Source organism: Acidovorax sp. ACV02 (assembly GCF_014851475.1).
Taxonomy (GTDB): Bacteria; Pseudomonadota; Gammaproteobacteria; order Burkholderiales; family Burkholderiaceae_C; genus Acidovorax; species Acidovorax delafieldii.
The window spans coordinates 624,655-680,920 of record NZ_JACUZU010000003.1; the positions used below are offsets into that span (position 1 = coordinate 624,655).

Below are 56,266 nucleotides of genomic sequence, written 5' to 3' on the forward strand. Positions count from 1 at the left end.
GATCGATCAGAGCGATCTCTGCCGATTTGGGGTCATCGCAGAACAACTGCAGGTAAATATCCGACAGACGTGTGGCCGTTCCGTGCCACACCGCACCCGCCAGATGCGGCCGGAAAGCCGCCATGCGCTCCATCCACACCAGGGCCAGCTGGCGCAGTGCCCGCAGCTCGCGCGGCTGGGTGTCGGCACAGAAGAGCTGGATGTACTCCCGCACAGCCTCTTCCACCAGGTCGTTGTCCGGCAGCGGGGTACGGGCCGGCAAACCCATCTGCCGCAGCGCACGGCGCTTGGCGGGGCCCCATTCCAGCCCTTCTTCCACCACCAGGCGGGCCGTGGTGTGGGCGATTTCTTCGCTCAAAGGTGTGTGCATGGCAGACAGAGGCAACAAAGGACCCTGCATTGTGGCGCGAAGCCATGACAGCACGGGCGATGCCCCTCAGACACCCCTGGCAACCCCAACAACCGCCACCCCGAAAGACTATTGTTTTGAGAGCAGTTCAGGCAGATGGAACAGGCGCCAGCTGCCACTTTTGCTTTGAACAGTGCGCGGAACCCCGGCTTTAGAATCAGCGCCCATGCATATACACATTCTGGGCATCTGCGGCACGTTCATGGGAGGCTTGGCGGCCCTTGCGCGCGAGGCGGGCCACAAAGTGACGGGCTGCGACGCCGGGGTCTATCCCCCCATGAGCGACCAGCTCCGCGCGTTGGGCATCGACCTGATCGAAGGCTTCGGCGCCGACCAGCTCGCGCTCCAGCCCGACATGTTTGTGGTGGGCAATGTCGTCAGCCGGGCACGGCTGGCCGATGGCTCCCCCAAGTTTCCGCTGATGGAAGCCATTCTGGACGCAGGACTGCCCTACACCAGCGGGCCCCAATGGCTGGCCGAGCACGTGTTGCAGGGCCGCCATGTGCTGACCGTGGCTGGGACGCATGGCAAGACCACCACCACATCGATGTTGGCGTGGATTCTGGAGTCTTCCGGGCAGCAACCCGGCTTTCTGATCGGCGGTGTGCCGCTGAACTTTGGCGTGTCCGCACGCCTGGGCGCTGCACAGCGCCCTGCCCCCGCCGCCGCGCCGCTCGGGGCTGCGCCGCTGTTCGTGATCGAGGCCGACGAATACGACACCGCCTTTTTCGACAAACGCAGCAAGTTCGTGCACTACCGGCCCCGTACCGCTGTGTTGAACAATCTGGAGTTCGACCACGCGGACATCTTTGACGACCTGGCGGCCATCGAACGCCAGTTCCACCATTTGGTGCGCACCGTGCCGCCGTCGGGGCGCGTGGTGGTCAATGGGCTGGAAGAAAGCTTGGCACGTGTGCTGCACACCGGCTGCTGGAGCGAAGTGACGAGCTTTGGCGCTGCAGTCAGCGACTTTCACGCGGTTGGCGACCCGCAGGCATTTGATGTGGTGCACCAGGGGCATACCGTGGCGCGCGTGGAGTGGACGCTGACCGGCGTGCACAACCAGCTCAATGCGTTGGCAGCCATGGCAGCGGCCCACCATGTAGGCGTGGCGCCCGAGCAGGCGGCAGCCGCGTTGGGCAGTTTTCAGAACGTCAAGCGGCGCATGGAGCTGCGCGGCACAGTGGGCGGCGTGGCCGTGTACGACGACTTTGCCCACCACCCCACCGCCTTGCGTACCACCCTGGACGGCTTGCGCCGCACCCTGGGCCCGGGTGCCCGCATCCTCGCTGTGTTCGAGCCCCGCAGCAACACCATGAAACTGGGCGCGATGAAAAGCCAATTGCCCTGGGCCCTGGAGCCGGCCGACCTGGCCTTTTGCCACACGGCTGGGCTGGACTGGGATGCCGCGCAGGCTCTGGCACCACTGGGCGTCGGCCCCGGACAGCGCGCCCAGACGGCCCCGGACATCGATACGCTGGTGGCCCTGGTCACCCAGGCCGCGCGCCCGGGCGACCATGTGGTGTGCATGAGCAATGGCGGTTTTGGCGGCATCCACGCCAAACTGCTGCAAGCACTACAAAAATAATAGCTGCCAGCACATATTCCACTAGCGCTAGCAGCCGATTTCTAGCCAATGGCGGTCAAAATGTGACTGCCATGCCCGGCACGTCCACCCGCACGATAGGCTTGGCCAGCGCGGCACTGGAAGCGCGCGCAAAGTCGCGGGACCACACTGGGTCCTGCATCAGCGCCGCACCGGCTGCGCGTGCCACGGTCAGCACCTTGTCGGCCAGCAGCACCTTGCCGCTGGCGCGCAAGGGCTCGCAGTCCAGCGCGATGAACTGGTCGTCGAGCCAGCGCCGCCCCGCCTCGTGGGCCATGGGCTCGGCGCCCTCCAGATCAAAACGGTATTCCTGATTCGCGGCCAGTTTGACCGACACTTCGCTGTGCATGATGGATCGCCTTTCTGCGTTTTTGCGGTGACTCGGGCCAGCAGCTGCACCTAGTGTGCAGCGATAGGCCCAAGTTTAGATCTTGCGACAGGTCTGACGATCAGCGGGCGCGACGCGCCTTGACGGAGTCCGACAGCTCGGCCAGCGCCTGCAGCGAAGCGTCCCAGCCCAGGCAGGCGTCGGTGATGCTCTTGCCGTATTCGAGTGCCGAAGGATCGTCCTTGCCGGGTGTGAACTTCTGGGCGCCTGCCGTCAGGTGGCTTTCGATCATCAGGCCGAACACGCTGCGCGAACCGCCCGCCACCTGAGCCGCCACATCGCGGGCCACGTCCAGCTGCTTTTCGTGCTGCTTGCTGCTGTTGGCATGGCTGCAGTCCACCATCAATGTGGCGGGCAGCTTGGCGGCTTCGAGGTCTTTGCAAGCCGCGGCCACACTGGCAGCGTCGTAGTTGGGCGCCTTGCCGCCGCGCAAAATCACATGGCAGTCCTTGTTGCCCTTGGTGTTCACGATGGCGACCTGACCGTTCTTGTGCACCGACAGGAAGTGGTGGCCCCGGCTGGCCGACTGGATGGCGTCGGTAGCGATGCGGATGTTGCCGTCCGTGCCGTTCTTGAAGCCGATGGGGGCCGAGATGCCGGAGGCCAGCTCGCGGTGCACCTGGCTTTCGGTGGTGCGTGCGCCAATCGCGCCCCAGCTGATCAGGTCGCCGATGTACTGGGGCGAAATCACGTCCAGGAACTCGCTGCCGGCAGGCATGCCCAGGCGGTTGATCTCGATGAGCAGCTGGCGCGCAATGCGCAGCCCTTCGTCGATGCGGTAGCTTTCGTCCAGGTAAGGGTCATTGATGAGCCCCTTCCAGCCCACGGTGGTGCGTGGCTTTTCGAAGTACACGCGCATCACGATTTCGAGCGTGTCAGCGTACTGGGTGCGCACAGCCATCAGGCGGCGAGCGTACTCGACAGCGGCGGCGGGATCGTGGATAGAGCAAGGGCCAATCACCACCAGCAGGCGGTCGTCCTTGCCCGCCATGATGTTGTGAATGTTCTTGCGGGTTTGGGTGATCAGCGTCTCGACCGGCGTGCCGCCGATCGGGAAGAAGCGGATCAGATGCTCGGGAGGAGGCAACACGGTGATGTCCTTGATACGTTCGTCGTCGGTCTGGCTGGTTTTCTCGACGCTGCGGTACCAGGCATCGCTGGTGGGATTGGTAGTGGCCGTCATGGTTGCTTCCTCGTGGAGTCGGTTGGAGTGGATGGAAAAACGGGAGGGCTGAAAAACAAAAACCGCCGGGCTTTGCAGCGTCGGCGGTTGGTATGGGGAGGTTGTGTGTGCTTACGCGTTTTCCTCTCATCCGCCGGGGACCGAGATAAAAAACCAAAAATAAAACGCGCTGCGAACTTGCATGGGAAGCAATGTAGCACAGGAGTGCGGCAGTTCAGCACCCTCGGCATGTTGCAAATGCACGACATCCACTCGCCCCAAAAGCGCCAGACCAGAGCGATTCACCGGCGTCCCCCCCAAAACCATGCACGCAAGCGCTGCAACGCCGAGGGCTTGCGCGGCGGCTGCACGTCTTGCAAGTCGCTTGCAGGATTGCTCTGGTGCTCGTACATGTCGATGAGCAGCAGCGCTTCGCCCAGGGTTCGCCAGGCCAGCAGCTCGAACTGGTCAAAGCTTTCGCTTTCCTTGGTGCTGCGCCGCTCCAGCATCAGTTGCCAGTCTGCAATGGCGTTGCGCAGCTCCCGCAGTGCACGCTGGTAGGCGCCAAACTCGTACAGCGCGTGCCACGCTGAGCCCAGGCCAGTCAAAAACAGCTGGTGTTCACGCGCGCTGTGCGACAAGGTCACCACACGGCGCGTGATCTCGGTGGTGTCCGTGCTGGTGCGGCGGATGCGAACTGCCTCGTCGATCTGCGAGGACAACGCACCAAGGCTGTCACGCAGCTGGCGCGAGTCCTCGTCGGCAACGCCCTCGCGCAAAAAGCGGCTGATGTCTCCAAACGACTGGAGCGTCAGCAATTGACTGGGGCGCGTGGCAGGCATGGTGTCACCCATTGTGCGCTGGCCGACGCGCAGTACAAGCCCCGAAAAGCGGGTGAAAACGCGAAGTCACGCACCACCCCAGGTCTGCCGGCAGGCTGCCAACGCAACCCTCAGGCCGTACCGCCCACCGTCAAGCCTTCGATGCGCAGCGTGGGTTGCCCCACGCCCACCGGCACGCTCTGGCCTTCCTTGCCGCAGGTACCCACGCCGCTGTCGAGGCGCATGTCGTTACCGATCATGGTCACCTTCTTGAGCGACTCAGGGCCGCTGCCGATGATGGTGGCGCCCTTGACGGGATACTGGATCTTGCCGTTTTCCACCCAGTACGCCTCGCTGGCCGAGAACACGAACTTGCCCGAGGTGATGTCCACCTGCCCGCCGCCGAAGTTGCTGGCGTACAGGCCCTTCTTGATGCTGGCGATGATCTCTTGCGGGTCCTTGTCGCCGCCCAGCATGTAGGTGTTGGTCATGCGCGGCATGGGGATGTGGGCATAGCTCTCGCGGCGGCCGTTGCCGGTGGGTGCCACACCCATCAGGCGTGCGTTCAGCGAATCCTGGATGTAGCCCTTCAAGATGCCATCCTCGATCAGCACATTGCGCTGGCTGGCATGGCCTTCGTCATCCACGTTCAGCGAACCTCGGCGGTCGGCAATGGTGCCGTCGTCCAGCACAGTGACACCCTTGGCAGCCACGCGCTGGCCAATGCGGCCACTGAACGCGCTGGAGCCCTTGCGGTTGAAGTCGCCCTCCAGTCCGTGGCCGATGGCCTCGTGCAGCAAGATGCCCGGCCAGCCTGAGCCCAGCACCACGGTCATCTCCCCCGCCGGAGCGGGACGCGATTCCAGGTTGACCAGGGCCGCGTTCACAGCCTCGTCAACGTACTTACCCATTTGCTCGTCGTCGAAGTAGGCGAGACCAAAACGGCCACCGCCGCCAGCAGAGCCCATCTCACGTCGGCCGTTCTGCTCGGCAATCACCGTGACCGACAGCCGCACGAGCGGTCGTACATCGGCCGCCAGGGTGCCATCGGCGCGCGCCACCAGCACCACGTCGTATTCACTGGCCAGCCCCGCCATCACCTGCGCCACGCGCGGGTCCTTGGCCCGGGCGCGCTGCTCCAGCCGCTCCAGCAGCGCCACCTTGGCCGTGCTGTCCAGCGAGGCAATCGGGTCCACGCCCGGGTACAGGCTGCGGCTGGATGCTACCTTTTTAGGAGCTACCCGCACTTTGCCTGCGTTCGCTATAGACGAAATAGACCGTACGGTGCGCGCTGCGTCCAGCAGCGATGCCTCGGAGATGTCGTCCGAATAGGCAAAGGCCGTCTTCTCGCCACTGACAGCACGCACCCCCACGCCCTGGTCGATGCTGAAGGAGCCTGTCTTGACGATGCCCTCTTCCAGGCTCCAGCCTTCACTGCGGGTGTACTGGAAGTACAGGTCCGCATCGTCCACCTGGTGGGTGCGGATCTCGGCCAGTGCGCGGGCGAGGTGGCCTTCGTCCAGGCCAAAAGGGGTCAGCAGCAGTTCACGGGCAACATCAATGCGCTGGCTGGTGGCCGCACGCTGGGGCGCGGCAGTGGTGGAGCGGAAAGTCATCGAAGCATTTTAGGCGCCTGACCAGCCCCTGCCCGTGTGGAGCCCACATGTCCCTATTTGACCCTGGCGCCCCGTCAGCGCCGCCCGCCGCCTTACGCGGCGGTTTGGTCATCCAGGCCGGCCTCGGCCGCATGGACCTGCACCGACTCGATGCCCGCGTCCCGGGCCTTGGCACCGGAGTACATCTGGCTTTGGCCAATCACCTGGCCATTGGCGGCCTTCAAGGTGAAATATGGCGCTCCGTTCTTGGCACTGAGCCTGCCAAAACGGCCATCGTTCGGAGCGTTCTTGCGCACCGCCTCGATACCACCCAGCGCGCTGGCGCGAGACTCGTACATCTCGCTGGTCAGGATGACCTGACCGTTGGCGGCCAGCAGGTTGAAGACAAACTTGTCGTTTTTCGACTTCTTGAGCTCGAACTTCGCCGCCATGGGGAAACCCTCCGGATGCTGAGCGGCCAAAACACGGTTGGCCAGCCGGTTTGTACCCCGAGGGCGTGTTCCAGGCAACCAGGCCCACAAGGCCCTACAGTGCTGCCGGGAGAGGATCCTTGGTTTCCTGTTTCTGGGATCGCGCCACCGACATCAGGATGCCCAGTGCCAGCCCCAGCGTCACCATGGCGGTGCCGCCATAGCTGATGAAGGGCAAAGGGACGCCCACCACCGGCAAGATGCCACTCACCATGCCCATGTTCACAAAGGCATAGGTGAAAAAGATCATAGACACCGCGCCCCCCATGAGGCGGCCAAACAAGGTGGTGGCGCCTGCGGCAATGGCCAGGCCCCTCCAGACCAGCAGCAGAAAACACACCAGCAGGAACAAGTTGCCCGCCAGGCCAAACTCTTCCGAATAGGCGGCAAAAATGAAGTCGGTGGTGCGCTCGGGGATGAACTCCAGGTGGGTTTGCGTGCCCGCCATGAAGCCCTTGCCCCATAGCCCGCCCGAGCCGATGGCGATCATGCCCTGGATGATGTGAAAGCCCTTGCCCAGCGGGTCGCGGGTGGGGTCCAGCAAGGTGCAGATGCGCTGCTGCTGGTAGTCGTGCAGCACCACCCATCGCACGCCATCCGCGCACAGCTGGTCGCCCAGCAGCACCAGGGTGGCAATGCCCACACCGCCAATCAGCACCGGGGGCAGGATCAGCTTCCAGGACAGGCCCGCAAAAAAGATCACCGAGAGCCCCGCAGCCAGCACCAGCAGCGAGGTACCGAGGTCGGGCTGCTTCATGACCAGGCCCACCGGAACCGCCAGCAGCAGGCCCGCCGCCGCAAAGTCCAAGGGACGCAGCGTGCCCTCGCGCTTCTGGAACCACCAAGCCAGCATCAGTGGCATGGCGATCTTGAGGATTTCGCTGGGCTGGATCACGATACCCACGTTGATCCAGCGCGTGGCCCCTTTTTTGGTGATGCCAAACAGCGCCACCGCCACCAGCAGGGCCACCCCGGTCAGGTACAGCGGCACGGCGCAAGCCATGATTTTCTGGGGGGGCACCTGGGCCACCATGAACAGGATGGCTCCTGCAATCAGCATGTTGCGCCCGTGGTCCACAAACCGCGTGCCGTGGTCATAACCCGACGAATACATGGCCAGCAACCCCGCGCTGGCCAGCATCAGCACCAGCAACAGGAGGGGAAGGTCAAAGCCCCGGAACAGGGGCGCCAGACGCTGGACGAGCGTGGGCTTTTCAAAAACGACGGCCATTCCCCGATTATCGGGGGGATGCCGGGCGTCAGAGCAGCCAACTCCCCGGCAGAGAGATCGTCGACAGCGGCACTACCCTGCCTGCCGGAAGGCCATCACGGCCTGGTTGCGCAGGGTGCGCAGCAGGCCCAGGGCCTTGTCATCCACCACAATGCCCCCCGGTGTGGCCTGATCGGCATAGATGAGGGCAAAGGGCTGCCCCTTGATTTGCAGCGGCAGCAGCAGGAACGACGGTGCATTGACGCCCTTGCGGTACCACTCGGGCAGCCGCGCCTGCATGCGGGGCTCGGTGGCGTCGTTGATCAGGGTGTCTGCACCGCGCAGGCACACGGCGGCAAACAGGTCGCCCTGGGCCTTGAGGGGTACCTTGAGGGCCCGCACGGCCACCTCGCTGCCCTCCCCCAGGCCAAAGCGGCCGGTCAACATGTCGGTGCGGGCCTCGCGCAGGCAAAACACCATGCGCCGGAAACCCAGCGCGCGGAACATGGTCTCCAGGATCATGCGCAGTACATCGTTGAGCTGAAAACTCTCGACCATGGCGTTGGTGATGTCCTGAATGCCTGCCGCCAGCACCTCATTGACCTGCGCCACCGACACCGCCCCTCCGGCCTGGGACTCCAGCACAGCAGGCAGGGGCTGGGTTTCGTTCACGCGCAACTCGTGGGCGCCCAGCGCGTCATCGGGGGCCACAGACGCACCCGCAGCCGACGGCAGCTTGAGCAGGCGGGCGGCTGGTGTGTCCGGCGCCACGCGCAGGTCCAGCGCCTCGGCCAGTGCCACCAGCTTGTGGCGCGCACGCAGGGTGGCTTCGGCAATGGCCTCAGCCGACAGCGCCAGCGTGCGTGCGTACCGCGTGCCCACTTGGCCCAGCTGCCCCTCCAGCTGAGCAGGTTCGCAGAACAGCAAGGCGCTGGCGACCTCGTTGGCCGCCATGGCCGCCCAGCGCAGGCGCTCCACCCCTTGCTCGGGCGCGCGCTGCATGGGTGAGCCCAGCGGCTTGCGCATGCAGCGCTGCAGGCTTTCGGGCAGACCCCAGACGCGCGCCACGCCCACTCCCAGATCCTCAAACCCCAGGCCCAGCACCTGTACCGATGCAGCCTCTTCCCCGCCCTCCATGCGCCCCGAGGCCACCAGGCTGCGCACCTGCCGAGCCTCTTCAGGAAAGTAGAACTCGCACAGCATGCGCCCCAGGTTCTGGAACATCGCCCCGATGAAGGCCTCCTCGGCCGCCTGGCTGGTGCTGCACAGCTCGGCCGCGACCGAGCCCGCCATCATGGCGCGCAAAAATTCCTCGCGCATCTGGCTGGCATGGGCCTTGTCCTGCATGTGGTCCAGCAACACCAGGCTCAGCGCCATGTTCCGCACTGCATTGAAGCCCACCAGGCTCACCGCGCGCGACACGGTGCTGATGGTGCCCCGGCTGGCGTGGGCGTAGTGCACGCTGTTGACCAGACGCAGCAGCTTGTTGGTGAGCGCCACGTCTTTCAGGATCTCGTGGGTCAGGTCGCTGATGCTGTCGTCTTCCGAATTGGCCACACGCTGGATGCGGGCCACAGAATCCGACAAGGCCGGGAAGTCGCTCTTGTGGCGCATGCGCCGCAGCAAAAAGTCCAGCGTGGCGTTGCTCGCGGCCGATGGCGCACTGGCCGGAGCCGCCCAGGCGCGCAGTGCATCCCGAAAGTCCGCCGCCGTGGCGTAGCGCTGCGCGGGGTCGCGTGCCATGGCCCGCTGCAGGATGGCGCGCAGGCCGTCGTCCACGCCCGGCCCCAGGTCGGCGGGCAGCGCCAGGTTTTCGTTGGCAATGCGGTACAGCGCCTGCCAGGTGTCTTTTTGGTGGATGAGGGGGCGCCCCGTCAGCATCTCGACAAGCACCAACGCGGCGGAATACACGTCCATCCCCGGGGTGGGCGCAGCGCCCGCCGCCGCCTCCGGTGCCATGTAGGCGGGCGTGCCGCTGGCCAGCTGTGCATCGGGCGCGGCCTGCACGGGGGCCGCCATGCCAAAGTCCATCACCCGGGCGTGCCGGTGCGCATCGATCATGATGTTGGACGGCTTGAGATCGCGGTGCACGATGCCCGCCTGGTGGGCGGCATGCAAGCCATCAAGCACATCCACCAAAAGTGCCACGGCGTCATGCGGCGTACAGCGCCCCTGCTGGGCCAGGTGTTCGGCCAGCGTGTGGCCTGGCACGTACTCAAACACGATGTAGGGCTGCGAGCCCTGCACGTCGGCCTCGAACACCGGCACGATGTAGGGGTGGGCCAGGCGTCCCACATGGCGCGCCTCGCGCAGCCACTGCTCCAGCACGGAAGGGTCCTGGTCCTGCATGGGGCGCATGAGTTTGATGGCCACCTCGCGCTGCAGACGGGGGTCCAGCGCCAGCCACACGGTGGCCTGGGCGCCTCGGCCCAGCTGCTTCTTGAGCTCAAACCGACCCAGCGAGGCAGGCGGCTTATCGCCTGATCCGAGCGCCCATCGTCTGGCAGTGGAAAGCGGGGCAAAATCGGTCATGGTGCGGGTAGCAAAACCAGGCGCCGCACGGTGTGGCGCCCCGGTACGCACATCTTATGCCTGCGCCAGCCCGGTTAAAGCAGTGATTCCCCTGCCCCGATCACTTTCTGTCTCATGACCACCACCCACCTGCTGTATCTGCACGGTTTTCGCTCGTCCCCCTCGTCGTCCAAGGCCCGCCAGACTGCGGCCTACATGGCAGCCCACCACCCCTCCGTGACCTTCTGGTGCCCCCAGTTGCCGCCATCGCCGCGGGCCGCCATGGCGCTCGTGGCGCAGGGCATTGCCGATTGGCCCCGGCCGTCCATGGCCGTGATCGGCTCTTCGCTGGGCGGCTTCTACGCCAGCTGGGTGGCGCAGCACGCGGGTTGCCCCAGCGTGATGCTCAACCCCGCCGTGGACCCGGCACGTGATCTGGCCCGCTACATCGGCGAGCAGACCAGCTGGCATGACCCGAACGAGCGGTTTTATTTTCTGCCGGAGTACATCGACGAGTTGCAGGCCCTGGACATGCGGGGTCGCTCGCCCGCAGCCCCTGAGCTGGCCATCGTTGCCAAGGGCGACGAAGTGCTGGACTGGCGTGAGATGGTGGGGCGCTACCCGCAGGCCAAGCAGGTGGTACTGGAGGGAGGCGACCACGCGCTGGGCAACTATGGGGACTACCTGCCCTTGGTGAGCCAGTTTCTGCGGCTGGCCTGAATGCGCGGAGGCCGTCCGCCGCGCCTCCGTTCAGGGCTTGAGGTGTGACGAAATCCGCCGACCCTGCTCCCGCCACCGCTCATAGTCCGCCGGGTACGCAGCACGGTATCGCTTGAGGTGAAACGCCGCCTCGTCGTCCAGCCCCAGCATCGTGGCGCTTTCGATCAGCGGCTCGATCACCCGGGGTTCGGGCGAGAAGTGCAGCAGCTTGTTGGCCACCCCAAAGACTTGGCCCGCATTGCTGGGCGAAAGCTCGATGGTGGTCAGCAGCGCAAAATCGACCTGATCGGTGAAAAAGGGGGTGTTACCCACCTTGCGAACGGTGTCCTGGCGCAGGGACGGCGGCCGGTCGGCGAGCGGTTTGTACAGCTGGCCGACGCGATAAAAATCCCAGCCCACATAGGCCCCTGTTGCCAGCGCGGCCACGATGACGCTGACCGCCCCCCGGCGTGCGCCCAGCGAGCTTGCCCAGCCGGGCAGCTGCCAGCGCCACAGCAACGCGACGGCCAGCACCGTGACCAGCTGGAACGGCCCGTACCACAGCGGAAACTCCAGCAGGCTGTGCAGACCCAGCGGCGCCAAGATGCCCCAGGCCAGTTGCCGCGCTGGATCGGTCTCGCGCCAGGGCTTTTCGCGCAGCACCCACACCACCACCGCGGCACAAAAGATCAGCGCCACCGGCACGCCCAGCTCCACCGCAAGGTGCAGGGGCAGGTTGTGGGCATTGTCCAGCAACACACAAAACCGCTCGCCCGGGAACACGGTGACATAGTGCGCGTAGTCCAGCTCCCCCCAGCCCCAGCCCACCCAGGGCTTTTGGGCGATCAGGTGCAGCACATTGGCCCACAGCACGCGGCGGCTGGTGCAACCAGGCTCTTCGTCGAGGATGCGCACAAACAGCCCATCCGATGCGAACCCGGTCCAGTCCAGCAGTAAACGGGGCAGCAGCCAGGCCGCTGCGCCATACAAAACCAGTCCCACCAGCCCCACCCCAGGAACCAGACGCCCCCATGACACGCGCCAGCACACCACGAGCCCCAGCAGTAACAACCACTGCGCAGCCCCGGTGCGCGACGCCGTGGCCGCGCTCGACATCGCCAGCAATGCCAGCCCACAAGCCACCAGCCAACCCGTCAACCAACCGGGCCAAGCTTGCCCTGTCTGAAAGGGGGTGACAGAGCCTGGCTGTTCCAAACGCCCTTGCCTCTGAACCAGGGTCCACAGCAAGGCCCACACTCCCAGGCTCAACAGCGTGGCCTGCTGATTGCGCTGGCGCAGGTTGCCGATGGCCTGCCCCAGTGTGGAGGGCTGCACCCCTGGCAGGCCAGGGTCCCCCAGAAAGTACTGCAGCAGCCCGATGACTGCACTGATCAGTGCCGCTACGAGAAGGCCCGCCGCCAGCATCCGGCTCGACACCAGGGCTGGCGCAACCCCGGTCTCCCCTTCCTGATCCCGCCCCGGCAAACTGCCGCAGCGAGCCAGGGCCAGCAACACCAGCACCGCGCCGCAGCACCAGGACGCCAGCAGGGGCCAGAAGTTGTTGATGGGGGCCTGCGTGAAGCAGAACAGGAACGGCAGCGCCAGTGCCAGCAGTGTCAGCGGCGTGGCCATGGTGGCAAAGGGCATGGGATGGCAGGTAGGGGCAAAAAGGCGCGCCGTGGATCATATGCGCCGCCGCCCGGGCGCCCGCTGGCGCCCATGGGACAATCGCCGCCATGCACGCATTGTTTGAAGAAGCCGGCAAATTTCTCGCCGGCCGTATCCTGTCCGAAGCCGATACCTCCGCCCAAGTGGAGCTGGACTCGGGCAAACGGGTCAAGGTCAAGGCCGCCCACATCCTCCTGAAGTTCGAAAAACCCGCCCCGGCAGAACTCGTCGCCCAGGCCCAGGCCGTGGCGGAGACCATTGAACTGGACCTGGCCTGGGAGTTCGCGCCCGAAGACGAATTTGGCTTTGCCGACCTGGCGCGGGACTATTTCTCCGAGAACGCCACGCTGGCCCAGCAGGCCGGTGCGCTGTTCCGCCTGTACGACGCGCCCCACTACTTCCGCCGCGCGGGCAAGGGCCGCTTCAAGAAGGCCTCGGCCGAGATCCTGCAGCAGGCGCTGGCCGCCATCGAGAAGAAAAAGGCCATCCTGGCGCAGATCGACGAGTGGGCCGCAGCGCTCGGACGCGGCGAATGCCCGCAGCCCATCCGCGACCAGCTCTACAAGATCTTGTTCAAGCCGGACAAGAACGCGCCCGAATACAAGGCCGTGGTCGAGGCCAGCCGCGCCACGCACACCGCACCGCTGGACCTGCTGCAAAAAGCGGGCGCCATCGATTCGGCCTACCAGTTCCACTGGAAGCGCTTTCTGTTCGAGAACTTCCCCAAGGGCACGGGCTTTCCCGCGCTCACGGCGCCCGTCATTGCCGACGAGCTGCCGCTGTCGTCCGCCCAGGCGTACTCCATCGACGATTCGCAGACCACCGAAATCGACGATGCGCTGTCGGTACAAGGCCTGGGCACCGGCACCGTGGTGCTGGGCATCCACATCGCCGCACCCGGCCTGGCCATCCAGCCGCGCAGCGCCATCGACCAGCTCGGACGCGCCCGCTTGTCCACCGTGTACATGCCGGGCTACAAGATCACCATGCTGCCGGATGACGTGGTGCAGACCTACACGCTGGACGAAGGCCGCGCCAACCCGGCCGTGTCTCTATATGTGACCATCGACGAGGCCACACTGGAGTTCAAGGGCTCCGAGACCCGGCTGGAGCGCGTGCATGTGGCCGCCAACCTGCGCCACGACCAGCTCGATGCGGTGGTGACCGAAGAATGGCTGTCCAACCCGGCGTTTGAGCACCAAAACGACCCCAAGCGCTTGTCCGAATTGCGCCCGCAGCTATCGTTTTTGCACCGCCTCGCCAAGGACCTCAAGGCGCGCCGCGAGGTGGTGCGCGGCAAGCCCGAGAACTTCAACCGGCCGGACTACAACTTCCGCCTGGCCGGCAACAACGGTGCCGAGCCCACGGGCGATGAACAAGTGCAGATCAGCGTTCGCCAGCGCGGCGCGCCACTCGACCTGATCGTGGCCGAGGCCATGATCGTCGCCAACAGCACCTGGGGCAGCTGGATGGCCGAGCTGGGCGTGCCCGGCATCTACCGCAGCCAGGCCAGCATGGCGCCGGGCGTGAAGGTGCGGATGGGCACCAAGGCGCTGCCGCACGCAGGCATCGGTGTCAAAGCCTATTCGTGGGCCACATCGCCCCTGCGCCGCTACACCGATCTGGTCAACCAGTGGCAGATCATTGCCTGCGCCCGCCATGGCAAGACGGCCGCACTGGCCGCGCCCTTCAAGCCCAAGGACGCCGACCTGTTCTCCATCATCAGCAGCTTCGATGCGGCCTACAGCGCCTACAACGGCTACCAGGCCGGCATGGAACGCTTCTGGACGCTCAAATACGTGGAGCAGAACGGCATCACCGAACTGAACGCCACGGTCTTCAAGGAAGGCCCGGGCGGCAGTTTCCTTGTCCGCGCCGACGACATTCCGCTCGTGTTCCCCGTGCTGGGCGCACAAAACCTGCCGCGCGGCGCGCGCCTCAAGGTCAAGCTGGGCGAGGTGGACGAAATCACCCTGGACATCCACGGCACCGTGATCGAGCGCCTGGACGACCCCGCCGACACCAGCGACGATGGCCCGGTGGACGATGCCGAGGACGACGACACCGTGGCGGGGCCCATCGCCATTGCCGTGGACGTGAACGAGGCCCCCGCCGACGCCACTGCAGCAGCACCGGCCGCCTAAGCCCCGGACAGCCCCTGATAATTGCCGGCGATGAAACTCCCTGCCTTCCTCCGCACCTTCAGCACGCTGCAGCTGGCGCTGGGCGTGTCCATCGCCGTACACGCTGCACTCATCTCGGTGCGCTTCATTGACCCCGAGGGCTTCAACCGGGTGTTCCAGGACACGCCGCTCGAAGTCATCCTGGTAAACGCCAAGACGAACGAGCGGCCCGACAAGGCCCAGGCGATTGCCCAGGCCAACCTGGCAGGCGGTGGCGATGCAGAGAAGGGCCGGGCCACCAGCCCCCTGCCCTATTCGGCCCTGACCACCATCGGTGACGACTACGAAGAGGCCCAGCGCAAGATGGACGCGATGCAGGAGCAGCAGGCCCAGCTGCTGGCCCAGTTGCGCAAGCAGCTGGCCACCATGCCAGCGCCCGATCCGCGCCAGGCCAGCCAGAGCGGAGAACAGGCCAGCGAGCAGGAAAAGCGCCGCCAGCTGGTCAAGCTGCTGGCCGAGATAGAAAAACGCATCAACGAAGAAAACTCGCGCCCCAAGAAGCGCTACATCAGCCCCGCCACCCGCGAGGAAGCCTATGCCGTGTACTACGACGCGCTGCGCCGCAAGGTCGAGGACAAGGGCACCGAAAACTTCCCGGAGCAGGGTGGGCGCAAGCTGTACGGCGAGCTGACGATGATCGTCACCGTCAACCACGACGGCCGCGTGCTGGGCACGGAGATCGTGCAGGGCTCAGGCAACGGCACGCTGGACCGCCGCGCCGAAGCCATTGCCCGCGCCGCAGGGCCGTTTGGCGCCTTTGATGCCGAGATGCGCAAGAAGGCCGACCAGATCGCCATGGTGGCGCGCTTCAAGTTCACCCGCGACCAGACCCTGGAAACCGTTGTGAAGTAACTGCCCGGCGGGTGCGCAGCGAGGCCCTTCTCGCAGGCCGCCAAGGCCTCCACGCCCACCTGCCCGCCCCACAGAACACACCGCACGGCCGCCCGTACCGCCAGCCCCACGCCGCCCTAGCCACCCATGACATCCCCCGCCTCCCCTGCCGACCTGTACTGCGTGATGGGCAACCCGGTCGCCCACAGCCGCTCGCCTGCCATCCACGCCCGTTTTGCCGAGCTGACCGGTGAACACATTGCCTACGAACGCCGCCTGGTGCCCATGGACGGGTTTGCCCAAGGCGTGCGCGCGTTCGCGGCAGAGGGCGGGCGCGGCTGCAACGTCACCGTGCCCTTCAAGACCGACGCACCGGGCCTGGCGACCGAGTGCAGCGAACGCGTGCGGCTGGCGGGCGCTGCCAACACGCTCACCTTTCGCGCGGACGGCAGCATCTACGCCGACAACACCGACGGCCTGGGCCTGGTGGCAGACATCACGCACAACGCAGGGGTGTCGCTGGCCGGGCGCGACGTACTGCTGGTGGGTGCCGGTGGCGCAGCCGCTGGTGTGCTGGGCCCGCTGCTGCTGGCAGGCGCCCGCCACATCACCGTGGCCAACCGCACCCTGGCCAAGGCGCAAGCGCTGGTGCAGTCGCACAGCGCACTGGCAGCGCTACAAAAAGCAGAGCTGTCAGCACAAGATCCACTAGCGCTATCGGCCAATTTCGATGTGATCATCAACGCCACGGCCAGCAGCCTCTCTGGCGGCGGTGTGCCGGTCCCCGCCAGCGTGCTGCGCCCGGGCGCTCTGGCCTACGACATGATGTACGGCCCCGCTGCGCAAGGCTTCCTCGACTGGGCGCGCCAGCACGGTGCGGAGCCCCGTGACGGCTTGGGCATGCTGGTGGAACAGGCCGCTGAAGCCTTCTTGCTGTGGCGCGGTGTGCGTCCGCCTTCGGCCCAGGTGCTGCGCGAAATGCAGCAATCCATGGCGGCCTGAGCCCCGAGGACGCCCCGATGAAAGCCGTGCTGCGCTGGCTGGGACTGCTGGTGATCGCCTTCGTGGCGCTGCAGCTTTTCTTCGTGCTGCGCATTGCCGCCATGGTGGCGATCAACCCCCAATCCACCACCTTCCAGCGCTCTGAAGCCTGGACGCTGCTGGCCAGCAAAGGCCACGTGCCCTGGCGCCAGCAATGGGTGCCGTACGCGGACATTTCCGACCACCTCAAACGCGCGGTGATCGCCTCGGAAGACGATGGTTTTGTGAACCACGACGGCGTGGACTGGAACGCCATCGAAAAAGCCTGGGAGCGCAACGCCAAGGCCGAAGCCCTGGCCAGCAAGGCGCAGGCCCGTGCCCCCGAGCGCCCGGTGCGTGCGCCCAAGATTCGGGGTGGCTCCACCATCACCCAGCAGCTGGCCAAGAACCTGCTGCTGTCGGGCGAACGCACGCTGCTGCGCAAGGGGCAGGAGTTCGTGCTCACGCTGGCGCTGGAGCAGTTGCTCTCCAAGCAGCGCATCCTGGAGATCTACCTCAACAACGTGGAATGGGGCGAAGGCGTGTTCGGCGCCGAGGCGGCCGCGCAGCACTACTTCCGCAAGAGCGCCAGCCGCCTGAGCACTGCCGAAGCCGCGCGCCTGGCCGTGATGCTGCCCGCGCCCAAGCGCTTTGAGAAAACGCCCGGCTCGGCGTATCTGGCAGGGCGGACACGCACGATCCTGGGGCGCATGGGCGGCGCAGAGCTGCCCTGAAGCCGGCTGTCGGCAGCGTCACCCACACGCCTACAGCGCCTCATCGCCCCTGCGGTGCCTCACGCCGCTGCAGCCACAGCGCAGACGCCCCCTCGGGCCGTAGTGTCACTTGAAACCTGGGGGCCCCCACGGCGCCCCCCGCCGGCAGGCGCACGGTGTAGCGCTGCAGCAGCATCGCCGCCAGCAGCGTCATCTCCAGCATCGCAAAGTGCTGGCCAATGCACACGCGCGGCCCCAGGCCGAACGGAATCCACGCGCCCCGAGGAATGGACGGAGCGCCGTCCAGAAACCGCTCAGGCACAAAACGGTCCGGCTCGGCAAACCAGCGCGCATCGCGGTGCAGCACCCAGGGGGTGATGCGCAGCATGGCGCCCTGGGGGACCGGCACGCCGCCCAGCGTGATGGGCGCGATGGTGCGGCGGCTCATCAGCGCGGCGATGGGGGGGTACAGGCGCAGCGCCTCTTTCAGCGTGGCGCCCAGCCAGGGCAGTTGGGCCAGATGCTCGGGGCCGGGGGTGCCGCCCTGCAGCACGGCATCAACCTCCGCCTGGGCACGCTGCGCGGCCTCGGGATGCTGGGCCATGAGCAGGGTCCACCACAGCAGCGTGGTGGCGCTGGTTTCGTGTCCGGCCTGGAAGCTGACGATGCACTGGTCAAACACCTCTTGCGCAGACAAGGCCTCGCCGGTTTCCTCGTCGCGCAGGGCCAGCAGCATCTGCAGCAGGTCCGTGCGCGCAGGGGCATCGGGCGGGGGCACCTCGGCCTGGCGGGCATGGATGTGGCGCCACACCAGCCCCTTCAACGACCGGATAGCCCGCCGCTTGGCCGCCTTGCCCGGCAGGGGCAACCAGTCGGGCAGCGTGAAGGGCATGAACATTTCGCGAAAGGCGGTTTCCGACAGCGTCTGCGTGGCCCAGGCGGCTTCGCGCGCATCGGCCTGCGCCGAGGTGCTGAACAGCGTGCGCAGGATCACGTCCATGGCCACGTCCGTCCACAGCGCATCCACCGCCACCTGGGCACCGGACTGGCCCGGGGGCACGGCAGCGTCGAGTGCGCTGCGGGCGGCATCGGTCATCAGTTGTGCGTAGCCTGCCACCCGCTTGGGAGTGAAGGCGGGCATCAGCATGCGGCGCTGGCGCTGCCAGGTGTCGCCTTCGGTCACCAGCACGCTCTGGCCAAACACTTCTTCGAACACCGCAATGCCACGCTCCCAGCGAATGAGCTGGTCGGCATGGGTGACGAGTGCCTCGCGCACGAGGTCGGGGTGCATCAGGTCCCACGCATCTTCATACCCTAAGCGCATGCGGGTGAGGTCGCCATGCTCACGCTGCAGTTGGGTGACAAAGCCCAGGTAGTCGGCCCGCATGGCGCGCAGCAACGGCAGGCCCCACCAACGGGTTCGCGGGCCGCGTGGCGTTGCAGGCGTGGGGGGATGAGTGGGAGAAGTAACAGACGACGTGGTGACTGTGGGCGAGTTCATGCCCCACATGCTGCAGCGCAGCGACGATTCGGTATTGAACGATTGCGACAGCACCCTTCGCCTACACTCGCGGCCCATGGCAAGCTTGGCCCCCCTTTCCCACCGGCACCCTGCCGGGTTGATCCCGTCGGGCGAACTGTGGCTGCCGCGCGCCAGCCTCACGGCCTGCCTGCGCGCGGCGATGGCGCGTAGCACGGTGGGCCATGCGCTCAGCGATGCGCAGCGCATCAACCGGTTCCCCGCATCCCCCTTGTGCAGCCTGAGCTGGTGGTTTGAAGGCCGCAGCGAGGCACTGGTGGCCGAGCGCCCCGACACCATGCCCACGCAGCACAGCCCGCGCGAGGCCTACCCCGGCCGCTGGGTGCTGGCCGGCCCGCAGACCCGCCCCACTTCCAGCTACTGCGCAGGGCCCACGCACGCCATGATGGTGATGTTCATGCCCGACGCGCTGCACCAGCTCACCGGCGTGGACCCCGGCGCCCTGACCGACCGCATGGTGGACGCGCAATCCCTGTTGCCGCCCGACTGGCTGGCGCTGTGCGAAACGGTGCAACACCTGCCCGACAACGCGGCCCGCCTGCAGCACCTGGAGGACTTCCTGGAGCCCCGCTGGCAAGCCTGCCGCCCGGCACAACCCTTGCCCACACAGCGCTACGGCGACTGGGCCGCGCACCTGGCGCAGCGCGCCGCCCTGTCTGCCCCCGGCCGCAGCCTGCGCCAGCTGGAGCGGCGCATCAAGCGCTGGGCCGGGCTGCCCCTGCGCGAGCTGCGCGGCTTTGGCAAGGCCGAGCAGGCGTTCTTCGACACCATCGCGGCCGATGCATCCCAAGGCAGCGTCAAATGGGCAGACGTCGCAGCGGGCGCCGGGTTCTCGGACCAGTCGCACCTGTGCCGCGTCACGCGCCGCATCACGGGCTATGCACCGCAGGCGCTGTATGACGGCATCTATGGGGACGAAGCTTTCTGGGCCTATCGCATCTGGGTGTAGCGCTGCCCAGGTCCTTGCCTGGCATGCTGGCCCGGCGCCCGTATCATCCCCGCCATGCTTGCCAAGTTGATGAGTTTCCTTCTGCTGGGGATCGTGCGGTTTCTCACCGGCTCCCAGGCCCGCTGGTATGGCTGCCCGCCCAAGGCCGAGCAGCGTATCTACTTTGCCAACCACCAGAGCCATGCCGACATGGTGCTGATCTGGGCGGCGCTGCCCGAAGAGCTGCGCAGCATCACGCGGCCCATCGCTGCCAAGGATTACTGGACGAAGACGCCGTTCCGGCAGTGGATCACCACCGCCGTGTTCAACGCCGTGTATGTGGACCGCCAGGCCACGCCCGCGCGGCCGGTTGCGCCGGTGGCGGCCGAGCCCACTGGGGCACCAGCCACACCGAGCGATGCAGACACGGCCGCCGCAGGTGGCCCAGACCCATCGCCCGAAGCCCCGCCGCGCGCTCCAACCCCCGAGGAGTTGCGTTCCGCCCTGCCAGAGTCCGACCCACTGGCCCCGCTGGTGCGCGCGCTCGAGAGCGGCGACTCCATCGTGATCTTCCCGGAAGGCACGCGCGGCCATGGCGACGAGCCCCAGTCGTTCAAATCCGGCCTGTTCAAGCTGGCACAGATGTTTCCGCAGGTGGTGCTGGTGCCCGCATGGATCAACAACGTGCAGCGCGTGATGCCCAAGGGCGAGGTGGTGCCGGTGCCCATCCTGTGTTCGGTGACCTTTGGCGCGCCCATCCAGCTCGAAGCGGGTGAAGAGCGCCGCCCGTTCCTTGACCGCGCGCGCCGCGCCGTCATCGCTCTGCGGGAAGTCTGAGCATGACCTGTCCGAAGCCCCTGACCTTGCCGAATGCTGCGCCCCGGAGCGCGCGCTGACATGAACCAATTCCTGCGCAACCTCACCGCCACCCAGCAGATCGGGGCCTTGTTCCTGGTCGTGTTCGGCATCCTGTCCATCGTCACCGTGTGGGCCTTCGTGCGCAATCTGCGCGAGCACGCCAGCGACGACCCCGAAGCCGAAGCCCGGGCCCTGGAAGCCAAGCGCTTCTGGGGACTGCTCAAGACCTCCTGGGTCATGGCCACGGTGTTCTGGATCGGCTGGGTGCTGGGCGAAACGGTGGCCACGGTGCTGTTTGCCATCGTGGGCTTTTTTGCGCTGCGCGAGTTCATCACCCTGTCGCCCACGCGCCGGGGCGACCACCGCAGCCTGGTGCTGGCGTTCTTCGTGGTGCTGCCCTTGCAGTTCTGGCTGGTGGGCAGCAAGCACTTCGACCTGTTCACCGTGTTCATCCCGGTGTATGTGTTTCTGGCGCTGCCCGTGGTGAGCGCACTGGCCAACGACCCCCAGCGGTTTCTGGAGCGCAATGCCAAGCTGCAGTGGGGCATCATGGTCTGCGTGTACGGCATGAGCCACGTGCCTGCGCTGCTGCTGCTCGACTTCCCGGGCTACCGCGACAAGGGCGCGTTTCTGGTGTTCTTTCTGGTGTTTGTGGTGCAGACCTGCATGCTGGTGCAGCACCTGCTCGGGCGGCGCTTTCCGCACAAACCGGTGGCGCCGCAAGTGAGCCAGAGCTTTCAGTGGACCAGCTGGCTGGCTGGCGTGGCCGCCGGGGGCCTTGCGGGCGGGCTGCTCACCTTCATCACCCCCTTCAAGCCCGGCCAGGCGCTCGGCATGGCGTTGCTGGCCTGTGTGGCGGGCAGCCTGGGGCACCTGGTGATGAAGGCGTTGAAGCGCGACCGGGGCATCACCAGCTGGGGCATGCAGGGCATGTCCGTCACCGGCGCAGGGGGCCTGCTCGACCGGGTGGACGCGCTGTGTTTTGCAGCGCCCGTGTTCTTCCATTCGGCACGCTGGTACTTCGGTTTGTAGAAGAATCGGCCGATAGCGCTAGTTCCCATTGCCCCAATAGCTATAAAAACGAGAGCAAATGCGCATCCTTGGTATTGACCCCGGCCTGCAGACCACCGGCTTTGGCGTGGTGGACATGGACGGCCACAAGCTCAGCTACGTGGCCAGCGGCACCATCCGCACCACCACCCTCGCGCTGGGCGACTTGCCCGGGCGCCTGAAGATCCTGTTCGACGGCATCACCGAGGTCGCAGCCCGCTACCAGCCCGATGTGGCCTCGGTCGAGATCGTGTTCGTCAACGTCAATCCCCAGTCCACGCTGCTGCTGGGACAGGCGCGGGGCGCCGCCATCACCGCCCTGGTGGCCAGCAATCTGCCCGTGGCCGAATACACCGCGCTGCAGATGAAAAAAGCCGTGGTCGGCCACGGCCGCGCCGCCAAAAGCCAGGTGCAGGAAATGGTGCGGCGGCTGTTGCAGCTGCCAGGCCTGCCGGGCACGGACGCAGCCGACGGCCTGGGCATGGCCATCACCCATGCACACGCCGGTTCCGCCATGGGCCGCCTGGGTGAAGCCGCCACGCTGAATCGGCGGCAGCATGCGATGTACAAGGATGGGCGGAGTTATTGAACCCGCCTGGGCGCCACACCAGACAAAAAAATACCGCGCCCAAAGGCGCGGTACAGCCCCACCAGGGTCTTAACCAGAACGAGACGTCAGGCCAACTGCGTCTTCATCCGCTCCGCCCGCTCCTTCGGTGAGGGGTGGGTGGACAGAAAGTTGCTCGAATCACCGCCCGACATCGCGGCCAGCTTTTCCAGTGCGCTCACGCAGGCGGCAGGCTGGTAGCGCTTGGCTTTCATGAAGCCCATCGCGTAATCGTCAGCCTCGCGTTCGTTGCTTTGGGAGTGCTGGGCGCGCACCACTTTTTCAAACAGATCGCCCAGTTGCGATTCGGCGATGGCGCCGGCGCGGCTGTTGCTGGACGAAACGGCATTGCGCAGGGCGCTGGTGCGCAGGGCCGCCTGGATGCGGGCCTTGCTGTGGCCCTTTTTGACGTGGCCAATTTCGTGGCCGATGACGTAGCGCACTTCGTCATCGGTGAACTTGTCCATCAGGCCCGAGTACACACGGATGGTGCCGTTGGCCATGGCAAAGGCATTGATGTCGGGGGTGAGGTAGACCTTGAAGTTCATCTTCAGGCCGTCATACGTGCCCAAGCCCGCCGTGAGTTTGTTCAGGCGCGTGGCGTAGGGGTTGCCAGCGAGGGCAATGCGGTTTTGGCGGTCGCTTTCAGCGGCCATCTGGTCAAAGGCAGCCTTGACCTCGTCGTCGGTCAGCGACTCGGATTTGGCCAGGTCCTTGCCCGCGTCGAGCATCTTGCCCAGGTCAAACTGTGCCCAGACGGGCGATACGGCACTCACGCCGGATGCCAGGGTCACAAGCGTCAGTAGTTGGCGGCGGTCCATCGAACTCCCTCTCTCTTCTTTATCGTTGCTTTAGGTATGGATGTTTTATTGAGCAACCTTGTGCAAGCAAAGGTTCTCAAGTGCGCCGAAATATAGCGACGCAACCCCCCGATTTCGGGGGCGGGTCCTGTCTGCAGATGTAAGAGCTGTGTGTCGATGCTCGGCGCGGTCAGTACGCCAAGGCGTCGTTCACGTGCGCTCTAAAAAAGGTATCGCTAGCGACACCTCCACCTTCGCGCGGCGCGACGCGCGCAGCGGCAGAGGATTGCGGCTTCAGAAGGCCGAACGGCTTGGCAAAAAGAATGCCACCACCCGGGGTGGTGCGTCTCAGCGCCCCAGCCCGCGCTTGAGCTCCTTGAGCAGCAGCAGCACCTGGTTGGATGCGTGGCGGCAGCTGCCGTTGAGCAGCTGCGCTGCCTTGGGCTGGTCGCCCGACTGGAAAGCTGTCACCACGTCGGCCGCCTGCTGGTGAAAGTATTTGTGCCGCGCCACCAGCATGTCGAACGCGGGGTAATGCCCCAGGCGCACCCGGCCCGTGCCGTAGAGCCATCGGCCCAGGTCACAGCGGTCGTCCTGGCAGATGCGTTCGGGCCGCATGACTTCATCGGAGCGCCCGTTGACCATGTCTTGCAACTGCAGGCGCCAGCGCTCGTGGCTGGCGATGGCGGCGTCGATGTCGATCTCGGTCATCAGCGTGGCCGCGTACTCGGCATCCAGCACCAGTTCACTGCCGTTGTCTTCCATGGCCCAGGTGGTCTCGGGGCTGGTGGGGTCCTGCTCCCGGATCTTGAACAAGCGGCTGAAAAAACCCATGCGTCATCCCTTTTGCGCGACTGGCCCGCGCAGCGCGAAATGGCAGCCAGCGCGGAAATGTCTTGAAACATTCTGTGGCGCCTCCGCCGTTTTGGCTACCAAAAAATGGCTCCTTCGTAAAAATGTGCGTGGGCAACCCTGCTGCCACTGCCAGCTCTGCGCCCACCGCCTGCACAAAAGCAACGGCAGCCGGACAATGCATGCATGACTTCCACTCCCCGCCGCCCTGCCCTTTCCATGCTTGATCTGGTGGCCGTCCGCGAAGGCGGCACCGTGGCCGATGCGCTGCAGATTGCGCTGCGCACCGCCCAGCATGCCGAAAAACTGGGCTTTGCCCGCTACTGGCTGGCCGAGCACCACAACATGGCGGGCATTGCCAGCTCCGCCACCGCCGTGCTGGTAGGCCACATTGCCGGTGGCACCTCGCGCATCCGCGTCGGGTCGGGCGGCGTGATGCTGCCCAACCATGCCCCGCTGGTGGTGGCCGAGGCCTTTGGCACGCTGGCCGAGCTGTACCCCGGCCGCATCGACCTGGGCCTGGGCCGCGCGCCGGGCACCGACCCCACCACCATGCGAGCACTGCGCCGCAACCGGGTGGAAACCGAAGAAGACTTTCCGCGCGACGTGGCCGAGTTGCAGCGCCTGCTGGCCCCTGCCGAGCCCGGCCAGCGCCTGATTGCCATGCCAGGTGCGGGCACCAACGTGCCGATCTGGCTGCTGGGCTCCAGCCTGTTTTCGGCCCAGCTGGCAGCCGAGCGCGGTTTGCCATATGCGTTCGCCTCGCACTTTGCGCCGCGCCTGCTGCACCAGGCCATTGACCTGTACCGCAATCTGTACCGGCCGTCTGCCGCCTGGCCCAAGCCCTATGTGGCCATTGGCGTGCCGCTGATCGCTGCCCCGACGGACGAAGAGGCCGACTTCCTGGCCAGCAGCACCTACCAGCGCGTGCTCGGCATCTTGACGGGTGACCGACGCCGTCTGCTGCCGCCCATCGAGAACTACGCAGCGCGCCTGCAACCCCAAGAGCGTGCAGCGATTGGCGACTTTTTGGCTGCGGCCGTGATTGGCGGGCCGGACACGGTGCGTGCAGGGCTGGCGAGCCTGAGCGAAGCCACTGGCGCCGACGAGCTGATGCTGGTGAGCGATGTGTACGACCCTGCGCTGCGTCTGCGCTCGCTGGACATTGCCGCCAAGGCCCACGCCACACCGGGCCAGGCCGCCGTCGCGGCCTGAGCACCTGGGCAGCCGGGGGGCGCCTGGGCGCCGCTCTTGTTCTTCAGCGCGCCAGGTAGCCGCCATCCACGGGGTAGTACGCCCCGGTCACAAACGACGCCTTGCTGGACGCGAGCCAGGTCACCAGCTCGGCCACCTCCTCGGGCTGCCCCAGACGGCCGATGGGGTGGGCGCCAACCAGCATGGCGTTGATGCCGGCGTCCTGCTCCAGCCCGCTGATCATGGGCGTGTGGATGAAAGCAGGGCCCACGGCATTGACGCGCACACCGTGCGCGCTGTATTCGATGGCCGCAGCCTTGGTCAGCCCCACCACGCCGTGCTTGGCCGCCGTGTAGGCCGGCGCCGTGGCAAAGCCCACCGAACCCAGGATGGACGCCATGTTGATGATGGCGCCGCCACCGTTCTTCAGCATCGCGGCGATCTGGTACTTCATGCCGTAGAACACGCCTGACAGGTTGATGTTGATGACCTGCGCCCAGCCGTCCAGCGGGTAGTCGGCCGTAGGCGCCTGCGGGCCGCCGATGCCCGCGTTATTGCAGGCCACGTCCAGGCGGCCGTAGTGGGCGACGGTGCGCTGCACCAGCGCCTCGCAGTCCCCAGGCTTGCCCACGTCGGCCGCCACAAAGATCGCATCGCCCCCGGCTGCGCGCACCAGCGCGGCGGTTTCCTCGCCCGCCTGCACATTCACATCCGACACCACCACCTTGGCACCTTCACGCGCCCACACCAGCGCAATCGCGCGGCCGATGCCCGACGATGCGCCCGTTACCAATGCCACCTTGTTCTTCAGCATGAAAGACCCCTTGTTCATTCCAAACGCCTGCAACCTGATGCCACAGATCAACTTTCATTCTGCGCGTGCCATGCGTCAGCGCCTTGACCTGTGTCATGCCCCGGGCAAGGGAGTCGGGTGGAAGCCCCCGGCCTTGGGTAGCGGCTACCATCAGGGTCTGCCAAGCCTGCGGCGGACATCCGTCCATTGCGGGACTGCCTGATTTCCACGCCAACGCCCCACCACCCACGCCCGCATTTGCATGCCTGCTTTTTCCTTTGAAGCCCTGGACGCCCAGGGCCAGACCCGCAAAGGCCTCCTGGAGGCTGACACCGCCAAGGCCGCACGCAGCCTGCTGCGGGCCCAGGCGCTGGTGCCGCTGGCGGTGGAGCTGGTGCAGACGGGCCAGTCGCTGGACGGCCGGTCCGCCAGCCTGGGCCAGCGCCTGTTCACCCGGCCGGTGTTCAGCGCGACGGGGCTGGCCATCTGGACACGGCAGATCGCCGGGCTGGTGTCGTCGGGCCTGCCGCTGGAACGTGCACTCACCGCGCTGTCCGAAGAAGCCGACGATGAACGCCAGCGCCACCTGGTCGCCGCCCTGCGCGCCGAGGTCAATGCAGGCGCCACCTTTGCCCGCGCACTTTCGCAGCACCCGCGCGAGTTCTCTGACATCTACTGCGCCGTGATCGGTGCGGGCGAGCACAGCGGCAACCTGGGCCTGGTGCTGGAGCGCCTGGCCGACGACCTGGAAGAGCGCCAGGCGCTCAAGGCCAAGCTGGTGGGCGCTGCGCTGTACCCGGCCATCGTGACCCTGGTGGCCATCGTGATCGTGTTGTTCCTGGTGGGCTATGTGGTGCCGCAGGTGGCCAGCGTGTTTGCAGGCACCAAGCGGGCGTTGCCGTTCCTGACAGTGGCCATGCTGGGCCTCAGCGCCTTTGTGCGCAGCTATGGCTGGGTGATGTTGATTGCTTTTATTTTGATAGCGCTTGGGACAAGATGGGCGCTCACCATCGGCCATATTCGCGAGAAATTTGATGCCGCCTGGCTCAATCTGCCCCTGGTGGGCAAACTGGCGCGCGGCTACAACGCAGCACGGTTTGCCGGCACGCTGGCCATGCTGGCAGGCGCCGGGGTGCCGATCCTGAAGGCCTTGCAGGCGGCTGCTGAAACGCTGAACAACCGCGCGCTGCGGGCCGACGCGCTCGACGCCCTGGTTCTGGTGCGCGAGGGTGCCCCGCTGGCCTCGGCCCTGGCCCAAAAGAAACGCTTTCCGGGCCTGCTGTCGATGTTTGCACGCCTGGGCGAACAGACCGGACAACTGCCCGTGATGCTGCAGCGCGCGGCCCGCCAGCTCTCGGCAGAGGTCCAGCGCCGCGCCATGGCCCTGGCTACCATCCTGGAGCCGCTGCTCATCGTGGGCATGGGCCTGATCGTGATGCTGATCGTGCTGGCCGTGCTGCTGCCGATCATCCAGCTTAACCAGTTTGTAAAGTGACCTTATGGCCGTGACGCTCGACGACAAGCTGGTAGTCGCCATCTCCTCGCGCGCGCTGTTCAATTTTGAGGAAGAGAACCGCGTCTTCGAAAAGGACAACGACCGCGCCTACGTGGACATGCAGCGCCAGCGGCTCGACGTACCTGCTGCGCCGGGCGTGGCGTTTTCACTGGTGCGCAAGCTGCTCGCGTTCAATACCTCCGAGCACCAGCGCGTGGAGGTGGTGCTGCTGTCGCGCAATGACCCGGTGAGCGGCATGCGCGTGTTCCGCTCGTGCCATGCCCATGGGCTGCCCACCATCCAGCGCGGTGTGTTCACGCAAGGGCGCGACCCGTTTCGCTACCTGCGGCCGCTGGGTGCACACCTTTTCCTGTCCGCCAACGAGGCCGACGTGCGCGAGGCCTTGCACCTGGGCTACCCGGCAGCGCGGGTGGTGACGGAGTCGGTGCAGGCGGGCGACTCCAACCCCCACGAAGTGCGGATTGCCTTTGACGGCGACGCCGTGTTGTTCTCCGATGAGGCCGAGCGCGTGTACCAGGCGGAGGGGCTGGCCGCCTTCCAGCAGCACGAGACCGACAAGGCCGCACAGCCCCTGCCCGACGGCCCGTTCAAACCCCTGCTGGCCGCCTTGCACCGCCTGCAGTCTGCGGGCGAGGCCGGTGGCACCGGCATGCGCATCCGCACCGCGCTCGTCACCGCCCGCAGCGCCCCCGCGCACGAGCGCGCCATCCGCACCCTGATGGACTGGAACATTGCAGTAGACGAAGCCATGTTCCTGGGCGGCCTGCCCAAGGGCGAATTTTTGCGCGAGTTCGAACCCGATTTCTTCTTTGACGACCAGACCGGCCACGTCACCTCGGCAGCGCGCCACGTGCCTGCGGGCCATGTGAACAGCGGCATCTCGAATCCGGTGCGGGTCGCAGGGAACTGACCCGCAGGAGCCTCGGCTGCAGGCTGGCGCGCTGTGCCCCTCTGCACCCAGCCCTTGGGAAAAGTTCTGCAAAGACTTGCAACGCCCGGTGAAAGCCTGCAAAGCCCCGGTTGCAAACCACCGCCATCACCCCCCCATGTGCCACCATGGCCGTTGAGACTTCGAAGGAGAACACTTTGCGCATTCGCACATCCCTGGCGTCCATGGGGCTGCAAAGGCCGGTCCTGGCGACGGTGGCCCTGTTGGCAGCCTGTGCAGCACTGGCACAAACGCCCCCACCAGCACCGGCCCCTCCAGCGGAGACACACGCCGCCACAGAGCCCGCAGCGGCAGTGAGCCCGGGCGAGCTGAAGGCACAACGTGAATTCAAGATGCTGGACTTCAACAGAGACGGCAAGCTCAGCCGCTCTGAGGTAAAGCTGTTCCCGCGCCTGGCGGCGGCCTTTGAGGAGGCCGACACGGATGGCGATGGCTTTGTGTCGTATGCCGAAGTCCGTGCCTTCGCCGCCAAATACCGCGCCGAGCGTGATCGTCAGCGGGCAGCCGCACAAGCGGCAGCCACGCCAACAGCCCCTATTGCGTCGCCCCCAGCACCGGAGGCCCGTCCCTGAGAAACGCGGACTGCACTTTGCCGAGCGGCAAAACCCAAAAAAATGAATCCAATTGACTTGGAGCTCTAGTGCAATATGCACCAAAAGCTATCTATTTGATAGCGAAAAAATACCGACTGTACCGAGGAAGTCCCCACAGCTTCTGTGTGCTCGGTAAGAGGCGCCCATAGGATGCGGCACCTGTACGCCACAGATTGCCGCTGCACAGGGGCTTCGCCGCACTGCACCGAGCGCCACGGCACGCAATAGGGCGCCTTCGCGGCGGCAGCCCGGCAGCGCCGGTGGCTCAAACGCCGCCCGTACGCTTGACCTTGGGGTCGGTGTAGGTCAGCGGCTCGTTCTTGGCCTGCTGGGCCAGGCGCTCCTGCAAGGTCATCTTGTTGACGTCCTGCGCCACCTCTACCGCGCTGCCGCTGGCGCGCCACATCGACTGGATGAACTCCAGCAGCTGCTTGTAGATCGGCTCTTTGGGAGGCTCCGGCGGCTCTTCGACGGTGTCTTTCTTTTTTACCGCCGTCCAGTCCCGGTTGGGCGCCTCGGGCGCCGAGGGTTTGTCCGGCTCGCGCACGATCGCCCCCTCACCCATCCGGTCCATGGACTCGACAGGGTTGGGAGCGTTGATGGGACGCACCGGAGGCGCACCCGAGGCGCCAGTGGAATACAAATCAGCGCCCTGAGGACGCCAGGACGGCGATCGATCGACAGGTGGCATTTGCATGACATTGGCCCGTAGTTGAACAAAAGGTACAGAGGGTCTTTCGGCCTCTTCGTACATTCATTACGGCAAAAAGAAGGGTGAATTTAGGTCTTTTTCACCGATTGAACGAAATTTAGGGTTTTCCCCAGTAAAAAGCCAGCTTTTTGGGATGGTTCAGCGTCAGGCAGGGACCATGAAGGTGCCAACCAGTGCCCCGAATGGGCCGAATCGGCCGAACAGGGCGCTGGGCATGCGCCGAATGTCGCAACAGCACCACGCCGTCAGAAGGCGGGGCGCCCGCAGGTCATCACCCGCTGCAGGGGAACAGGCAGAGAAGTAAGCGGCTCGGGCCGTGCGCAAGGAATGCGCAAGAGGGGGGGGTCTCCGCCGGCCCCCATTCCCGACAGAGCATGTTGACGGTCTTGCAAGGAGCGCAGACAGGCCACTACGGCTGGCAGGACAAGGTCCGAGCCCAGGACGGAGTCGGCTTGACTCCGCCTTACAGGGTCAAAGAAAGCGTTCGAGCAAGCGGCGCGAATGCTTGTCCAGCGCCGTGGTGTCCTTCACACGGAACTGCAAGCCGTCGCCCCCGGCAATCAGCAGCCGGGTGCGCCCGCCCAGGCGGCGGATGTCTTCTTCGGCCTTGAGCACCAGGCGGGCAGGCCCCCGGTCGGTCTCCACGTCCCAGGTGCTGGGGGTCGAGAAACTAGAAACGGCCAGGATTTTCTGGATAGTGGGCACAAACTCGCGCACCTCCAGCTCTTCATCAATGAGCTGCCGGGCGGCGCCCGTCACGGCCTCCAGCCGGGGAACCCACAGCAGCTCATGGCCGTCGGCGCCCACCAGGGACAGCCCCTCGCCCGGCGCGGCGATGGGAAAAGCACGCACGGGAGTCACACCCTCATGGACCATGCCATCGGCCAGGGTCAGGACGAGTCGGCCGTGCGGGTTGCGCGTGAGCTGGAAGGCGGGGGTGGACGACGATGGGGTCAGGGAAGCATTCATGGCAGGGTCGCTCACAGCGTCTCAGGGGTTGCCAGCGGGGTGGGCCGGGTGCAGCAGGCTGCTGTCGATGATCACGCCCGCCGCCTGCGCATCTTCTTCGGCGCGGCGGGCCTGGGCTTCGTACAGCCGCCAGTAGGCGCCCTGCTTTTCCATCAATTCATCGTGCGGGCCCACTTCCACCACCTCGCCGCGGTCCATGACCACCAGACGGTCGGCCTTGCGCAGGGTGGACAGGCGGTGGGCAATGGCGATCGTCGTACGGCCTTGCACCAGGTTATCGAGCGCCTTCTGGATTTCCTTTTCGGTCTCGGTGTCCACCGCCGAGGTGGCCTCGTCCAGGATCAGGATGCGCGGGTCGATCAAGAGCGCCCGGGCGATGGAGATGCGCTGGCGCTCCCCGCCCGACAGCCCCTGGCCACGCTCACCCACCAGCGAGTCGTAGCCGTGCGGCAGGCGCAGGATGAATTCGTGCGCATGGGCGGCACGGGCGGCGGCCACAATTTCCTCGCGCGTCGCTTCGGGCTTGCCATAGGCGATGTTCTCGGCAATGGTGCCAAAGAACAGGAAGGGCTCCTGCAGCACCAGGCCGATGTGGCGGCGGTAGTCGGCCACCGCAAAGCGGCGGATGTCGATGCCGTCCACCTGGATGGACCCGTCGCTCACGTCATAGAAGCGGCTGATCAGGTTGACCAGCGTGCTCTTGCCCGAGCCACTGTGGCCCACCAGGCCAATCATCTCGCCGGGACGGATGTCGAGATCCAGCCCCTTGATGACCGCGCGGCTGCCGTAACGGAAGCCCACGCCCTGCATGCTGATGGCGCCCTGAACCTTGTCCACCTTCACCGGCTGGGCGGGGTCGGGCACGTTGCTCACGTGGTCCAGGATGTCGAAGATGCGCTTGGCGCCTGCGGCGGCCTTCTGGGTGACCGAAACGATGCGGCTCATCGAATCCAGCCGCCCGTAAAACCGCCCGATGTAGGCGATGAACGCCGTGAGCACACCCACCGTGATCTGGTTGCGCGACACCAGCCATATGCCGAACGCCCAGACCACCAGCAGCCCGATTTCGGTCAGCAGCGACACCGTGGGGGTGAACAGGCTCCAGGTCTTGTTGAGCTTGTCGTTCACCTCCAGGTTGTGCTGGTTGGCATCGCGAAAGCGCTGGGCCTCGCGCTTTTCCTGGGCAAAGGCCTTGACCACGCGGATGCCGGGGATGGTGTCGGCCAGCACATTGGTCACCTCGGACCACACACGGTCGATCTTTTCAAACCCGGTGCGCAGGCGGTCGCGCACGGTATGGATCATCCAGCCAATGAAGGGCAGCGGCACCAGCGTGACCAACGCGAGCCACGGGTTGATGGAGAACAGGATCGCCGCCGTCATCACGATCATCAGCACATCGGTGATGAAGTCGAGCGCGTGCAGCGACAGGAACACGTTGATGCGGTCGGTCTCCGACCCGATGCGCGCCATCAGGTCGCCGGTGCGCTTGCCCCCAAAGTAGTCGAGCGACAGGCGCAGCAGGTGCTCGTACGTGGTGGTGCGCAGGTCGGCGCCGATGCGCTCGGACACCAGCGCCAGGATGTAGGTGCGCGCCCAGCTCAGGCCCCAGGCGGCCAGCGCCGACAGCAGCAGGCCGCTCAGGTACAGCAGCACCAGGCCAGGTTCGATCTGTTTGCCGTTCTGGAACGGAATCAGGATGTCATCCATCAGCGGGATGGTGAGGTAGGGCGGCACCAGGGTCGCTGCCGTGGACGCCAGCGTCAGCGCAAAACCGGCCGCCAGCTGTTTGCGATAGGGCCGCGCAAAACGCCACAGGCGCAGCAGCACCCAGGTGGAGGTCTGGGGTGGCTGGGCACGGGCGCAAGCCGGGCACTCTTCGGTGTCGGGCGGCAGCGGCGTATGGCAGGTGGGGCAAGCGGGCTCGTCGGCTTCGTCCTCGGCACCGCTGTCGCCCCGGGCGCTTTGCTGCTCAAAACGCTGCACCAGGCGCAGCGCCTGCGCATGGTGCGCCAGGGTAAAGCGCCACTGGGCCAGGCGCTCCTGGGGGTTGTGCAGCTCGAGCGAGCCCACTCCGCCATGGTCATGCAGCTTGAGCGTCAGCCCTTCACCCAGGGGCCAGCTGCGCCAGGTCGTGGTGCCCGGGTCGCAGGCCAGCAGCCGTTCGGAGGTCACCACCACCCACCCCGCCGCAAAGCGCAGTGTGGCGCTCAGGTCAACCGGCAAAGCCGCCAACACGTTCTCTTTGGAAGCGAGCATGGCCCGCAAGTCGGCCCCCACAGGGCCAGAAAAGACACCCGAGGCGTCCACAGAATGGTGATGTTGCATTTTTGGTTGGGTTTTCCGCCACCGGCTGCCTGCGGTGGCCGCTCTCGCGAAAGCAAGAATTCTCACCGATACTGCACGCCACGGTGCGACGGCATCCTCCTGTAACGTCTGTGGCGGCCTTTTGGCTGACACTGCGCACAGGCCCTGGACTGGCGCACAATCATCGTCCACAAAATTCCCTTTCGTCCCCCTACCGCACAGCCCTTACCAAGGCCGGAACCACAACCGCTGCAATCCATGGCGAAACTCAACGACATCCAACTGCTTCGCATCAACTACCTGCGGGGCCCCAATATCTGGACCTACCGGCCGGTCCTGGAAGTCTGGCTGGACCTGGGCGAGCTGGAGGACTATCCCTCCAACACCATCCCCGGCTTCAATGACCGCCTCACGGCCTGGCTGCCAGCGCTGATCGAGCACCACTGCGGCGTGGGCGAGCGTGGCGGCTTCCTGCAGCGCCTGCAGGAAGGCACCTGGTGCGGCCATGTGCTGGAGCACATCGTGATCGAGCTGCTCAATCTGGCAGGCATGCCCACCGGCTTCGGCCAGACGCGCAGCACCAGCCAGCGCGGCGTGTACCGCATGGTGTTCCGCGCCCGCGACGAAAGCGTGGCCCGCGTGGCACTGGCCCAGGGCCATGCGCTCATCATGGCGGCCATCAACGACGAACCCTTTGACGTGGCGGCCGCCGTGGCCCGCGTGCGCACCGAGGTCGACGACCAGTACCTGGGCCCCAGCACCGCCTGCATCGTCACGGCCGCCACCGACCGGGGCATTCCCCACATCCGACTGAACGATGGCAACCTGGTGCAACTGGGCTACGGTGCCAGCCAGCGCCGCATCTGGACGGCCGAGACCGAATTCACCAGCGCCATCGCCGAAGGCATCGCCAGCGACAAGGACCTGACCAAGGGCCTGCTCAAGTCGTGTGGCGTGCCCATCCCCGAAGGCCAGGTCGTCAACAGCCCCGCAGAGGCCTGGGAAGCCGCCCAAGACATCGGCCTGCCCGTGGTGGTCAAACCTTCTGACGGCAACCATGGCCGGGGCGTGACGCTGGACCTGCGCAAGCAGGAAGACATCGAAGCCGCCTACCACGTGGCCTACCCCGAAGGCAGCGACGTGATGGTCGAGCGCTTCATCCCCGGCGACGAGCACCGCATTCTGGTGGTCGGCGGCAAGGTGGTGGCCGCCGCGCGCGGCGAGGTGGTCAGCATCACCGGCAATGGCCGCTCCACCGTCAAGGAACTGGTCGACACCCAGCTCAACTCCGACCCGCGCCGGGGCTACGAAGAAGAGTACCCGCTGGAGATCATCGACCTGGCCACCGACACCAAGGTGCAGCTCGAACTCAAGCGCCAGGACCTCGACGCCAGCTCCGTGCCCGCCGCCGGCCGCCAGGTGGTGGTGCAGCGCAACGGCAATGTGGCCGTGGACTGCACGGACGACGTACACCCCGAGGTGGCCTACATCGCCCAGCTGGCCGCCAAGGTCGTGGGCCTGGACATCGCCGGCATCGACATGGTGGCGCGCGATATTTCCAAGCCCTTGCACACCCAGGGCGGCGCGATTGTGGAAGTGAACGCCGGCCCCGGCCTGCTCATGCACCTCAAACCCGCCGTGGGCGCGCCCCGCCCCGTGGGCCAGGCGATTGCCGAGCACCTGTTCCCCTCCGAAGGCGACGATGAAGGCCCCGTGGGTCGCATCCCCCTGGTGGGCGTGGCTGGCACGCGCAACACCGCCACCATCTCGCGTGTGGTGGCCTGGCTGCTGCACCTGAGCGGGCACCACACGGGCCTGGCCTGCCGCGACGGCCTGTTCCTGGACCGCCGCCGCGTGGAAGCCACCGACTGCGCCCACTGGGAAGCCGCCCACCGCCTGCTGATGAACAAGATGGTGCAGGCCGCCGTGATCGAAAGCGACGCCCGCACCATCCTGCGCGACGGCCTGGCCTACGACCGCTGCCAGGTGGGCGTGGTGACCGACATGGACGGCGTGGGCACGCTGGCCGAGTTCGACGTGCATGAGCAAGACCAGATGACCAAGGTGATGCGCACCCAGGTGGACGTGGTGCTGGCCGAAGGCGCCGCCGTGCTCAATGCCGCCATCGCCCAGGTGGCCGACCTGGCCCCCCTGTCCGACGGCGACGTGGTGCTGTATGCGCAGGACGGCACGCTGCCCGTCATCGCCGAACACCGCGCCAAGGACAACGGCCGCGCCGTCTTCGTGAAGAACGGCCGCGTGGTGCTGGCCACGGGCAGCGCCGAGCATGTGCTGGGCTCCCTGTCTGACCTGACCTTTGGTCGCAATGCCGTGGTGCCAGACACCGACGCCCTGCTGGCCGCCATCGGCACGGCCTGGGCGCTGGACATTGCCCCCGACCTGATCGGCGCAGGCATCAAGACCTTCGAGCCCGAACTGGTCCCCACCGCCGCCCTGCGGTCGTGATGGCCTCTCGTGCATTTGCCTTTGTTTGTTGTTTGACCCCACATCCCACGACCTGAACAGGGCCCCAGCGCTCTGATGGACCACTGAAAGAGACTTCCATGGATGTAACCCGCACCCGGGCCCTGCGCGGCCCCAACCTCTGGAGCCGCCACATGGCCATCGAGGCCGTGGTGACCTGCGCCGAGAACGAGCGCGCCGTGGGCCAGATGGCCGGATTCGAAGCCCGCCTGCGGGCCCTGTTCCCCGCCATCGGCGCACTGCACCCGGAAACCGGTGGCGGCGATGTGTCGCTGGCCCACGTGCTGCAGACCGCAGCACTGGCGCTGCAAGCGCAGGCCGGCTGCCCCGTGACCTTTGCGCGCACCACGGCCACCAGTGATGTCGGTGTGTACCAAGTGGTTGTTGAATACAGCGAAGAAGCCGTGGGCCGCAAGGCGTTTGAAGACGCACAGCAACTCATCCAGGCAGCGCTGGGCAACGGCAGCTTTGACGCCGAAAAGGCCGTCGCCGACCTGCGCGAGCTGGACGAAGACGAGCGCCTGGGGCCCAGCACGGGCTCCATCGTCGAGGCCGCCGTAGCCCGGGGCATCCCCTACCGCCGCCTCACACGCGGTAGCCTGGTGCAGTTTGGCTGGGGTTCCAAGCAGCGCCGCATTCAGGCAGCCGAGGTCGATTCGACCAGCGCCGTGGCCGAATCCATCGGCCAGGACAAGGACCTGACCAAGCGCCTGCTGCACGCCGCTGGCGTGCCCGTGCCGCTGGGCAAGCCGGTGGAGACTGTGGACGAAGCCTGGGAGGTCGCCCTCAAAGTCGGCCTGCCCGTGGTAGTCAAGCCGCAGGACGGCAACCAGGGCAAGGGCGTCACCGTCAACATCACCGACCGCGCACAGCTTGAAGAAGCCTACAAGAACGCCGCCGACTACGGCACCGTGATGGTCGAGCGCTTTTTGCCCGGCCACGACTTCCGCCTGCTGGTGGTGGGCGACCAGCTGGTGGCCGCCGCACGCCGCGAGCCGCCCCAGGTGCTGGGCGATGGCGAGCACACCGTGCGCCAGCTGGTGGACGTGGTCAACCAGGACCCCCGCCGTGGCGAAGGCCACGCCACCTCGCTGACCAAGATCCGCCTCGATGACATCGCCGTAGCCCGCCTGGCCATGCAGGGCCTGACGCCTGAATCGGTGCCCGAGAAAGGCCAGCGCGTCATCCTGCGCAACAACGCCAACCTGTCCACCGGCGGCACCGCCACCGATGTGACTGACGACGTGCACCCCGAGGTTGCTGCCCGCGCCGTGGCGGCCGCCCAGATGGTGGGCCTGCACATCTGCGGTGTGGACATGGTGGCCGAGACCGTGCTGCGCCCCCTTGAAGAACAAGGTGGCGGCTTTGTGGAAGTGAACGCCGCCCCCGGCCTGCGCATGCACCTGGCCCCCAGCTACGGCAAGCCCCGCAACGTGGGCCAGGCCATGGTGGACAAACTATTTGCCCCTGGCGACGACGGCCGCATCCCTACCGTGGCCGTCACCGGCACCAACGGCAAGACCACCACCGCCCGCCTGATTGCGCACCTGTTCACGGCCCAGGGCCTGCGCGTGGGCATGACCAACACCGACGGCGTGTACGTGAACGGCCGCCAGATCGACAGCGGCGACTGCAGCGGCCCCAAGAGCGCCCGCAACGTGCTGCTGCACCCCGAGGTGGACGCCGCCGTGTTCGAGACCGCCCGTGGCGGCATCTTGCGCGAAGGCCTGGGCTTTGACCGCTGCCAGGTGGCAGTGGTCACCAACATCGGCGCGGGCGACCACCTGGGCCTGAACTACATCACCACGGTGGAAGACCTGGCCGTGCTCAAGCGCGTGATCGTGCAGAACGTAGCCCCCACGGGCTACGCGGTGCTCAACGCCGCTGACCCCATCGTGGCGGCCATGGCTTCGGCCTGCCCCGGCAAGGTGATCTACTTTGCCAGCGACCGCCACCACCCCGTGATGGTCACGCACCGCGCCCAGGGCCACCGCACCGTCTACGTGGACGGTGACTCCATCGTCGCCTCCGAAGGCTCGTGGCGCGAAACCATCCACCTGCGCGATGTGCCCATCACGCGCAACGGCAAGATCGGTTTTCAGGTCGAGAACGTCATGGCCTCCGTGGCTGCCGCCTGGGGCGTGGGCATGCCCTGGCAGACCATCCGCCGCGGCCTGTCGGGCTTTGTGAACGACAGCGACAACGCCCCCGGCCGCTTCAACATCATGGACTACCGGGGTGCGACGGTGATCGCCGACTACGGCCACAACCCCGACGCCATGCGCGCCCTGGTGCAGGCCGTGGACGCCCTGCCCGGCAAGCGCCGCAGCGTGGTCATCAGCGGCGCGGGCGACCGGCGCGACGAAGACATCCGCGAGCAGACCGTGATCCTGGGCGCCGCGTTTGACGACGTGATCCTGTACCAGGACGCTGCCCAGCGCGGCCGCGCCGACGGCGAAGTGATGGCACTGCTGCGCGAAGGCCTGGCCGGTGCGCCGCGCACCACGCACGTGGAAGAGATCCGTGGCGAGTTCATCGCCATTGACACCGCCCTGGAGCGCCTGCAACCCGGCGACCTGTGCCTGGTGCTGGTGGACCAGGTCGAAGAAGCGCTGGCCCACCTGGCCCAACGCTGCACCGAAGGCGAGACCGCGGCATGACCGCTGCGCACACGTTGGCAACCGCCGCCGTTGTGGCGCTTGCGGCCCTCGCGGGCGGCACAGTGCAGGCCGCATCGGGCGAAAAGATCGGCACCGTGGACACCGCGTTCCAGTGGATCGGCCGCGACCACGACATCATCGTCGAGGCCTATGACGACCCGGGCGTACGGGGCGTCACCTGCTACGTCTCGCGGGCACGCATCGGTGGTGTCAAGGGCACGCTGGGCCTGGCCGAGGACCGCGCCGAGGCCTCCATTGCCTGTCGCCAGGTCGGCCCCATCAGCATTCCCGAGCCACTGAAGAAACAGGAGGAAGTGTTCAGCGAACGCATGTCCATCCTGTTCAAGCGCCTGCGCATCGTGCGCATGGTGGACCCGGCCCGCAACACGCTGGTGTACCTGACCTACTCTGAAAAGCTCATCGACGGCTCCCCCCAGAACAGCGTGACCGCCGTTCCCGTGGACCGCGCCACCGCCATTCCGCTGCGCAAGTGACGGTAGCCCGGTGTGGCCGGGGCATCGCTCAGACATCAAAAAAAGGGGCTCCAGGCCCCTTTTTTGATCGTAGATGCCAGTAGCGCTAGTGCAATATACCTGAGCAGCTATCAAATAAATAGCACCTAGCCCTGCGCGGCAATCTGCCGCAGCGCCTGCTCAAACACCTCCACCGGCTGCCCACCCTGGATCAGGTGGCGCTCGTTGACGATGATCGCGGGCACCGAATGGATGCCGTTTTGCAGATAGAACTGCTCGCGCTCGCGCACTTCGTCGGCGTAGCGGTCTGAGGCGAGCAGCGCACGCGCCTCGGCCACATCCAGACCCACCTCTCCCGCCACACGCACCAGCACCTCGTGGTTGCTCGGGTCCTGCCCGTCGGTGAAATACGCCGTGAACAGCGCCTTCTTCAGCGCGGGCTGCACGCCCTTCTCTTCGGCCCAGTGCAGCAGGCGGTGCGCATCAAAGGTGTTGTAGATGCGGCTGCGCTTGTCCATGCTGAAGGTGAACCCCAGCGCCGCACCGCGCGCCGCGATGGCCTCGCGGTTCTTCTGGCTCTGCTCGGGCGTGGCGCCGTATTTTTCTTGCAGGTGCTCGCCAATGTCCTGACCCGCAGGACCCATCTGCGGGTTCAGCTCGAACGGCTGAAAGTGCAGGTCCAACGCGACCTCGCCCTGCAGCCGGTCCGCCGCCTGCTCCAGCGCCTTGAGGCCGATGATGCACCAGGGGCAGGAGACATCGGAGACGAAATCGATCTTGAGGGTGGTGGTCATGGGAGGGGTGTACTGATGAGAGATGGCGAATAGTAGGACGGGTTTGAAAACCGCGATTGTGATGGGTGTACCGGAAACTCATGCTCGCCTGGACGAGCGCGCTCTTGAGTCCTTCAAGGCCCTGTCGGCATACCTATCGGCAAGCTGTCGCATGGGCTGCTTGACCCAATCTACGCCGAACATCCGGGCTAGATGCCGACAGGAATGCGGTATTGAGGCACGTAGCCCCGCCCGCCACTTTCGCCACGGGTGCAAACGCGTCCATGCCTTTACCTACCTATGAAAGTGAGGAGCGCAGGACCTAGCAGAAAGGCTCCAAGCAGCAAGATGACTGGCACGCCAACAGCAAACCAGATCATCAGCCTCGACTCCCTCTTGAAATGATGGTTGACGCTCTTGCTCTTGTCAGAGGAGCTTCCTTCTTCGTTGGAATGATTCGGGTGATTCATGAAGTGCTTTCGCAGTGAATCTTATGACTGCTATCGGCCAAAGCCAATCGGCCCAGCAAGCCGCCACTTGCTCACATACGCCGCAGCTCCGTCTTCAACACCTTCCCATAGCTGTTCTTCGGCAACGCCTCTACCCACCGGTATTCCTTCGGCCGCTTGAACCGCGCAATATGCTCCAGGCACAGCGCATCCAGCACGGCATCGGCCACCGCACCGCCCTCCCCTGCGACCAGGAAGGCGACAACCACCTCGCCCCATTCCGTATCGCGCTGGCCCACCACGGCCACCTCGCGCACCTGGGGGTGGAGCAGCAGCACCTCTTCGACCTCGCGCGGGTAGATGTTGCTGCCGCCGGAGATGATCACGTCCTTGGACCGGTCCTTGAGCGTGAGAAAGCCATCGGCATCCAGCGCGCCCATATCGCCGGTGTAGAGCCAGCCGTCGCGCAGAGTCTGCGCCGTGGCGGTGGGGTTGTTCCAATAGCCGGGCATCACGGTGTCGCCGCGCACCACCACCTCGCCGGTCTCACCGGTGGGCAGGGGCTGGCCCGTGGCATCGACCACACGCACCTCCACCAGCGACTGCGCCACGCCCACCGACACCATGCGCTCGGCCCAGCGCGGGTGGTCGCGGTCGGCCAGCTGGGCGCGCGACAGGGCGGTGATGGTCATGGGGCTTTCGCCCTGGCCGTAGATCTGTGCAAAGCGGTTGCCCATCACGGCCAGGGCGTTGCGCAGGTCGTCGGCGTACATGGGGCCGCCGCCGTAGACGATGGTCTTGAAGCCCGACACGTCGGCACCCGTGGCACGCACATGGTCCACTAGGCGGTGCACCATGGTGGGGGCTGCAAACAGCGTGAGCTGGCCCACGCTGGCCGCGAGCTGCACCAGCTCGGCCGGCTCGAACCCGCCCGACAGTGGCACCACATGCCGCTCGCCGCGCAGCACCTGGGCGTAGTTGTAGAGCCCCGCACCGTGCGACATGGGTGCGGCGTAGACCATGGCATCGCCGGGCAGGATGTCGTCCACATCGGTGAAGTAGCAGGCCGTCATGGCCAGCAGGTTGCGGTGGGTCTGCATCACACCCTTGGGGCGGCCGGTGGTGCCCGAGGTGTAGAACAGCGAGGCCACGTCGTGCGGCGCGCGGTCGCACACGTCCATGGGCGTGTGGGCGACTGCGGCGCGGTATGCGTCGGAGCCAAAGACCAGCACCGCGTCCTGCGGCGCCCCGGCCTCGCGCACGGCGGGTGCCAGCGCTTCAGAGGTCAGCACCACGCGCGCGCCCGAGTCGGCCAGCACGTAGGCGAGCTCTTTGGCATGCAGCTTGTAGTTGACCGGCACCGACACAGCCCCTGCCCACAGGATGGCGTGCAGGGCTTCCAGGTATTCGGGCGCATTGGCGGCGTAGATGGCCACGCGGTCGCCCGGGGCCACGCCACAGCGTGTGCGCAGATGGGCGGCCAGCGCGGCGGTGCGGGCAGCCAGCGTGCCGTAGCTCCACAGCACCTCGTCGCCATGCAGCAGCGCGGGCTGGTGGGCGTGCAGCAAGGCGCTGCGGCGCAGCAGGTGGGCGATGTTCATCGGGCGCGCTCCAGAATGCTCACGTAGTTGGCCACGGCCGAGCCGCCCATGTTGAACACGCCCGCCAGGGTGGCACCCGGCACCTGCAGGTCGCCCGCCTCGCCCATGAGCTGCATGGCCGACACCACATGCATCGACACGCCCGTGGCGCCGATCGGGTGGCCCTTGGCCTTGAGCCCGCCCGACGCGTTGACAGGCAGGCGGCCGCCGCGCAGCACGGCGCCGTCTTCCAGCAGGCGGTGGCCCTGGCCTGCGGGCGCCAGGCCCATGGCCTCGTACGTGAGCAGCTCGGCGATGGTGAAGCAGTCGTGCACCTCGGCCAGCGACAGGTCGTGCACCGCGCACCCTGCCTGCTGCAGCGCCTGCTGCCAGGCGCGCCGGGGCCCTTCAAAGTCCACCACACGGCGGCGCGCCATGGGCAGGTAGTCGTTGACCTGCACCCGCGCCCGCAGGCGCACGGCGCGGGGAAAGTCGCCCACCGCATCATCGGCCGCCAGGACGAGCGCCGCTGCGCCGTCGGACACCAGCGAGCAGTCCGTCTTGCGCAGGGGCGCGGCAATCATCGGGTTGCGGTCGGACACGGTGTTGCAGAACTCAAAGCCCAGGTCCTTGCGCATGTGGGCCCAGGGGTTGAGCGCGCCGTTGGCGTGGTTCTTGGCGGCGATGCGTGCCAGGGTGGCCGAATGGTCGCCATGCGCCGCGAAGTAGTCCTGCGCGATGGAGGCAAAAATGCCCGGAAAGCCACCGGGCGGACTGCCCGCCTCGCCGGAGTAGCCGCAGTCGCCCAGGATGCGCGTGGTCTCTGCGCCGAAGACAGCGGTCATCTTTTCGGCGCCGATGACAAGGGCAACCCGGGCGCGGCCAGCTTCGATCGCGTCACACGCGGCATAGAGGGCCGCCGAGCCCGACGCGCAGGCGTTCTCCAGCCGCGTGGCGGGCTTCCACCGCAGGGCGTCGTCGCACTGCAGGGCCAGCGACGAGGCAAACACATCGGGCGTGAAGCCGCCGTTGAGGTTGCCCAGCCACACGCCATCCACCGCTGTGCCGTCGATGCCCGCGTGCTGCAGGGCCTCACGGCCCGCGCGCGTAATGAGGTCTTCAAGCCCCAGGCCGTCCAGCCGGCCAAACGGCAAATGTGCCCAACCCACGATCGCTACGCCCATGTCCATCCTCCGTTGATGCGCGCCACGACGGCGCGATGGAAAGCACTGTAGGCAAGCCACGGCTGTCCGCACAGTCGCCGAACTACCCAAGGGAAAACCCGAAGCCCGGGCGCCACGCACAGCCCGCGCCACCAATCCCCCACACGCTGTGGCGTTGAAACCGCATTGCCTAGACTGCACCTAAGAACCTGCCCACAAGCCACCGCACGACGCACTGCAAGCGGTGCGCAGCCCCTCCCACCTCTTTTTCCCGTACGACGACCATGACCCTGGACCAGCAAAAATCCATCCTCACCATCGCCCTTCTGGCAGCGTTTGCCGATGGCAACAAGGACGATGCCGAACGCGAAGAGATCCGCCGCATTGCCCAGTCGCTCGCGGGCGACGGGGGCGTGGCCGACCTGCCGCGCATCTACCAGGACGTGCTGCTGCAGCGCACCAGCGTGCAGGCCGCCGTGCAGGGTCTGAGCGAGCCCATGCACCGCCAGCTGGCCTACGAGATGGCTGTCTGCGTGTGCGATGTGGACGGCCGCCAGACCGCGGCGGAGCGCGAGTTTCTGACCCGCCTCAAGGCGGCCCTGCAGCTGGGCGACCCGCAGACGGCAGCGTTTGACCAGCAAGCCGATGCACTGGTGGACGTGGCCGAAAAGGCCGTGCCGATGGCGGTGCCGGTGGCCACTGCTGCGGCAGCGCCTCTGGCCGCAGCAGTCGGTGCAGGTGCCTCGGACGCAGAGCTGGACCAATCCATCCTAAACTATGCGCTGCTCAATGGCGCGCTGGAGCTGCTGCCGCAGTCATGGGCGTCGATGGCCATCATCCCGCTGCAGGTGAAGATGGTCTACGGCATTGGCAAGGCCCACGGGGTGGAGCTGGACCAGGGCCACATCAAGGAGTTCATTGCTGCTGCCGGCGTGGGCATGACGTCGCAGTACCTGGAGCAGTTTGGTCGCAAGCTGCTGGGCGGCCTGCTGGGCAAGGTGGCGGGCCGCACCATCGGCGGGCTGGGCGGCGCTGCCACAGGCATGGCGTTTTCGTTTGCCACCACCTACGCGCTGGGGCAGGTGGCCAAGCGCTACTACGCAGGGGGCCGGGTCATGAGCACGGCCATGCTGCGCGAGACCTTTCAGGGCCTGCTCACGCCCGCCAAGCAGCTGCAAACGCAGTACTTGCCACAAATTCAGCAGAAGGCAGCGACGCTGGACGCGGGCCAGATCATGGCCCTGGTACGGGGCAAATAGCGAACGCTATTTAATTGATAGCTGCTTGCGCATATTCGACTAGCGCTTGCAGCCGATTTGACTCAAAACCCGTCCCACAGGCACGTAGTGGCCTGCTCGGACGCACCGCTGCGCGCCACCACGCTGCGCGCACCCGTTGCCGCGGCGCAGCACCTTGCGATTCGGCAGGTAATACACCGCCCGGTGCATGACAGAATCCGACCATGCTCGACCACACGGATCCTGTCGCCTCCATCATCCCGGCCATGTCGCTCGATTCGCCGTCCGACAATGCCATGGCGGCCATGTCGCGGCTGGCCCTGGGGCCCGTGAACACGGACTACTACCTGAAGGTGTTCGAGCGCTTTGACGACACGGGCCGCACGACCACTACCTGGAACTGGGCCGCCTGCCTGTGCACCCTGAACTGGATGCTGTTTCGCCAGCTGTGGGGCGCCGCGCTGGTCTATGTGGCGGCAGCCGAGGGGCTGGCACTGATCGTGTTTGGCGTGGGCCGTTCGTTTTTGCACTGGCCCGTGGGCATCGAACTCGGGGTGCTGGGCGCCTTTGCGGTGCTGGCCTTTGCCGTGCCGGGGCTGTACGGCAACGCCATCCTGTACGCCGACATCCGCAAGCGCATTGCGCGCGCGCTGGCCGCGTCGCGCACCGTGCCGGAGGCCTGTGCGCTGCTCGAAAAGCAGGCCAGCTCGCGCAAGCGGCTGCAGGTGCTGGTGCTGGCAAACGTGGTGCTGGGCCTGGCCGCACTGATCGCCTACCTGGCGCTGTCGCCGTCGGACGTGAAGCCCCTGGCGCTGGAACCCGCCGTCACGGTGGCGCAGGCCACGGCAGCGGCCCAGGCGGCATCTGCCACCAAGCCCGTGGGTGCCTTGCCGGTGCCGGAGGCCGAAGGGGCACCCACGCCGCCAACGCCAGCCCCTGAAGTGGCAACAGAACCACCGCCAGTGCCCACACCCGCGCCCCAGGCTCCTGCTGCAGCAGCAGCCCCCAAGCCTGCGCTTGCGCCTGCACCTGTGGCGTCGGCACCTTTGGCTGTCGCGCCCGCTCCTGCCGCCACTGCCGTTCAAAAGTCGGCCGAGCCCCCAGCTCCAGCACTGTCCGCATCGGCCAAGGCCGCCCCCCCAGCCGCCAAAGCGTCCACAACCAAGCCAGCCACGTCGACCCGCGCACCGACGCCTGCGGCCAGCGCCACCGCTACCGCCCCTGCACGCCGTGATGCCGCCAGCCGCGCAGCAGCCCCCACCAAGCCCAAGACACCGGCGGCAGCAGCGTCCTCCACCGCCGACACCGCGCTGCCCACGGTGGGCACTGCCCCGGGCTACTACATCAACGTGGGCCTGTTCGCCGAAGAAGCCAACGCCCGCAAGACGCAGGCGCGCTTGCTCAACGAAGGCCTGCCCGCGTTTCGCCAGGAGCTGAACAATTCCAAGGGTCGCCGCATCCGCGTGCGGGTGGGGCCTTACGCCACCCGCGCCCAGGCCGATGCCGCAGCCGAGGCGATCCGGGCGATGGCGCTGGACGCCGTCGTCTTCAAGCAGTAGCACCCCCTGGACGCGGGGCGTAGCACTGTCCTACGCACGTGAATGCCCGACGCCGACGCAGGGTCGCCGAGTCTGCAGGTACGCTGAGCCCAGAGCAACTTTGGGCGCATGCACCATGACGCGAAAGACCTCCCCGCACCACAACGCCACCCGCCGGTGGGCCACCCTGGCCGCGGTGGCTGCGGGCGCACTGCTGCTGACGGGCTGTGCCCCTTGGCGCATGTGGACGGCCGCCGACCTGGCCCGCGATGCACGCCCCTACACCGCTCAGCCCCCGCAGCCGACGCGGCGTGTGCTGGTGGTGGGAGACAGCACCGCCGTGGGCACTGGTGCCAGCGCCGCAGCAGACAGCCTGCCGGGGCGCATCGGCCAGGACCATCCCCAATGGCGCATCGACAACCTGGCGGCCAACGGCGCCAAATTTGGCGATGTGGTGCAGCAACTGGAGCGCGCTGGCGGCGGCTACGACCTGGTGCTGGTGCTGGCAGGAGGCAACGATGTGATCCGCTTCACGTCTGAAGACACGCTGCGCGACCAGGTACAGCAGGCCGTGGCGCTCGCGCGCCGCAAGGGGCAGCAGGTGGTGCTGATGCCTTGTGGCAACGTGGGCCACGCGCCCTTTTTTGTGCCGCCCCTGTCATGGGCCATGTCGCGCCGGTCCGAGGCACTGCATGCGCTGGCGCGGGAGGCAGCCAGCGCGCAGCAGGTGCACTACGTGCGCTTGCTCAAGCCGCGCGACCAGGACCCGTTCGTGACCCGCAGCCAGGAACTGAACGCCGCCGACGGCCTGCACCCCAGCAGCGCGGGCTATGCGGAGTGGTACCGCGAGCTGGTGGCACACGGTGCGTTAAACAGCCTCACGCCGTAGCCCCCGTTACCCGTCCGTTGACTCGCTACGGGACAGCCACTGCAGCACGGCATCGATGACCCACTGCGGGTCATCCAGCGGCAGGTCGTGCCCCGCCCACGGATGCGACTGCAGCGGCAGCCCCCAGGCGTGCGCAATGGCCTGCGAGCATTGGCGGGACACCAGGTGATCCTTCTCGCTGCCCAGCAGCAGCACACGGTCCACGGGTGCGGCTGCCGGCGCGCGGTACCGCGCGGCCGCCACCAGCTGGCGCAGGGCATTGTGGGCCGACACCGGCCTTTGCCTGCGCACAGCCGTCCACTGCGCCAACACGCCGGTAGCAGCGGATGGCGCGCTGCGGCTGGTGATCTGCCACACCACCTGCTCCGCAGCTTCCGCAGATCGCCACCGCCACGCCAGCCGCAGCAGCGGTGCGATGTTGTGCAGCTGCAGACGGTGCCAGAACGGGCTGAACGGGCGCAGGCTGGTGTTGATGAGCACGCAGCCCGCCACCTCGTGAGGCGCCGCGCGCGCCCATTCGGTGGCCACCATCGCCCCCAGCGACATGGCCAGCAAGTGGTAGGGCGGAGCCACCGCACGCTGCGCCAGCTCTGCACGGCAGGCTTGCACCATGCCCCGCACCGACAGGGGCGACACCAGGCCATGGAACTCGCCATTGCCCGGCAGGTCGAGCGCCAGCACCTGGTCGCCCGGCACCGCTTGCGCAAAGTGCTCGCCAAAGGCGCCCCAGTGCGCGGCCTCGCGCGTCAGCCCACGCAGCAAGATCCATTGGCGTGGTGGGCGCGCGGGCATCTCAGTACCACGCAGCCAGGGCATCGGCACGGCGCTGCGCACGCTGATCGGGCGCTGGCACCCAGCGTGCGTGGCTGCAGGCCGCACGCGACAGAAAGTCCAGCAGCGACAGGTGCCGCCGCAGCACCCGCTGCTGGCGGTGGTTGATGAGCGGATTGAAGATGCCGTTGCGCGAGAACAGCTGGCGCGGGTTCTTCTTGATCCACAGCCAAGAGCCCATCTCCAGCGTGAGCGGCAAGAAGGTGTGTGCGGGCACATCGCGGCAGGCCTGCAGGTAAAGGTGGTCCCACAGATCGCCGTGGGCAAGGTACTGCGCGCTCTGCGGCTCGATGATGTACTGGTGGTTGCTGTGCGCCTGCAGAAAGATGTCTTGCAGCGCATGCAGCTCGGCCAGGTGCGGAATGGGCCGGCGCGTGTGGGCAAACGGGAACCACAGCCGATCCTTCACCCCAAAGCCCGAGTGGCAGTCCAGCGCAATGCTGAACGGCCGCGCCAGCAGCTGCTGCGCCACCACGTCGCACAGCGCCTGGCTCTCGGCCTCCATGGGCTCGCCCAGCCTGCCCCGGTACCAGGGCAGGCCCGCGCTCACGCGCTGCCCGCCAATGCCCCAGGGCACCGGGTCCACCGCGTCGACGAGCGCATTGCGCATCAGGTCCACCCCGCGCGGGTTGGCGCGCGTGGCAGACCACATGCCGCCAGGGTTGACGATGGGCATGAAGACCAGGCGCACACGCTCCAGCTGCTGGTGCAAGGTGGTGTCCCACTGCAGCCGCATGACCACGTTTTGCAGGTAGGCAATGACCACCTCGGCACCAATGCGTTCCAGCCCATGCACGCCGCCAAAGAATCCGACGGCGGGCACGTCCAGCGCCGGGTTGCCCAACCCAATGGCGTAGATGGGAAATTGCGTGCCCGATGCCACAGACACCCGCTGGACGACCTGCACCTGCAGATGGGGCGCCCCCAGGTCCAGGATTTTTTCCAGCGCCGCAAGCTCGGGCAGCATGTTCAATGGGTGAGGGTAAGTCGGTGTGTGGAGCACGCCAGAGCGCGTGCCAGGCAGTGAGGATAGCGCCCGGGGCCCAGCACGAACAGCGCCGCGGCCAACCTGTGGGGTTTGCGCGAACCGACGCGAAACCGTCACACAAGGGCGCTACCTTGCCTGCAGTCACCACCCTTCGGAAGAGGCGCAACATGCTCTGGAAATTGTTCGGACTGCAGCGGCTGCTCGATGAGCTGTTCGATGAACGCGGGTGGCTGAGCCTGGACCTGCCCCGCACCACCGGCTGGGACCACGATGATGTACCCGCCATCGCGCAAGACTGAGGCCTACCGCTGGGCCATGGGCTGGGCGATGCTGGCCTGTGCACTGGCCTGGGGCGTGGTGGAGTTTCTGGCCCTGCAGCGCGCGCGCTGGCAGCTGTGGCGCGAGCGGCTGCACACGCCTGCCCACCACTAGCAAGATCGCCATGAGCGACCGGCCGCAGGACCTGCACGAAGAGGTGGCCAACAGTGCGCTGCACGGTGCTGCGCTGGTGGGCGCCTGCCTTGCCGTGCCACAACTGCTGCAATCAGCCCCCACCGCGCATCCCGCAGCCATAGGGGGTGTGCTGGTGTTTATAGCCACCATGGCGCTGCTGTATGGCGCGTCCACCCTGTACCACGCGCTGCCGCCGGGGCGGGCCAAGCAATGGGCGCTGCGGCTGGACCATGCGGCGATTCACCTGTTCATTGCGGGCAGCTTCACCCCGTTTGCGTTGAGTGCGCCGGGCCACACGCACCACGTCACCGCCCTGGCCCTCATCTGGCTCGCGGCCCTGGCGGGCTGCTGGCTGCAGCTGCGCACAAGGCGCACTGCGCCCTGGCTGTCCACGGCCTTGTATGTGGCGATGGGCTGGGTGGCGCTGCTGGCGGCCTTGCCCCTGATGGCCCATGTGCCCACCGTGAGTGCGGCCTGGCTGGTCATCGGCGGGGCCGCGTACACGGCCGGTGTGGTGTTTTTTGTGATGGACGCCGTAGTGCGCTACGCCCACGCCGTGTGGCATGGCTGTGTCATCGCAGGCACGGGCTGTCACGTGATCGCGGTGCTGGGCCTGCAGGCGGCAGCTTAGCCACGCAGACAACAAGGGGGCGCAAAGCGCGCTCCTGCAACGACCTCGCGGGCCCTGCGCAAACAGTTGGCACCGCACCCATGCGACGGCTGCAAACACCTGCGGCACGCAGGCCCTATCGCGTCCGGCGTTATCGCACCTAAAATCACGCAGGTCCTCGCCCGCAGAGGCAGGGCCCATCGTCATTCCAATCAACGAAAAAACATCATGGCAACTGCAAAGAAAACTCCCGCTCCCGCAAAGAAGATGGCCGTCAAGGCCGCAGCACCCGCCGCCAAGAAGGCAGCACCTGCAGCCAAAAAGGCGGCTCCAGCCGCCAAGAAAGCAGCCGCTCCCGCCGTCAAGCCCGTGGCCGCTGCTGCCGCCCTGAAGCCCATCAAGGCTGCTTTCAACAAGACCACGCTGGTCGCCCATCTGGCCGAACAGTCGGGCGTGGAGCCCAAGGCCGCCAAGGCCGTGCTGGCTGCGCTGGAAGCCGCCATCCTGGGCTCGGTGCACAAGAAGGGCTCTGGCGAGTTCACGCTGCCTGGCGTGCTCAAGATCGGCCTGCAGCAAGTGCCTGCCAAGAAAAAGCGTTTTGGCAAGGACCCGTTCACGGGTGAAGAGCGCTGGTTCCCCGCCAAGCCCGCCTCGGTCAAGATCAAGACCCGCGCCCTGAAGAAGCTCAAGGACGCAACCGCCTGATGCACCCAGCGCCGCAAGGCGCCTGCTTCAGCACCAGGGGCCGCGAGGCCCCTTTTTCTTTGGTGGAGCTTGCAACGGCTGCGCGACGATGCACCCACGCACGCCCTTGCCCCTGCGCAATCAGGCCCTGATGACCCCTGGCGCCGCAGGATGGGCATACAACGCCTGCACCGCCGCCGCGCGGCGTGAGAGCACCGCCCCCTGGTTTATGTAGCCCTTGTCGGTAATCTCCCCGGCGTCTGCATCGGGCGCGGTGCCCATCACCATGGCCCGCGTGGGGCACTGCGAAGACCCCGCACCGGCATCGCGGCGCGCGCGCATCACAGCCTGCAGCGCTTGCTCCAGCCGCGCAGCACCGGCCGCACCGGCCGCAGACGGAAACACCAGCATGCCCACCTCATCGCGGTCATGCCCGGTGAGCACGATGTCCTGGACCAGCGGCGCCAGTTGCGACACCAGCTCCACCCGCAACGTGCCCACCGACACCCAGCTGCCGCTGGACAGCTTGAAATCCTCCGCCACGCGCCCGTTGAAGACCACGCCTTTGTCTGGCTGCTCCGCGTCCACTAGGTAGCCCGCGTCGCCGATGCGGTAGAACCCCTCGTGATCGAACGCGGCCGCCGTTTCGCGCGGCGCATTGCGGTAGCCTGCAAACACCGACACGCCACGAACCCGCATCTCCAGCTTGCTGCCGTTGGGCACCAGCTTCAGCTCCAGCCCTGGCAAGGGTGCACCAATGCAACCCGCGCCCTCCAGGTGCCAGTGCGCGGTGGTGACAGCGGGCGCTGTCTCTGTGGAGCCCCAAGAGGTGGTGAGCCACAGCGGCTGCGCGGGGCGCACGCGCCGGGCAACGGCCTGCAGGCGCTGCCAGGTCGATGGAGCCAGCGCCGCTGCCGCATAGAAGGCCAGCCGCATGCGCGCCAGCACGTCGGCGGCTAGGCCGTCGTCGGCCTCCAGGAACGGCAGCAGCATGTCAAAGCCCCGAGGCACATTGAACAGCATGGTGGGCTGCACCTCGCGCAGGTTGCGCACCGTCTTGTCGATGAGCCCCGGCATCGGCCGCCCCTCGTCGATGTAGAGCGTGCCCCCGTGGCACAGCACCATGTTGAGGTTGTGGTTGCCGCCAAAGGTATGGCTCCAGGGCAACCAGTCCACCAGCACTGGCTTTTCGTGCTCCAGAAAGCGCCACGCCTGGGCCATCATCTGCTGGTTGGCGCAGAGCATGCGGTGGGTGTTGATGACCACCTTGGGCCGACCGGTGGAGCCGGAGGTGAGCAGGTATTTGGCATGGTCATCGGGCAGCAGCGCCTGCATGGCCTGCTGCACCTGGGGCGTTTCCTGCCCAGCGAGCAGATGCTCCCAGGGCAGCGCACCCGGACACGTGGAGGCGTTGCGGCTGAACACACGCACGGCATCGCTATCCCAGCCGTGCAGGGCTGCCGCATAGACGCTGGCATCGGACGCATAGACCAGGCTGGGCTCCAGCACCGACAGCATGCTGTGCAGGCGGCTGGGGTCCTGGGAGCGCGCATACGCGCTCGACAGCGAACAGGGGGTGATGCCCACATGCATGGCCGCCAGCATGAGCACCGCATGGTCCACCGCGTTGTCGGACAGGATGGCAATGGGCCGCCCGGCTGGTAACCGCAGGTCCAGCAGCGACTGGGCCACGGCGCCCACCTGGCGGCGCAGCTGGGCATAGGTCAGGCTGCGCCAGCCTTCTGCACCGTCGCTGCGCTCGGCCAGCGCCAGCGCATCTGGCGTCTCTCGCGCCCAGCGTTCCAGCCATTCCCCCACACAGCGGGCATAGGGTTGCAGCGCCATGGGAGAGCGCAGCGTGAAAGAACCATCGTCAAACTGGGTGCGCACAGCGCGCGCAGGGGCAATCTGGCGCTCGTCATCAAGAAAGGCTGGGTACATGGTGGGTTCTCGGGAACGATGGAGGTTCAAAACAGGGAACGCTGTGCCTCAGGTGTGCAGATCGGGATCGGGCTTGTTCAACAAGCCGGACGCCTGCTTGGCGCGAAGCAACTCAATGAGCAAGGCATCCCGCGCACGGGCCAGATCGCTGGCTTGGCGCGTGCCCAGTGCTTGTGCGACCCCATCGGTCACCTGGCGCTGCAAGGTTTCGGTCATGGACGGCGTGCCCAGGTCCTGCCACCAGCTTTCGATGGGACCGCCCAGGTGGGCCAGCAGGTGGACAATGCCACCGTCGCCACCCGACAGGTGCAGGTTCATGAACGGCCCCATCAGCGCCCACCGCAAGCCAGGGCCCTGGGAGATGGCTGTGTCGATGTCTTCCACAGTGGCTACGCCCTGGTCCACCAGATGAAAGGCCTCGCGCCAGAGCGCCGCCTGCAGGCGGTTGGCAATGTGCCCCTTGATCTCACGCCGCACCTGGATGGGGCGCTTGCCAATGCGGGTGTAGAACGCCATGGCATCGGCCATCGCCTGGGGCGTGGTGCGCTCGCCGCCGCCCACTTCGACCAGCGGGATCATGTGCGGCGGATTGAACGGGTGGCCCAGCACCACGCGCCCGGGGTGTGCGCAATCCTTCTGCATATCCGTCACCGCCAGCCCCGAAGAACTGGAGGCCAGCACCACATGCGCCGGGGTCGCTGCATCCATGCGGCGGAACAGGTCCACCTTGAAGTCGAGTCGCTCGGGCCCGTTCTCCTGGACAAAGTCGGCCTGCGCCAGAGCATCTTCCAGCCGCACATGAAAGTGCAGGCGCTCCTGGCTTGCCCCCGAGGTCAGCCCCTGCTGCGCCAGCGCCACCCAATGCGCGGCGACGGCGTCCCGCAGTCGCTGCTCGGCCCCTGGCGAAGGGTCGGTGGCATGCACGTCCAAACCCCGTGCCAGAAAGTACGCGGCCCAGCTCGCGCCAATGGTGCCGGTGGCCACCACAGCCACGCGCTTCACGGTGTGTGCCATGGGGAACCTTTCAGGACTCTGCCGTGAAGCCGACCTTCTTCACCAGCGGGCCCCAGCGCTCATATTCGGCCTGTTGCGAGGCCAGCATTTCCGCAGGCGTAGAGCCCTTCGCGATGAGCCCCACCACGGCCAGGCTGTCCATGACGGCCTTGTCCTTGATCGCTACGTTGATGGCGGCGTTGGCGGCAGACACCACGGCTGCTGGCGTGCGGGCCGGGGCGTAAAAGCCAAACCATTCCTCGGTCGTGAGTTCTGGAAAGCCCTGCTCTGCAAACGTGGCGACCTCGGGCGAAAACGGCGACCGCGCCTGACCCGAGGTGGCGATCAGCCGCAGCTTGCCCGCCTTGTGGTTGGGAATGAAGTCTCCGCTGGGCGTGACCATCGACGCGATCTGCCCGCCCACCACATCGGTGACGCCCGGGATGGACCCGCGGTACGGAACATGCTTGAGGTCCACGCCGTTGTTCAAGCCCAGCAGCGCTCCGATGAAGTGTGGTGTGGAGCCTGCAGCGGGTGAGCCGTAGTTCGCCTGCCCGGGGTTGGCCTTGGCCCAGGCCAGAAAGTCCTTCACCGTCTTGACGGAGGCAGGCACCAGCGGCCCCACAGCCAGACCATGGTGCATGGCGGCACCGATGGACACCGGCACAAAGTCCTTGGCCGGGTCGTAGCTCAGGCGGCTGTAAATGTGCGGGTAAATGGACGTGCAAGAAAACGGCGACAGCGTGAGCACGCTGCCATCGGCGGGCGCCCCCTTGAGCGACTCCAGCGCGATGCGGCCGCCCGCGCCGGGCTTGTTTTCCACCACCGCGGGGTTGCGGGTGTAGGGCGATCCCGCCAGCTTCTCGCCCACCCTGCGCGCCACGCTGTCGCCCGCGCTGCCTGCGGGAAAGCCGTAAAAGATCTTGACCTGGTCGATGGTCTGCGCCCAGGCGGCCAGCGGCGACAAGGCCCCCAGCGCAGAGGCGCAACCAACGTGGTGCATGAACTGGCGGCGGGTGTGCATCATCATGTGTCTCCTGTGGATGGAGCAGTCATTATTTTTTGACGCCCTTGCACATTCAGTCATCGCGATGACATTTGGACTCAGGGAATACGCGCACGCGCCTGTACAGCACACAGTGGCGCAGGAGACACTCTCACCATGTTGGTCAAACTGGCGCCCCCTACCCTCACCGATCTGCTGCTGCACTCTGCCTGGTTCCCGGCCCTGGACGGCGCCGCCCAGCAGCGGGTGATGGACGATGTGCGCGAGGTCGAAGTGCCCCAGGGCGGCGAGCTGTGCCGGCGCGGCCATACCCCGGTGCACTGGTACGGCGCCATCGAGGGGCTGCTGAAGTGGACTGTGACCTCGGGGGATGGCCGCTCGGTCACGCTCGGCGGACTGTCGGCGGGAAGCTGGTTTGGCGAGGGCACCTTGCTGCGCGGCACGCCCCGCACGGCCGACGTGATCGCACTGCGCCCCAGCCGCGTTGCGCTGGTGCCGATGGAGACTTTTGAATGGCTGCACGCCACGCAGCGCAGCTTTGACCACTTTCTGCTGCGCCAGATCAACGAACGCATGCACTGGTTTCTGGGTAACTTTACGGCCCACCATTTGCTCGATACCGACAGCCAGGTGGCCCGCGCGCTGGCAGGCCTGTTCCACCCCTGGCTGCACCCGGGCAGCGACACGCACTTGCAGGTGTCGCAAGAAGAAATTGCCAATCTCTCGGGCGTATCACGCCAGCGCTGCAACGCGGCGTTGAAGCGACTGCAGGCCGCTGGCCTGCTGGAGATCGAATACGGCGGCATCACCGTGACCGACCTGGAAGGCCTGCGGCGTCAGGTGGAATAGCCCCTTTTTTTTGGCGTCACTGGGTGCATGGGCTACCGCCCGCTACTGCACCATCTGCCGCTATGTGGGCGAGTGGTGCGCTTGGATGAAGGCAACCGCAGCGGCCATCACCGCACCAGGCTGGTCGCGGTGCGGAGAGTGCGCGCAGTCCGGCAATTCCAGCACCCGGGTGCCTGGCACCCGCTGAGCAATGCCCCGGATCTGGGCCAGGGTGCCGTATTCGTCATCACAGCCCTGGATGGCCAGCACGGGGGCGCGGATCTGGGCGACCTCTGGCTCGATGTTCCACGCACGGAAGGCCGGGTCCAGCCAGACGCGGTTCCAGCCCCAGAAGGCCGAATCCCCATCGTCGTGGTAACGCGCCAGCTTGTGGCGCAGATCAGTCTGTTCGTAAGCGTCCCGCGCGCGTTCGATGTTTTGCACCGTCACGTCTTCCACAAAGATGTGCGGCGCCATCACCACCAGACCTTGCACGCGCTGCGGCCAGCGTGCAGCCAGCAACAGGGCAATCGATGCGCCATCGCTGTGACCGAAGAGCCAGGCGGCTTCCTGCACTCCCAGTGCATCGAGGAATGCGGGCACCACCTCGTGTGCCTGCTGGTGCATGAAGTCCACGCCCCACACCTCGTCCGCGCGCCGGGGTGTGGACCGGCCATAAGCAGGACGAGAGAACACCAGCCCCCGAAACCCACCCGCATCGCACAGCTGGCGCGGGAAGTCCTTCCACATCGCCACGGAGCCCAGGCCCTCATGCAGGAACACCACCAAGGGGGCAGTGCTGCGCTCGGGGGCTATCCACTGGTACTCGATATGGACCGTGCGGTTGCGCCAGCGCACTGGCACATGCTCAGTGCGCCCCCCGGGGCTGGGAGCAACGCCGTTGGCACTCACGCCGGCTGCTCCCGTTCACGCAGCCGAAAGCGCTGGATCTTGCCGGTGGCCGTCTTGGGCAGCTCGGGCAAGAATTCGATCAGACGCGGGTACTTATAGGGCGCCATGCGTTCCTTCACAAAGGCCTTGAGTTCATCCGGTGTGACCGCCTGCCCATCTTTGAGCACGACAAACGCCTTGGTCTTGGTCAGGCCATCAGCATCCTGCGTGCCGACCACGGCTGCCTCCAGCACGGAAGTGTGCTGCATCAACGTGGCCTCCACCTCGAAGGGGGACACGTAAATGCCGCTGACCTTGAGCATGTCGTCGCTGCGCCCGGCGTAGGTGTAGTAACCCTCGGCATCGCGCACATATTTGTCGCCGCTTTTGGTCCACGCGCCCTGGAATGTCTCGCGGGTCTTGGCGCGGTTGTTCCAGTACATCAGCGCTGCACTGGGGCCCTGGATGTAGAGATCACCAATTTCGCCCTGCGCCACCTCGCTGCCGTCTTCGCCGCGCAGGGATATCTCGTACCCGGGCACCGGTTTGCCCGTGGTGCCGTAGCGCACATCGCCAGGGCGGTTGGAAAGAAAGATGTGCAGCATCTCTGTCGAGCCAATGCCATCGATGATGTCGCAACCAAAATGGTCCTTGAAGCGCTGCGCGATCTCGGCCGGCAGCGCCTCACCGGCAGACGAGCACATGCGCAGCGCCACCGCACTTCGGGAAGGCAGGCGAGGCGAGGCCAGCATGCCGGCAAAACCGGTGGGCGCCCCAAAGAACACCGTGGGCTGGTGGCGCGTCCAGCGCTCGAACGTC

General features: G+C 66.5%; 51 protein-coding genes (2 of these 51 running past the window's edge). 25 read left to right on the forward strand and 26 right to left on the reverse strand.

What is annotated here, in order from left to right; genetic code table 11:
* Nucleotides 1-370, reverse strand: the 5' portion of a protein-coding gene (locus IB236_RS10185; RefSeq protein ID WP_056066353.1) for a hypothetical protein. Its footprint begins 230 nt before the window's first position; 370 of the gene's 600 nt are visible here — the first part of the coding sequence; its start codon is at nt 368-370; the stop codon falls past the left edge of the window.
* Between the two features lie 205 nt (nt 371-575).
* Between IB236_RS10185 and mpl the strand changes: the two genes are divergently transcribed.
* Nucleotides 576-1,997: a UDP-N-acetylmuramate:L-alanyl-gamma-D-glutamyl-meso-diaminopimelate ligase gene (gene mpl / locus IB236_RS10190; RefSeq protein WP_192420463.1), complete on the forward strand. Its 1,422-nt coding sequence runs from the start codon at nt 576-578 to the stop codon at nt 1,995-1,997.
* A gap of 55 nt (nt 1,998-2,052) precedes the next feature.
* On the opposite strand, the gene IB236_RS10195 is transcribed toward mpl, so the two are convergent.
* The 7 genes from IB236_RS10195 to IB236_RS10225 form a co-directional block, all read right to left on the reverse strand.
* Entirely contained in the window at nt 2,053-2,364 is a 312-nt protein-coding gene (locus tag IB236_RS10195; protein WP_060985133.1) for a hypothetical protein, read from the reverse strand.
* 100 nt (nt 2,365-2,464) lie between these two features.
* Nucleotides 2,465-3,586, reverse strand: a complete 1,122-nt coding sequence (locus tag IB236_RS10200; RefSeq protein WP_192420465.1) for a 3-deoxy-7-phosphoheptulonate synthase — start codon at nt 3,584-3,586, stop codon at nt 2,465-2,467.
* A gap of 281 nt (nt 3,587-3,867) precedes the next feature.
* On the reverse strand, nt 3,868-4,407 hold the full coding sequence (locus IB236_RS10205; protein WP_192420467.1) for a hypothetical protein: 540 nt from the start codon (nt 4,405-4,407) through the stop codon (nt 3,868-3,870).
* A gap of 110 nt (nt 4,408-4,517) precedes the next feature.
* Nucleotides 4,518-6,002: a metalloprotease TldD gene (gene tldD, locus IB236_RS10210; RefSeq protein ID WP_056066366.1), complete on the reverse strand. Its 1,485-nt coding sequence runs from the start codon at nt 6,000-6,002 to the stop codon at nt 4,518-4,520.
* Nucleotides 6,003-6,094: 92 nt separating this feature from the next.
* Nucleotides 6,095-6,433: a YegP family protein gene (locus IB236_RS10215; protein ID WP_056746915.1), complete on the reverse strand. Its 339-nt coding sequence runs from the start codon at nt 6,431-6,433 to the stop codon at nt 6,095-6,097.
* Between the two features lie 94 nt (nt 6,434-6,527).
* Nucleotides 6,528-7,703: a rod shape-determining protein RodA gene (gene rodA, locus IB236_RS10220; RefSeq protein WP_056746916.1), complete on the reverse strand. Its 1,176-nt coding sequence runs from the start codon at nt 7,701-7,703 to the stop codon at nt 6,528-6,530.
* Between the two features lie 72 nt (nt 7,704-7,775).
* A complete protein-coding gene (locus IB236_RS10225; RefSeq protein WP_192420469.1) occupies nt 7,776-10,214 on the reverse strand; it encodes a serine/threonine protein kinase in 2,439 nt (812 codons plus the stop codon).
* A 114-nt stretch (nt 10,215-10,328) separates the two neighbouring features.
* Between IB236_RS10225 and IB236_RS10230 the strand changes: the two genes are divergently transcribed.
* Nucleotides 10,329-10,913 carry a YqiA/YcfP family alpha/beta fold hydrolase gene (locus IB236_RS10230; protein WP_056746918.1) on the forward strand — a complete coding sequence of 195 codons (585 nt, stop codon included), beginning with the start codon at nt 10,329-10,331 and terminating at the stop codon, nt 10,911-10,913.
* 30 nt (nt 10,914-10,943) lie between these two features.
* Here the strand turns inward: IB236_RS10230 and IB236_RS10235 are convergent, their stop codons facing one another.
* Nucleotides 10,944-12,539 (reverse strand): Wzy polymerase domain-containing protein, encoded by a 1,596-nt coding sequence (locus tag IB236_RS10235; RefSeq protein WP_192420471.1) that lies wholly within the window; start codon nt 12,537-12,539, stop codon nt 10,944-10,946.
* An 89-nt stretch (nt 12,540-12,628) separates the two neighbouring features.
* On the opposite strand from IB236_RS10235, the gene IB236_RS10240 reads away from it, so the two are divergent.
* From IB236_RS10240 to mtgA, 4 genes are all read left to right on the forward strand, one after another.
* Complete coding sequence (locus IB236_RS10240) at nt 12,629-14,704, forward strand: ribonuclease catalytic domain-containing protein (RefSeq protein ID WP_192420473.1); 2,076 nt, start codon at nt 12,629-12,631, stop codon at nt 14,702-14,704.
* 30 nt (nt 14,705-14,734) lie between these two features.
* On the forward strand, nt 14,735-15,595 hold the full coding sequence (locus IB236_RS10245) for an energy transducer TonB (RefSeq protein ID WP_192420475.1): 861 nt from the start codon (nt 14,735-14,737) through the stop codon (nt 15,593-15,595).
* A gap of 126 nt (nt 15,596-15,721) precedes the next feature.
* Nucleotides 15,722-16,576 carry a shikimate dehydrogenase gene (gene aroE, locus IB236_RS10250; protein ID WP_056746922.1) on the forward strand — a complete coding sequence of 285 codons (855 nt, stop codon included), beginning with the start codon at nt 15,722-15,724 and terminating at the stop codon, nt 16,574-16,576.
* A 17-nt stretch (nt 16,577-16,593) separates the two neighbouring features.
* Complete coding sequence (mtgA, locus tag IB236_RS10255) at nt 16,594-17,328, forward strand: monofunctional biosynthetic peptidoglycan transglycosylase (protein ID WP_192420477.1); 735 nt, start codon at nt 16,594-16,596, stop codon at nt 17,326-17,328.
* A gap of 40 nt (nt 17,329-17,368) precedes the next feature.
* Here mtgA and IB236_RS10260 read toward each other — a convergent pair whose 3' ends face one another.
* Nucleotides 17,369-18,808, reverse strand: coding sequence for a cytochrome P450 (locus IB236_RS10260; protein WP_225581054.1), 1,440 nt, complete (start codon nt 18,806-18,808; stop codon nt 17,369-17,371).
* 76 nt (nt 18,809-18,884) lie between these two features.
* On the opposite strand from IB236_RS10260, the gene IB236_RS10265 reads away from it, so the two are divergent.
* The 4 genes from IB236_RS10265 to ruvC are packed head-to-tail and all read left to right on the forward strand — an operon-like array spanning nt 18,885 to nt 22,272.
* Complete coding sequence (locus IB236_RS10265) at nt 18,885-19,796, forward strand: helix-turn-helix domain-containing protein (RefSeq protein ID WP_225581055.1); 912 nt, start codon at nt 18,885-18,887, stop codon at nt 19,794-19,796.
* A 54-nt stretch (nt 19,797-19,850) separates the two neighbouring features.
* Nucleotides 19,851-20,612, forward strand: coding sequence for a 1-acyl-sn-glycerol-3-phosphate acyltransferase (locus IB236_RS10270; protein WP_056746924.1), 762 nt, complete (start codon nt 19,851-19,853; stop codon nt 20,610-20,612).
* 60 nt (nt 20,613-20,672) lie between these two features.
* Nucleotides 20,673-21,665: a phosphatidate cytidylyltransferase gene (locus IB236_RS10275; protein WP_056066583.1), complete on the forward strand. Its 993-nt coding sequence runs from the start codon at nt 20,673-20,675 to the stop codon at nt 21,663-21,665.
* A gap of 58 nt (nt 21,666-21,723) precedes the next feature.
* A complete protein-coding gene (ruvC, locus tag IB236_RS10280; RefSeq protein WP_056066401.1) occupies nt 21,724-22,272 on the forward strand; it encodes a crossover junction endodeoxyribonuclease RuvC in 549 nt (182 codons plus the stop codon).
* Between the two features lie 86 nt (nt 22,273-22,358).
* Here the strand turns inward: ruvC and IB236_RS10285 are convergent, their stop codons facing one another.
* Entirely contained in the window at nt 22,359-23,111 is a 753-nt protein-coding gene (locus tag IB236_RS10285) for a M48 family metallopeptidase (RefSeq protein ID WP_056746925.1), read from the reverse strand.
* Between the two features lie 327 nt (nt 23,112-23,438).
* The gene (locus IB236_RS10290; RefSeq protein WP_015015652.1) at nt 23,439-23,924 is read right to left on the reverse strand and encodes a CZB domain-containing protein; all 486 of its coding nucleotides are present in this window, start codon (nt 23,922-23,924) and stop codon (nt 23,439-23,441) included.
* A gap of 204 nt (nt 23,925-24,128) precedes the next feature.
* On the opposite strand from IB236_RS10290, the gene IB236_RS10295 reads away from it, so the two are divergent.
* On the forward strand, nt 24,129-25,157 hold the full coding sequence (locus IB236_RS10295) for an LLM class flavin-dependent oxidoreductase (protein WP_192420481.1): 1,029 nt from the start codon (nt 24,129-24,131) through the stop codon (nt 25,155-25,157).
* Between the two features lie 43 nt (nt 25,158-25,200).
* Here IB236_RS10295 and IB236_RS10300 read toward each other — a convergent pair whose 3' ends face one another.
* A complete protein-coding gene (locus tag IB236_RS10300; protein WP_192420483.1) occupies nt 25,201-25,950 on the reverse strand; it encodes an SDR family NAD(P)-dependent oxidoreductase in 750 nt (249 codons plus the stop codon).
* Between the two features lie 241 nt (nt 25,951-26,191).
* Here IB236_RS10300 and gspF point away from each other — a divergent pair, with 241 nt between their 5' ends.
* From gspF to IB236_RS10315, 3 genes are all read left to right on the forward strand, one after another.
* Entirely contained in the window at nt 26,192-27,424 is a 1,233-nt protein-coding gene (gene gspF, locus IB236_RS10305) for a type II secretion system inner membrane protein GspF (RefSeq protein ID WP_146871643.1), read from the forward strand.
* A gap of 4 nt (nt 27,425-27,428) precedes the next feature.
* On the forward strand, nt 27,429-28,355 hold the full coding sequence (locus tag IB236_RS10310; protein ID WP_192420485.1) for a 5'-nucleotidase: 927 nt from the start codon (nt 27,429-27,431) through the stop codon (nt 28,353-28,355).
* 203 nt (nt 28,356-28,558) lie between these two features.
* The gene (locus tag IB236_RS10315) at nt 28,559-28,966 is read left to right on the forward strand and encodes an EF-hand domain-containing protein (protein WP_192420618.1); all 408 of its coding nucleotides are present in this window, start codon (nt 28,559-28,561) and stop codon (nt 28,964-28,966) included.
* Between the two features lie 286 nt (nt 28,967-29,252).
* Here the strand turns inward: IB236_RS10315 and IB236_RS10320 are convergent, their stop codons facing one another.
* From IB236_RS10320 to IB236_RS10330, 3 genes are all read right to left on the reverse strand, one after another.
* The gene (locus tag IB236_RS10320) at nt 29,253-29,684 is read right to left on the reverse strand and encodes a hypothetical protein (protein ID WP_192420487.1); all 432 of its coding nucleotides are present in this window, start codon (nt 29,682-29,684) and stop codon (nt 29,253-29,255) included.
* Nucleotides 29,685-30,170: 486 nt separating this feature from the next.
* Nucleotides 30,171-30,668: a DUF1854 domain-containing protein gene (locus tag IB236_RS10325; protein WP_192420489.1), complete on the reverse strand. Its 498-nt coding sequence runs from the start codon at nt 30,666-30,668 to the stop codon at nt 30,171-30,173.
* 21 nt (nt 30,669-30,689) lie between these two features.
* Entirely contained in the window at nt 30,690-32,996 is a 2,307-nt protein-coding gene (locus IB236_RS10330; RefSeq protein WP_116747937.1) for an ABC transporter ATP-binding protein, read from the reverse strand.
* Nucleotides 32,997-33,233: 237 nt separating this feature from the next.
* On the opposite strand from IB236_RS10330, the gene cphA (IB236_RS10335) reads away from it, so the two are divergent.
* The 3 genes from cphA (IB236_RS10335) to IB236_RS10345 all read left to right on the forward strand — a co-directional run bounded on the left by cphA (IB236_RS10335) (nt 33,234) and on the right by IB236_RS10345 (nt 38,613).
* Nucleotides 33,234-35,441, forward strand: a complete 2,208-nt coding sequence (gene cphA / locus IB236_RS10335; protein WP_192420491.1) for a cyanophycin synthetase — start codon at nt 33,234-33,236, stop codon at nt 35,439-35,441.
* Nucleotides 35,442-35,539: 98 nt separating this feature from the next.
* Nucleotides 35,540-38,119 carry a cyanophycin synthetase gene (gene cphA / locus IB236_RS10340; protein ID WP_192420493.1) on the forward strand — a complete coding sequence of 860 codons (2,580 nt, stop codon included), beginning with the start codon at nt 35,540-35,542 and terminating at the stop codon, nt 38,117-38,119.
* The gene (locus tag IB236_RS10345; protein WP_056746935.1) at nt 38,116-38,613 is read left to right on the forward strand and encodes a CreA family protein; all 498 of its coding nucleotides are present in this window, start codon (nt 38,116-38,118) and stop codon (nt 38,611-38,613) included. The genes cphA (IB236_RS10340) and IB236_RS10345 overlap by 4 nt, the downstream gene beginning before the upstream one ends.
* A 125-nt stretch (nt 38,614-38,738) precedes the next feature.
* On the opposite strand, the gene IB236_RS10350 is transcribed toward IB236_RS10345, so the two are convergent.
* The 3 genes from IB236_RS10350 to IB236_RS10360 all read right to left on the reverse strand — a co-directional run bounded on the left by IB236_RS10350 (nt 38,739) and on the right by IB236_RS10360 (nt 42,578).
* A complete protein-coding gene (locus IB236_RS10350; protein WP_056066442.1) occupies nt 38,739-39,386 on the reverse strand; it encodes a DsbA family oxidoreductase in 648 nt (215 codons plus the stop codon).
* 520 nt (nt 39,387-39,906) lie between these two features.
* On the reverse strand, nt 39,907-41,415 hold the full coding sequence (locus tag IB236_RS10355) for an AMP-binding protein (RefSeq protein WP_192420495.1): 1,509 nt from the start codon (nt 41,413-41,415) through the stop codon (nt 39,907-39,909).
* The gene (locus IB236_RS10360; protein ID WP_192420497.1) at nt 41,412-42,578 is read right to left on the reverse strand and encodes an acetyl-CoA acetyltransferase; all 1,167 of its coding nucleotides are present in this window, start codon (nt 42,576-42,578) and stop codon (nt 41,412-41,414) included. Before IB236_RS10360 ends, IB236_RS10355 begins: the two co-directional genes overlap by 4 nt.
* A gap of 263 nt (nt 42,579-42,841) precedes the next feature.
* Here IB236_RS10360 and IB236_RS10365 point away from each other — a divergent pair, with 263 nt between their 5' ends.
* The 3 genes from IB236_RS10365 (at nt 42,842) to IB236_RS10375 (ending at nt 46,222) form a co-directional block, all read left to right on the forward strand.
* A complete protein-coding gene (locus IB236_RS10365) occupies nt 42,842-43,816 on the forward strand; it encodes a YcjF family protein (protein ID WP_192420499.1) in 975 nt (324 codons plus the stop codon).
* Between the two features lie 203 nt (nt 43,817-44,019).
* On the forward strand, nt 44,020-45,354 hold the full coding sequence (locus tag IB236_RS10370; protein ID WP_192420501.1) for an SPOR domain-containing protein: 1,335 nt from the start codon (nt 44,020-44,022) through the stop codon (nt 45,352-45,354).
* Nucleotides 45,355-45,469: 115 nt separating this feature from the next.
* Nucleotides 45,470-46,222, forward strand: coding sequence for an SGNH/GDSL hydrolase family protein (locus IB236_RS10375; RefSeq protein ID WP_192420503.1), 753 nt, complete (start codon nt 45,470-45,472; stop codon nt 46,220-46,222).
* Nucleotides 46,223-46,228: 6 nt separating this feature from the next.
* On the opposite strand, the gene IB236_RS10380 is transcribed toward IB236_RS10375, so the two are convergent.
* Both IB236_RS10380 and IB236_RS10385 read right to left on the reverse strand, forming a co-directional pair.
* Nucleotides 46,229-47,014 (reverse strand): alpha/beta fold hydrolase, encoded by a 786-nt coding sequence (locus IB236_RS10380; RefSeq protein ID WP_192420505.1) that lies wholly within the window; start codon nt 47,012-47,014, stop codon nt 46,229-46,231.
* Nucleotide 47,015: 1 nt separating this feature from the next.
* Nucleotides 47,016-48,020 (reverse strand): M14 family zinc carboxypeptidase, encoded by a 1,005-nt coding sequence (locus tag IB236_RS10385; RefSeq protein WP_192420507.1) that lies wholly within the window; start codon nt 48,018-48,020, stop codon nt 47,016-47,018.
* A 188-nt stretch (nt 48,021-48,208) separates the two neighbouring features.
* Here IB236_RS10385 and IB236_RS24470 point away from each other — a divergent pair, with 188 nt between their 5' ends.
* The 4 genes from IB236_RS24470 to IB236_RS10400 all read left to right on the forward strand — a co-directional run bounded on the left by IB236_RS24470 (nt 48,209) and on the right by IB236_RS10400 (nt 49,809).
* Nucleotides 48,209-48,340 carry a hypothetical protein gene (locus IB236_RS24470; protein ID WP_255342784.1) on the forward strand — a complete coding sequence of 44 codons (132 nt, stop codon included), beginning with the start codon at nt 48,209-48,211 and terminating at the stop codon, nt 48,338-48,340.
* On the forward strand, nt 48,312-48,473 hold the full coding sequence (locus IB236_RS10390; protein ID WP_167514362.1) for a hypothetical protein: 162 nt from the start codon (nt 48,312-48,314) through the stop codon (nt 48,471-48,473). The genes IB236_RS24470 and IB236_RS10390 overlap by 29 nt, the downstream gene beginning before the upstream one ends.
* A 10-nt stretch (nt 48,474-48,483) precedes the next feature.
* Entirely contained in the window at nt 48,484-49,125 is a 642-nt protein-coding gene (locus IB236_RS10395) for a hemolysin III family protein (protein WP_192420515.1), read from the forward strand.
* A gap of 207 nt (nt 49,126-49,332) precedes the next feature.
* On the forward strand, nt 49,333-49,809 hold the full coding sequence (locus IB236_RS10400; protein ID WP_192420517.1) for an HU family DNA-binding protein: 477 nt from the start codon (nt 49,333-49,335) through the stop codon (nt 49,807-49,809).
* Between the two features lie 120 nt (nt 49,810-49,929).
* Here the strand turns inward: IB236_RS10400 and IB236_RS10405 are convergent, their stop codons facing one another.
* Genes IB236_RS10405 through IB236_RS10415 form a run of 3 tightly spaced genes read right to left on the reverse strand, consistent with a single transcriptional unit; the run spans nt 49,930 to nt 53,746 of the window.
* Nucleotides 49,930-51,729: a feruloyl-CoA synthase gene (locus tag IB236_RS10405; protein ID WP_192420519.1), complete on the reverse strand. Its 1,800-nt coding sequence runs from the start codon at nt 51,727-51,729 to the stop codon at nt 49,930-49,932.
* A 48-nt stretch (nt 51,730-51,777) separates the two neighbouring features.
* On the reverse strand, nt 51,778-52,743 hold the full coding sequence (locus IB236_RS10410) for a 3-hydroxyacyl-CoA dehydrogenase NAD-binding domain-containing protein (RefSeq protein ID WP_192420521.1): 966 nt from the start codon (nt 52,741-52,743) through the stop codon (nt 51,778-51,780).
* A gap of 10 nt (nt 52,744-52,753) precedes the next feature.
* Nucleotides 52,754-53,746, reverse strand: coding sequence for a Bug family tripartite tricarboxylate transporter substrate binding protein (locus IB236_RS10415; RefSeq protein ID WP_192420620.1), 993 nt, complete (start codon nt 53,744-53,746; stop codon nt 52,754-52,756).
* Between the two features lie 138 nt (nt 53,747-53,884).
* On the opposite strand from IB236_RS10415, the gene IB236_RS10420 reads away from it, so the two are divergent.
* A complete protein-coding gene (locus IB236_RS10420) occupies nt 53,885-54,577 on the forward strand; it encodes a Crp/Fnr family transcriptional regulator (protein ID WP_056066474.1) in 693 nt (230 codons plus the stop codon).
* Between the two features lie 60 nt (nt 54,578-54,637).
* On the opposite strand, the gene IB236_RS10425 is transcribed toward IB236_RS10420, so the two are convergent.
* Nucleotides 54,638-55,468, reverse strand: a complete 831-nt coding sequence (locus IB236_RS10425) for an alpha/beta fold hydrolase (protein ID WP_192420523.1) — start codon at nt 55,466-55,468, stop codon at nt 54,638-54,640.
* A protein-coding gene (locus IB236_RS10430; RefSeq protein WP_192420525.1) for a benzoate-CoA ligase family protein crosses the window boundary here: on the reverse strand, nt 55,465-56,266 show its 3' portion. 752 nt of this gene lie beyond the right edge of the window; 802 of the gene's 1,554 nt are visible here — the last part of the coding sequence; its start codon lies off the right edge, out of view; it ends in the stop codon at nt 55,465-55,467. The genes IB236_RS10425 and IB236_RS10430 overlap by 4 nt, the downstream gene beginning before the upstream one ends.

Bases quoted from the DNA above. Each gene is read 5' to 3' on its own strand.
- tldD (WP_056066366.1), bottom strand. From the start codon at position 6,002: ATGACTTTCCGCTCCACCACTGCCGCGCCCCAGCGTGCGGCCACCAGC.
- IB236_RS10300 (WP_192420483.1), bottom strand. From the start codon at position 25,950: ATGCTGAAGAACAAGGTGGCATTGGTAACGGGCGCATCGTCGGGCATC.
- IB236_RS10365 (WP_192420499.1), top strand. From the start codon at position 42,842: ATGACCCTGGACCAGCAAAAATCCATCCTCACCATCGCCCTTCTGGCA.
- IB236_RS10215 (WP_056746915.1), bottom strand. From the start codon at position 6,433: ATGGCGGCGAAGTTCGAGCTCAAGAAGTCGAAAAACGACAAGTTTGTC.
- IB236_RS10270 (WP_056746924.1), top strand. From the start codon at position 19,851: ATGCTTGCCAAGTTGATGAGTTTCCTTCTGCTGGGGATCGTGCGGTTT.
- gspF (WP_146871643.1), top strand. From the start codon at position 26,192: ATGCCTGCTTTTTCCTTTGAAGCCCTGGACGCCCAGGGCCAGACCCGC.
- cphA (WP_192420491.1), top strand. From the start codon at position 33,234: ATGGCGAAACTCAACGACATCCAACTGCTTCGCATCAACTACCTGCGG.
- IB236_RS10310 (WP_192420485.1), top strand. From the start codon at position 27,429: ATGGCCGTGACGCTCGACGACAAGCTGGTAGTCGCCATCTCCTCGCGC.
- IB236_RS10240 (WP_192420473.1), top strand. From the start codon at position 12,629: ATGCACGCATTGTTTGAAGAAGCCGGCAAATTTCTCGCCGGCCGTATC.
- IB236_RS10245 (WP_192420475.1), top strand. From the start codon at position 14,735: ATGAAACTCCCTGCCTTCCTCCGCACCTTCAGCACGCTGCAGCTGGCG.
- IB236_RS10355 (WP_192420495.1), bottom strand. From the start codon at position 41,415: ATGAACATCGCCCACCTGCTGCGCCGCAGCGCCTTGCTGCACGCCCAC.
- IB236_RS10350 (WP_056066442.1), bottom strand. From the start codon at position 39,386: ATGACCACCACCCTCAAGATCGATTTCGTCTCCGATGTCTCCTGCCCC.
- IB236_RS10345 (WP_056746935.1), top strand. From the start codon at position 38,116: ATGACCGCTGCGCACACGTTGGCAACCGCCGCCGTTGTGGCGCTTGCG.
- mtgA (WP_192420477.1), top strand. From the start codon at position 16,594: ATGAAAGCCGTGCTGCGCTGGCTGGGACTGCTGGTGATCGCCTTCGTG.
- IB236_RS10325 (WP_192420489.1), bottom strand. From the start codon at position 30,668: ATGAATGCTTCCCTGACCCCATCGTCGTCCACCCCCGCCTTCCAGCTC.
- IB236_RS10420 (WP_056066474.1), top strand. From the start codon at position 53,885: ATGTTGGTCAAACTGGCGCCCCCTACCCTCACCGATCTGCTGCTGCAC.
- IB236_RS10315 (WP_192420618.1), top strand. From the start codon at position 28,559: ATGGGGCTGCAAAGGCCGGTCCTGGCGACGGTGGCCCTGTTGGCAGCC.
- ruvC (WP_056066401.1), top strand. From the start codon at position 21,724: ATGCGCATCCTTGGTATTGACCCCGGCCTGCAGACCACCGGCTTTGGC.
- IB236_RS10375 (WP_192420503.1), top strand. From the start codon at position 45,470: ATGACGCGAAAGACCTCCCCGCACCACAACGCCACCCGCCGGTGGGCC.
- IB236_RS10320 (WP_192420487.1), bottom strand. From the start codon at position 29,684: ATGCAAATGCCACCTGTCGATCGATCGCCGTCCTGGCGTCCTCAGGGC.
- IB236_RS10235 (WP_192420471.1), bottom strand. From the start codon at position 12,539: ATGCCCTTTGCCACCATGGCCACGCCGCTGACACTGCTGGCACTGGCG.
- IB236_RS10385 (WP_192420507.1), bottom strand. From the start codon at position 48,020: ATGCTGCCCGAGCTTGCGGCGCTGGAAAAAATCCTGGACCTGGGGGCG.
- IB236_RS10205 (WP_192420467.1), bottom strand. From the start codon at position 4,407: ATGCCTGCCACGCGCCCCAGTCAATTGCTGACGCTCCAGTCGTTTGGA.
- IB236_RS10370 (WP_192420501.1), top strand. From the start codon at position 44,020: ATGCTCGACCACACGGATCCTGTCGCCTCCATCATCCCGGCCATGTCG.
- IB236_RS10405 (WP_192420519.1), bottom strand. From the start codon at position 51,729: ATGTACCCAGCCTTTCTTGATGACGAGCGCCAGATTGCCCCTGCGCGC.
- IB236_RS10200 (WP_192420465.1), bottom strand. From the start codon at position 3,586: ATGACGGCCACTACCAATCCCACCAGCGATGCCTGGTACCGCAGCGTC.
- IB236_RS10360 (WP_192420497.1), bottom strand. From the start codon at position 42,578: ATGGGCGTAGCGATCGTGGGTTGGGCACATTTGCCGTTTGGCCGGCTG.
- IB236_RS10265 (WP_225581055.1), top strand. From the start codon at position 18,885: ATGGCAAGCTTGGCCCCCCTTTCCCACCGGCACCCTGCCGGGTTGATC.
- IB236_RS10415 (WP_192420620.1), bottom strand. From the start codon at position 53,746: ATGCACACCCGCCGCCAGTTCATGCACCACGTTGGTTGCGCCTCTGCG.
- IB236_RS10395 (WP_192420515.1), top strand. From the start codon at position 48,484: ATGAGCGACCGGCCGCAGGACCTGCACGAAGAGGTGGCCAACAGTGCG.
- IB236_RS10225 (WP_192420469.1), bottom strand. From the start codon at position 10,214: ATGACCGATTTTGCCCCGCTTTCCACTGCCAGACGATGGGCGCTCGGA.
- IB236_RS10290 (WP_015015652.1), bottom strand. From the start codon at position 23,924: ATGGGTTTTTTCAGCCGCTTGTTCAAGATCCGGGAGCAGGACCCCACC.
- IB236_RS10330 (WP_116747937.1), bottom strand. From the start codon at position 32,996: ATGCAACATCACCATTCTGTGGACGCCTCGGGTGTCTTTTCTGGCCCT.
- IB236_RS10380 (WP_192420505.1), bottom strand. From the start codon at position 47,014: ATGCCCGCGCGCCCACCACGCCAATGGATCTTGCTGCGTGGGCTGACG.
- IB236_RS10390 (WP_167514362.1), top strand. From the start codon at position 48,312: ATGATGTACCCGCCATCGCGCAAGACTGAGGCCTACCGCTGGGCCATG.
- IB236_RS10285 (WP_056746925.1), bottom strand. From the start codon at position 23,111: ATGGACCGCCGCCAACTACTGACGCTTGTGACCCTGGCATCCGGCGTG.
- cphA (WP_192420493.1), top strand. From the start codon at position 35,540: ATGGATGTAACCCGCACCCGGGCCCTGCGCGGCCCCAACCTCTGGAGC.
- IB236_RS10260 (WP_225581054.1), bottom strand. From the start codon at position 18,808: ATGAACTCGCCCACAGTCACCACGTCGTCTGTTACTTCTCCCACTCAT.
- IB236_RS10195 (WP_060985133.1), bottom strand. From the start codon at position 2,364: ATGCACAGCGAAGTGTCGGTCAAACTGGCCGCGAATCAGGAATACCGT.
- IB236_RS10400 (WP_192420517.1), top strand. From the start codon at position 49,333: ATGGCAACTGCAAAGAAAACTCCCGCTCCCGCAAAGAAGATGGCCGTC.
- aroE (WP_056746922.1), top strand. From the start codon at position 15,722: ATGACATCCCCCGCCTCCCCTGCCGACCTGTACTGCGTGATGGGCAAC.
- mpl (WP_192420463.1), top strand. From the start codon at position 576: ATGCATATACACATTCTGGGCATCTGCGGCACGTTCATGGGAGGCTTG.
- IB236_RS24470 (WP_255342784.1), top strand. From the start codon at position 48,209: ATGCTCTGGAAATTGTTCGGACTGCAGCGGCTGCTCGATGAGCTGTTC.
- IB236_RS10230 (WP_056746918.1), top strand. From the start codon at position 10,329: ATGACCACCACCCACCTGCTGTATCTGCACGGTTTTCGCTCGTCCCCC.
- IB236_RS10410 (WP_192420521.1), bottom strand. From the start codon at position 52,743: ATGGCACACACCGTGAAGCGCGTGGCTGTGGTGGCCACCGGCACCATT.
- IB236_RS10275 (WP_056066583.1), top strand. From the start codon at position 20,673: ATGAACCAATTCCTGCGCAACCTCACCGCCACCCAGCAGATCGGGGCC.
- rodA (WP_056746916.1), bottom strand. From the start codon at position 7,703: ATGGCCGTCGTTTTTGAAAAGCCCACGCTCGTCCAGCGTCTGGCGCCC.
- IB236_RS10295 (WP_192420481.1), top strand. From the start codon at position 24,129: ATGACTTCCACTCCCCGCCGCCCTGCCCTTTCCATGCTTGATCTGGTG.